Below are 57,481 nucleotides of genomic sequence, written 5' to 3'. Positions count from 1 at the left end.
GAACAGCAGACCAACCCCGCCCGCGGCGGCGTGCAGGACCACGGTGTCGCCAGGTGAGAGCTGATGGATGCGGCGCAGCAGATAGGCGGTCGTCAATCCGCGCATGGTCGACGCTGCGGCCGACTCAAACCCCACCGCGGGGTCCAAGGCGATCAGATGCGACGCCGCCATGACACGTTCGGTGCTGTAGGCGCCTAGTGGGCTGCCGGTATAGGTGACCCGGTCGCCGACGCTGAAGCCCGGCACATCGGGGCCTACGGCTTCGATCACACCAGCCGCCTCGACACCGATGCCCGACGGCAGCGGCGCCGGGTACATACCGGTGCGGAAGTAGATGTCAGCGAAGTTCAGGCCAACCGCATGGTGCCGAATCCGGACCTCGCCGGGACCGGGCTCTCCGACGCGTAGCTCTTCCCAACGCAGAACTTCTGGTCCACCAGTTTCACTGAATCGCACTGCGTTGGCCATCAGCCCAACGTACCTGCCAGCGCCGTGGTCCTGGCCGACCCGATCGTGGACGCCGAAACCGCAGCGAAGCCGCCGCGCGGCGATAAACTCGGGGAGTCCATCGGAGAGCAAGCTCAGCAAGGAGCACCAGTCCATGGCCATCGAAGCCGAATCATCAACGCAAACGCCGTTTGAACACGATGTCCTCGCGGTGCAGCAGTATTTCGACAGCTCCCGCTTCACCGGCATCACCCGCCTCTACACCGCTCGCCAGGTGGTAGAGCAGCGCGGCACCATCACCACCGACTACCCAGTCGCCCGCGAAGCTGCCGCCGCGTTCTATCCACGCCTGCGCGAACTGTTCAGTCAGAAGAAATCCATCACCACCTTCGGTCCCTACTCACCGGGGCAGGCCGTGGTGATGAAACGGATGGGCATCGAGGGCATCTACCTCGGTGGTTGGGCCACCTCGGCCAAAGGATCCATCAGCGAGGACCCCGGTCCCGATCTGGCCAGTTATCCGCTGAGCCAAGTACCCGACGAGGCCGCGGGCCTGGTGCGTGCCCTGCTGACCGCGGACCGTAACCAGCAGTACCTGCGGCTGCAGATGACCCCCGAACAACGTGCCGCGGTCGCCCCGTTCGACTACCGGCCGTTCATCATCGCCGACGCCGACACCGGCCACGGCGGAGATCCCCACGTACGCAACCTGATTCGTCGTTTTGTCGAGGCCGGTGTCGCCGGATACCACATCGAGGATCAGCGCCCCGGCACCAAGAAGTGTGGCCACCAGGGCGGCAAGGTGCTGGTGCCCTCTGACGAACAACTCAAGCGGCTCAACACCGCACGGTTCCAGCTGGACATCATGGGGGTGCCTGGCATCATCGTGGCCCGCACCGACGCCGAGGCGGCCAATCTGATCGACAGCCGCGCCGACGAGCGCGATCAACCGTTCCTGCTGGGCGCCACCAATCTGAAGATCCCGTCGTACAAGTCGTGCTTCCTAGCCATGATGCGGCGCTTCAACAACAAGGGCGTCACCGATCTGCGAGGCCACCTGCTCTACGCGCTACCCGAGGGCGAGTACGCCACCGCAGACGCCTGGCTGGACAGCCACGGCATCGTCGGCCTGATCGACGATGCGGCCGCCGCCTGGCAGCAGGATCCGAGCCAGTCGGTTGACTCGCTGTTCGACAAGGTGGAGTCGAAGTTCGTTGAAGCGTGGCAAGCGGATTCCGGGCTGAACACCTATGGCGAGGCCGTCGCCGAAGTGCTCCAGTTCCGGGCCAAAGAGGGCGAGGCCGCTGCCATGACGCCGGCTGAATGGCGCACGTTCGCCGCCAGTGCGTCACTGTACGCCGCACAGGCAAAAGCCCGCGATCTGGGTGTCGATGTAGCGTGGGACTGCGAGCTTGCCAAGACTCCTGAGGGCTACTACCAGGTGCGCGGCGGCATCCCCTATGCGATCGCCAAATCCCTTGCCGCCGCACCGTTTGCGGACCTGTTGTGGATGGAGACCAAGACCGCGGATCTGGCCGACGCCAAGCAGTTCGCCGACGCCATCCATGCTGTGCACCCGGAGCAGATGCTGGCCTACAACCTGTCGCCGTCATTCAACTGGGACACCACCGGGATGACCGACGACGAAATGCGAGCGTTCCCAGCAGAACTCGGCAAGATGGGGTTCGTCTTCAACTTCATCACCTACGGCGGGCACCAGGTGGACGGGGTCGCCTGCGAGGAGTTCGCAACATCACTACAGCAGGAAGGGATGTTGGCGCTGGCCCGGCTGCAACGCAAGATGCGGCTGGTCGAATCCCCTTACCGCACACCGCAAACGCTGGTCGGCGGGCCGCGCAGCGATGCTGCGCTGGCGGCCTCCTCGGGCCGGACCGCCACCACCAAGGCGATGGGCGCCGGCTCCACGCAGCACCAGCACCTTGTGCAGACCGAGGTGCCCAAGAAGCTGCTCGAAGAGTGGCTGGCCATGTGGGGCGATTACAACCAGATCGGCGAGAAGCTGCACGTGCAGCTGAGACCACGCCGTGCCGGGTCTGACGTACTGGACCTGGGTATCTACGGCGACGGTACAGAGCCGCTGGCGAACGTCGTCGTCGACCCCATCAAGGACCGGCACGGCCGCAACATTCTGACGGTGCGCGACCAGAACACCTTTGCAGAGAAGCTGCGTAAGAAACGCCTGATGGACCTGATCCACGTCTGGCTGATCCACCGGTTCAAGCCGGAGATCGTCTACTACGTGACGCCGACCGAGGACAACATCTATCAGACCGAGAAGATGAAGGCGCACGGCATTTTCAGCGATGTGTACCAGGAGGTCGGTGAGATCATCGTCGCCGATGTCAACCAGCCGCGTATCGACGAGTTGCTTGCCGAAGACCGAAAGGCGTTGTCGCGCTTGATCCGTAAGGAGGACTAGTCCTTCGGCAGGCCGGGCCGCTCAACCACGCCGAGCCGCTTCGATAAGAGCGGTCAATTCGGCGGTGGAACACCACCCCGGCTCGGCCTGCTTTCGGACTGCACGCCGACCGAGCGCGGCAAGAACCGAATTGACCGGTGCCGCCAAGCCGCAGCGGTGAGCTATCCGCACGATCTCACCGTTGAGGTAGTCGGTCTCCGCGTCTCCGGTCTGACGGCGCAGCGACTGCCACGTCGAGTTGGTGGCGCCGGCTGCCAACCCGGGAACCTCGCGTGGATGCGGCCCATCTGCCCGCGCGGCGTCCGATACCTCAAACGGAACCGCATCAATTCCCGCATACCGCAACACTTCTTGACCTTCGTAGCGAGCCGCCGCCCCGACCGATGCACCGGCACGATCGTCGCCGAGCAGAGCGCCAACCACGTTGCCCAGGTTGGTCAACAATTTGTTGTACTTCCACGGCGCCACGTCATTCGGCAGGGCGACCCGGATACCGGCATCAGTCCAACTGCGGGCGATCTGGCTGAGCAGAACGGCGTCGTCGGGCGTGCCAATGGTCGACGGCCAGCGCGCCATATGGAACTGCCCCACCAGCGGCCACGACCGGATGATCACCTCTCCTGGTTCCAGGTGCACTGCCGGCAGCCACACGCACACCCCGTACACCCGACGGAAGTAACGCAGCGCCAGCTCCTCTGCGGTCACCCCGTTCAAGGCTGTCAACACCGGCAAAGTCTCTGCCGCCGTTGATGTTCCGCCTGATGCGCGAGTGACGGGCCGGTCCACCCAATCGCGCAGCGCAGCATCGAGTTGTTGAGTCTTGGTGGCAAATACCAAGACGTCCTGGTCGGTCAGCGTCACCTCGTCCGGCGTGAAGACCGCCTGCACCGGCACCTGGAAGACGCCATCCGGGGTACGGATGGTCAGCCCCTGCCGCATCAAGACCTCACCGTGCAGTCCCCGCGCCACCAGAACCACCGGCACGCCCGCCTGGGCCAGCACCCCGCCGATGGTGCCACCGATCGCCCCGGCACCGACCACCACATAACGACGCACCGTCAACTGCTTTTCACCGGCGAGGGCGCCGAATTCGACTCAGCGGCACCGAAAATGGCGACCGCGACGGCGCCCACCACCGCGGCGGTGAAGGCGAGTACCACGAGCCAACCATATCCGGGTTTTGCCGAATCACCCAGCAGCACAACGCCGACAACGCCGGGCACCACCGTTTCCCCGACCACCAGTGCTGCAGCGACGCCGTTGACCGAACCGACCTGCAGCGCCACGGTGAACAGATAGAAGCCACCACCACCGGCCACACCGATGGCCCACAGCGCCGGGTCTGCCAGCAGTACCGGCGGGTTCAGCGGATCCAGACCATGCACGACCCGCACCGCCACCGCCATCGCCCCGTACAACACGCCGGCGAAGAGTCCAGCAACAACCGCGGCTCGACGGCCGAGTGACCGCGCCAATGCGACGCCGACGACCAGGACGACCGTTGACACCAACAACACGCCCCAGTGGATGCGCATGTGTCGTTCGGGCGTGCCGAGGTGACCGGCGGTGAATCCCAGGACGCACAGCGCCGCCAGGACAGTACAGATCGCCACCCAGTCCCGAGTCCGCAGCCGCATGCCCAGTACCACCGTGCTGAGTACCGCAGTCACCACAAGGTTTGCACTCATGATGGTCTGGGACAGGAACAGTGGTATCAGCCGCGCCGACACCAGGCTTCCAACGAAGCCCAGGCCGTCCAGCGCCATTCCAGCAACGAATGTCGGTGCGAGCATGGCAGTAATGGTCGACCGCAGGGTCGGCCCACCTTCAGCGGTGACGACCGTTCCGCGATTGGCGGCTGACGCCGATCGCCGGGCGCCGTAGGACTGCAGGACCGATGCGGTGCCATAGCTGAAACAGGCGACCAGTGCTGCGACGATGCCGATCAACACTGCGGAGCCTCATAGTTGCCAGGTCCGGACCAAAGGTATTGCGACATCGCCCAATTGTAGGGAAGCCTGCTATCCGCGGAGCCTGACCACCAGTCCGCTCATGCTCAGCCGATCGCAGACCCGGTCGATGTCTTGTTCGGAGGGCAGTCGTCCGGTCACCGCGCTGATCGCGATACCGATCTCCGAGGCCCCGACCAGCTGACGCTGCTGCCGCTGGAATCCACCAACGATCGTGTCGATATCGTCGTCGCAAAGTCGGCGCGGCACCAAACCCAGCAGCGGGATGTAACCGGTGGTCGGGGCTCCGCTCGCGTAACCGGCGCGTACGAACTCGATGAAGCTCGTGATCCGCAAAGCCATCACCTCACAACACTCATGGAAACCACACGGTGGTGGTCCCTGCTGAGATGGAATGTATCGCCACCCAAACCCGCCGTCATCAGGCCGCGTGCAAGTCCTGACGCAACATTTACGCCGCCGAAATCGGGCACACGACAAAGCAATCGGGCCCGCACGGACGTGGCCACAGACCCGGGGCCGTGCGGTGACCCGTGTCGGCGTCGCAAGAATCAGCCGACAGTCGGTATCAGGGCGATCACCTCAGTACCATGGTGCTCAACTGTCACAGGAGCATGGGGGCGGGAGATGCGCGGCAGATGGCGTCCTTTGACGGCATTGGCCGCCGTCGTCGCATTGTGTACCCCCGGTGCCGTGCACGCCGCGCCGGCACCGGCCTCCAAGGACTTCTCGCACCCGGCGATAGTCATCCTGGGTTACGGTCTGCAGCCCAACGGAATGATGCGCCCCATCTTGCGGCGGCGGGTGCTGACGGGACTGGCAGTAGCGCAGATGTTCCCGCAGGCACCGGTCATCGTGACCGGTGGCAACCCGCAGGGTGGCCGTACTGAGGCCGATGCAATGCGAACCATGTTGGTTGTCCTCGGCTAGCCGGCCGACCGCATCATCACAGAACCCCGTGCCGATAGCACGGTGCAGAACGCGCAGTTCTCGGTGCCGCTGGCCAAGCAGGCCGGCGCCTCGGGCATCATCCTGGTCACGTCGTCGACCCACCAGGACCGCGCTGACGGGGATTTCGTCGACGCGGGTGCCAATCTCCTGGCGACGGTGAGCTACCCGGACGGCAACCCGTTCCTGGATATCAACCAGTTCGCGCGGGATGCCATGAGCCCGTTTGTGACCGTGAGCTGATCAGCTGGCCTCGGCCGCCGGCCGAGGCCCGGGCAACCGCAGCAGCAACCGCGCGCCGCCCAACGGACTCTGCTCCAAAGATGCTGTGCCACCATGTAATTCAGCCTGCTGTGCGACCAAGGCCAGCCCCAGCCCGGATCCCGAGTGAGATGCGGTCGAGCCGCGGGAAAACCGCTCGAACACAACGTCGCGTTCATGTTCGGGTACGCCCGAACCGTTGTCGTCGATTGCGATCTGGACGCCATCGTGCGAACTGACCGCCGACAGCTGAACCCGGGTCGCTCCCCCGTGCTTGACGGCATTGGCGATGGCGTTGTCGACCACCAGCCGCAACCCGACAGGCAATCCCAGCATCAGCACCGTGGCCGACGGCACCAATGAGACATTCAGATCCGGATACACGCGGATGGCATCGTGGGCGGCGCGATCCAACAGTTCGGTGATGTCCACCGGAACCAGGTCGTCGGCCGTGGTGAGCTCCCCCTGCGCCAACCGCTCCAGGGCAGCCAGGGTCGCCTCGATCCGAGTCTGGGTACGCATGACGTCGCTTATCACTTCTTTGCGCTGATCGGCGCCGAGGTCAAGGGTCGAGAGCACTTCCAGGTTGGTGCGCATCGCAGTCAATGGAGTACGCAATTCGTGCGAGGCCACCGAGGCGAAATCGCGGGCCGACTCCAATGCTGCCTTGGTGCGCTTCTGCTCCTCGCCGATGCGGGCCAGCATGCCCTCGACGGCCTCGGCGATCTCGACCGCCTCCCACACCCCGCGCACCTTGACCTCTTCAGGGTTGGACTGGGCGTTGATCTGGCGGGCCTGCTGAGCCAGCAGCCGGAACGGATTGATCATGATCAGCCACATGATGCCGCCGACCAGAAATGTCCCCAGGATGACGCCGCCGCAGATCACCAGAATGCGAGTGTGCAGCGCATTGATCTGATTCTTCGCCTCAGACAACGGTGCACCCAGCGCGATGGACGCGGCGCCGGTACTGACGGTGCGAACCCGGTACTCCACACCGTTGATGGTCGTGGTGGTGTAGCCGTTCTCGAACTGCGGCAAGACGATGTCCGAAGGCACCGACACCGTCGCATCGCCGATGCGCACCGTCCGCACCAGGCTCCCTTCGGGCGTCGGCGTGCCGGTGGAATTCTGCCGCGCGTAATTCAGCAGCGTGTTCACATCACGCAGACTGCTCAGCGAGTCCAGCCGACGATCCAACTGGCTGTACTGGTCATTTGTGACACCGATCCACACCCAGGTGCCGATGACAAGGACGACAGCCACCACCGACAACGCGGCGACGATGACGATGGTTCGCAACGAGAGAACCGGCCGGGAGCGCAACACCTAGCCATCATGCCCGATCAGATACCACAAACGGGGCACGTGCCCACGCACGCGCCCCGTCTGATCAAAAGCGAGTTGTCGTCTCGACTACTTGGCTGCCGCCAGGGCTGTGTCTTACTGCGCTGCTTCCAGCGCGGCGTCGTAATTGGGCTCCTGACCGATCTCGGGAACCAGCTCGGTGTAGACGACGTTGCCGTCGGCACCGATCACCACGACGCCGCGGGCCAGTAGGCCGGCCATCGGACCGTCGGCCAGCGCAATGCCGTAGTCCTCACCGAAGCTGTCACGGAACGACGAGGCGGTGGTGACGTTCTCGATGCCCTCGGAACCACAGAACCGCTTCTGTGCGAACGGCAGGTCGTTGGACACGCACAGGACCGCGGCACCCGAAGCGGCGGCACGCTCGTTGAAGGTCCGCACGCTGACGGCGCACACCGGGGTGTCGACCGACGGAAAAATGTTGAGCACCACGGCTTTACCGCTGAACTGATCGTTGGTCACCGGCCCCAGGTCGGTGCCGACCAGGCTGAACGCCGGAGCCGGAGAGCCAACCGCGGGCAGATCGCCGACGGTGTTGATGGGGTTACCACGCAGTGTTATCTGAGCCATGTTCGACAGTGTGTCAAGACGGCGCCGACACCGTACAGGTGGGTCATGATTCACCGCTCAGCGGTGGTGTCTGCATTCGCTGCTCAGCGTCGCTTGTCGCGCACCTTGTAGGTGGACGGCCAAGACTGCCGGGTGTCGTCGCCGACCAGTGGAGTGCCCTTGCCGCCGATCCGGACGTTGTAGGCCTCCTTGCCAGGACCGACCTCACGATTGGCGTGTTCCTGGGCCAGATAGATCAGCTGGTCGATCTCGGCTTCGGCGAACGCGACGAATGTGGTCTTGCGCGCGACGTCGTCAATTCCGACCGTCATCCGGTCCGGCAGCACCTTGGACACCAACGCCGCCATCGCCAGCAGCACGGTTGGCACCACCCAGTAGCAGATGTAGGACAGCGGCGACTTCGCGTCGAACAGGGTGCTGTCGGGGTCGATGACCGACGGGATGGCCGCCGACACCGTCATCGCAGCAAGTGCTCCCACCCAGATCCAGGACAGCAGCCCCACGATCCGGCCGAACAGTTCGGTTTTGACGACATCGGCGGGCAGGCCGGCGGCGACGTACGGGCGCACGAACGGCTGTCCGATCAGCACGCTGACCAGCGCCGTCGCAAGTAACCCACCGTCGGTAAGCGGCAACAGCCACCGCTGCACGACATCAGGATCGATCGCGAAAGTCAGCACTGCCACCACGAAGAATGTTGCGACCGCGCCAATTTCAATGACTTCGGTCGACTCAGCCTTGGACCCCGGCGCTGCCCGTCCCAGAGCGAAAGCCGCGAGCGCCACGACCAGCCCCACGACGGCCGAGACGCTGCACGGAACATTGCCGACCAGCATCCAGTAGACGATCCACGGAACGAAACCGATGAGCATTCCCACGAGCGAACAGTCTAATTTACGATTCAGGCGTGTTTCGTAACGGTCAGCATTACGAAACACGCCCAAATCGCACGGGTCCCCGCCGGCGGGTTACTGCCAGTCGATGATGCGGCTCAAGTAGGGGTCCATGCCGCTGGTCCGCACCGGGGACACCGTGACCGACGGCTCGGTGCCCTCGATCATCTGCCCGTTGCCCACGAACAGCGCCACACTCTGCGAGCCTGCCGGGCCATAGAAGATCAGATCGCCCGGAAGCGCTTGCGCCGCAGTCACCTTACGACCGACCTTGTACTGCTCACCCGACGAACGCGGCAGCTTGATGCCGACGCCGGCGAAGGCGTACTGGACCAGACCGGAGGCGTCGAAGCCGGGAGTCGTCGGAGCCGGCGCCGGCAACGCTGCCGGCGCCGGGGTCGGGGCGAACAGTCCGGCCAGCCCAGGGATGATGTTCGGAGCCTGAGGAGCAGCGGCCTGGGGCGCCGCCATCGACTGCAGGCCCGCCTGCGGGACGGCCGCCGGGGTGACGTTGGCCGGAGGCAGGCTCGGACCGTTGGCGGTGCCGCCGCCGTAGACGAACGGCACGCCGCGCTGGGAAAGCGCGCGCTGGATCACGAAGTCGATGGCCTGCCGGTGCGTACCGCCGGTCCAGGTGTTGGCGTCTGCCGCCGCAATGCCCGGCATCGTCAAACTAGGTGCCACCAGCAAGCCCACGCTCATCACCAACAGAAATATGCGTCGCATCTCGACCGCCTCTCCTCGTTCCGGCGGCGCAAAGATGTCATCGCCGGTTTCACAACCAACCAGGTGAAACATGGGTGCGGTGCTCGGACGCACGCACGTCGCGTCACATCCGGAGGGCTACGAACCCGGGGGTCCATCCATTCACATATTTCACTACAGTCACTTCTACCCCAATCGGCGCCGCTATCCCACACCACGGCGGGTCCACGCGAGATTATTGTCGAAAATGTGATCGAATGGTTATCGGCTGCAATCGATTTCGGGTTTTCGTCACACTGGCCAGCCCCTGCCGAGCGCAAACGCTACCGGCTGCGCACAGTGCCGCGCATCAAGAAAAGCATCGATAACCGAACTACGCTTGCTCCATGGCATCGGTCTTGACGGTGAATCTGGCGCACCCGCGGCCGAATCCCGACAAAGTGCATCTGATCACCGGTATCGACAAGCAACCGACGGCCGACGCTATTGCGGTGCGCGCCCCCGGCCCCATGCACACCGGACTCGGCAGCGGTCTGGTCGGCGACACCATCGGAGACCATCAAGTGCACGGCGGCGATGACCAGGCGGTGTACGCGTACGCCCGGGAAGACCTCGACGAGTGGCAAATTCACCTCGATCGGGCCCTGACCAACGGCTCGTTCGGCGAGAACATCACCACCACCGGCCTTGAGGTGACCAACGCCCTGATCGGCGAGCGCTGGCAGATCGGCGACGGCGGGCCATTGCTGGAGGTCTCCGAGCCACGGATCCCCTGCCGGACCTTCGCCGCCTGGCTTGAGATCGGCGGGTGGGTCAAGACTTTCACCGCGAGGGCAGTGCCGGGGGCCTACCTTCGGGTGATCGCGCCCGGCGTGCTGCGCGCCGGTGCCAGCATCACCGTGGTCGAACGCCCGGAGCACGATGTCACCGTCGCCCGGGTGTTTCGCGCGCTCACCCTCGAACCGGACTTGCTGCCGAGTCTGCTTGCGGCCGAATCGTTGTCGGACAAGATCAAGGAGCGCGTCGAGCGCAGGACCGGCTGAGGTTCGCGGCGCCGGCGTGGCTTACGACGTCGATGGCAGCTCCGCTCAATCCCTTAGGATCGCAGCGGCGGCCAGACCGGCGACGACCTCCAGGACCAGAATCGTGCCCGCGACGGCTTTCCAGCCTGCCGCGTCCAACGCGATCCCACCAAACCAGCCGATGACACTGGAGCCGGCGTAGTACGCCAAGTTGTACAGCGACGAGGCCTGCGCCTTGCCCACCAAGGCCACCTGACCGATCCACCCTGAGGCAATGGCATGGGCACCGAAGAACCCGGCCGTCGCCACCAGCAGCCCGACGAGCACCACAACCACGTTGTAGCTCAAGGTAATTGCCACTCCGATGACCATCACCGCAATCGAACCCAACAGCACCGGGCGACGCCCGTACTGGCTGGCCGCGGCCCCGGCCCGCGCCGAGGCCCAGGTGCCGGCCAGGTACGCCACGAACACCAAGCTGACGACCGCCTGCGACAGATTGAATGGCGCCGCGCTCAACCGGAAACCCAGGAAGTTGTACATCGCCACGAAGCCGCCCATGAGTAGGAACCCCTGCAGATACAGCGCCAGTTGCCGGCCGGAGCGTAGGTTCGCCAGCAGCCGCTGCACAAGCGACCCTTCGTCGCCGCCACGCGCCGGCACAAATCCACGCGGCACCGGTGCCAACCTCACGAAGCCGACAGCCGCTGCGCTGCAAAGCAATCCGACGCTGAACATGCCCCACCGCCAGCCGAGCACCTCCCCTACCGGCGCCGATACCAACCGCCCGGCCAACCCGCCGATGGTGGTGCCCGCAACGTAGGTACCAGCGGCCCGCGCCGCATGTCCGGATTCGATTTCCTCGGTCAGATACGCCACGGCGATAGCCGGCACCCCACCCAGTGCCAATCCCTCGACAAACCGCCCACCCAGCAATAGCTGAAACGTCGGGACAAATGGCACCAGCAGACCCAAAACCGTTGCCACGCCGACTGATATCGACATCGCACGCACCCGCCCGATGTGGTCGGCCAGCGCCGACCACCCGATGACACCGATCGCCAACCCGATGGTCGACGCCGACACCATCAGAGCCGACGCGGCAGCGCCCGTGTGCAAGCTGCGCGCGATCAACGGCAGTACCGCCTGCGGCGAGTACAGCTGCGCAAAGGTCGCCACCCCAGCGCAGAACAGCGCAGCGAGCAGCGACCGGTACTCTGACGAGCCACGTTGACGGCCCGTCCACAGATGGGCTTCAGTTCGAGCGTGGACAGTCACCCACGAAACGTTAGAAACCATCGATGCAATGTGTCCAATACATGAAATTCGGCTGATTCATGCATATAGGGCATGAATCAGCCTCGCTCGGCCTATTCGGCCGTCACGAACTGTGCGAACCGCTCTGCGGCCGGGACCAGCGCACGGCCGTCGACCCAGGCCATCCCGACCTCGCGCTTGACCTTGGAGTTGGCCAACGGAAGGTAACGCATCGAAGGGTCGCCGCGACCAGGCCGCGGCAGCGGCATCACCGCCACCCCGAATCCGGCCGCGACCAGCCCCTCCATCGCTGGAATCTCCATGGCTTCGAACGCGATCTCGGGTGCGATACCGCTTTCCGCCCAGACCTGGTCGGTCAACTGACGCAGGCCGAAATCCGGCAACAGGGTGATAAACGGCTCGTCGGCGGCCTCATTCAGCCGGACTCGCGCGCGCTCGGCCAGCCGGTGTTCGGCCGGAACCGCCAGGCACAGTCGCTCGACATAGAGCACCCGCCACGAACAGGGAATCCGCGTCGGGCGTGGTGAGGTGATCGCCAGGTCCGCCTGCCCGGAGTACAACCGCTCGGCGATGTCGTGCGCGGCGCCCTGAAACAGCTCGAACCGCACGGCCGGGGCATCAGAGCGGAACCGCCGCAACGCATCCGGCACGAACCAATTGGCCATCGAGTGCAGGAATGCCAACCGCACCAATCCGCGGTCCGGGTCCAGCAGGGCGTCGATCCGGCTCTGTGCGACATCGAACTCGGCCATCGCCCGTCGGGCATGCTCCAACAGCACCTGGCCGCAGGCGTTCAGCCGCAGCCGGCGCCCGACGCGATCGAAAAGTGTTGTGCCGACGTGCTTTTCCAGCCGCAACAGAGCCCGCGACAGGGTCGGCTGGGTGATGCCCAATTCAGCGGCCGCCTCGGTGACGTGCTCGGTTTCGGCCAGCACAACGAACCATTGCAGTTCGTCCAGATGCACCAAAGCACAGTACCCCGTGAGCCGAATGGCTCACGGGGTACTGAGTCGGGTTTAACTAGACGTCGAACCGGTCGTTGTCCATCACCTTGACCCACGCCGCGACGAAGTCCTTGACGAACTTCTCCTTGGCGTCGTCCTCGGCGTACACCTCAGCCAGCGCCCGCAGCTGCGAGTTCGACCCGAACAGCAGGTCGACGCGGCTGGCGGTCCACTTCTGCGCACCACTGGCACGATCGGTGCCGACGTAGGTGCCGTCATCGGCCGACGACGGTGCCCACTTGGTGCCCATGTCGGTGAGGTTGACGAAGAAGTCGTTGGTCAGCTGACCCTTCTTGTCCGTCAGAACCCCGAGGTCCGAGCCGCCGTGGTTGGCGCCGATCACGCGCAGACCACCGATCAGCACCGCCAGCTCCGGAGCCGACAGGCCCAGCAAGTTGGCCCGGTCGATCAGCCGGTACTCGGACGGCAGGGTGTCACCCTTGCCGACGAAGTTGCGGAAACCGTCGCCCTTGGGTTCCAGGTACGCGAACGACTCGACGTCGGTCTGGTCCTGGGTGGCGTCGCCACGACCCGAGGTGAACGGCACGGTGACGTCGAAGCCGGCGGCCTTGGCCGCCTTCTCGACACCGACCACGCCGCCGAGGACGACCAGGTCGGCGAACGACACACCGGTGTTGGACGCAGCTTGGATCTCCTCGAGCTTGCGGATCACCTGGGCCAGCTCGTCGGTCTCGTTGACCTCCCAGCCCAGCTGCGGCTGCAGCCGGATCCGGCCGCCGTTGGCGCCGCCGCGCATATCGCTCGAGCGGTACGAGGCCGCCGCCTTCCACGCGGTGTCGACCAGCTGCTGAACGGTCAGACCCGACCCGGCGATGGCCGCCTTGAGGGTAGCGACGTCTGCATCGCTCAGCGTCTTACCGGCCGGAACGACGTCCTGCCACAGCCAGGTCTGCTTGGGCACCAGCGGGCCGAGGTAACGCACCACCGGACCCATATCGCGGTGCAGCAGCTTGAACCAGGCCTTGGCGTACTCCTCGGCCAGCTCTTCGGGGTGATCCAGCCAGCGGCGGGTGATCTCGCCGTAGATCGGGTCGAACCGCATGGACAGGTCGGTGGTCAGCATCGACGGATGGGTCTTGCCGGTGCCCTGTGCCATCGGCACCGAGTTGGCCCAGCCGCCGTCCTTGGGCTTCCACTGGTTGGCGCCCGCGGGGCTCTTGGTCAGCTCCCACTCGTTGCCGTAGAGGATCTCCAGGAACGAGTTGTCCCACTTGGTGGGCGTGTGGGTCCAGGTCACCTCGATGCCGCTGCTGACGGTCTCATTGCCGAGGCCGGGATTGGCCCAGCCCAGACCCATCTGCTCGAGCGGCCCGGCCTCGGGCTCCGGCCCGTTCTCGATGTCGGTGGCGCCGTGGGTCTTGCCGAAGGTGTGGCCACCGACGATCAGTGCGGCCGTCTCGACGTCGTTCATCGCCATCCGGCCGAAGGTCTCGCGGATATCGATGGCAGCTGCCAGATAATCCGGGTTGCCCTCGGGGCCCTCGGGATTGACGTAGATCAGACCCATGTGGCTGGCGGCCAGCGGGTTCTCCAGCTTGGTCCGGTCAGTGCCCGAGCCGGCGTACCGGTCCTGCGAGCCCAGCCACTCGTGCTCGGCGCCCCAGTAGATGTCCTCCTCGGGCTCCCAGAAGTCCGGGCGACCGAAGGCGAAGCCGGCGGTCGCGAAGCCCATGTGCTCCATGGCCCGGTTGCCGGCGTAGACGATCAGGTCGGACCACGAGATCTTCTTGCCGTACTTCTTCTTCAGCGGCCACAGCAGGCGGCGGGCCTTGTCCAGGCTGACGTTGTCGGGCCAGCTGTTCAGTGGGGCGAAGCGCTGCATACCGCGCCCGCCGCCACCGCGGCCGTCCTCGACCCGGTAGGTGCCGGCGGCGTGCCACGACATCCGGATGAACAGCGGACCGTAGTGACCGAAGTCCGCCGGCCACCAGTCCTGCGAGTCGGTCAGCAGGGCATCGAAATCGCGTTCGAAGGCCTCGAAGTCGAGGGTCTTGACGGCCTCGCGGTAGTCGTAGCCCTCGTCCGTCGGGTCGATGGCGGGGGGATTCTTCTGAAGGATCTTCAGGTTGACCGCGTTGGGCCACCAGTCACGGTTGCTACCGCCCTCGACGGGCGGCTTGATCACACCGGCTACTGGGCAACCGCCGGTGTTGGTTTCCTCAGGCACTGCATTTCCTTCCGGGAGTGGTGAATTGGGCTGTGATCACGGATGTGATCCCTACGTTTTCGAAGTTGTTGCAGCCACGCAGTCGGGGCACAAACCCCAGTAGATGACTTCGGCCTCGTCGAGCACGAAACCGTCAAGAGCACCGTTGGTGTCTGCCGGGGTCAGGCACGGGGCCTCGCCCACCGCGCAGTCGATATCGGCGATGACCCCGCACGATCGGCACACCACATGGTGATGGTTGTCGCCGACCCGGGACTCGTATCTGGCGACCGAGCCGGAAGGCTGGATCCGCCGCACCAGACCCGCGGTAGTGAGCGCGGCAAGCACGTCGTAGACAGCCTGTCTGGAGACATCGGGCAGAACGCCGCGCACCGCGTCGAAGATGGTCTCGGTGTCAGCATGCGGATGCCCGCAAACCACCTCCAGCACCGCCAGGCGGGGGCGTGTCACACGAAGATCTGCGGTCCGCAGCTGCTCCGTGTAGTCCAATGTCACGTCTTCACTTCTACGCGCTTTTTTGGAATCAGTCAAGAGTTGGCATGGCGGTGTGTTGGCGAACAATCTTCGAACCACGACACCCCGCCAGTCCGCGGAATATCAGCCGAGCGCAGCCAAAGAAGTTGCAGCACAGTAAATTTCGATTACCTTACGAAAGTCAGGTCGGAGGTCCTGCGACACGCCATCGGCCCGCACCGGCCGGGTGCTCGCCCACCACCGCACGCACTGAACCGCCGGTACCGAGTTTGTCGCAGACGGCCATGGCCACCAAATGCGATTGTTAGTCTGCTCCTTATGCATCGGTGCAGTTCACGCCGTCGGGTTCACCGATTGCCGGGCCCGGGGCACCGTCGGGGGGCGTGGTGAGCAAAAGCAGACAGGACCACTATTACTGGCTGACTGCCGAATTGGCCGCGCGCGGACTGCAGGCCCGGGTCTCCCGGGTCATCGCCTTCCTCAATCTGGGTATGGGTTTCGTCCCGGCACTACTCATCGCCAGCCCCATGGGGCCGCATGGTGTCGTTCCCGAAACTCTGGCCGCCGGCATCGCGTTGTTCTGCGTGATTTCCGCCGCGATCTGGCTGCGGCCCCACGCCTGGCCGTCGCGGCGCGTATCGGCGGTCTCCGTCATCCTCGGCGGAGTCTGGACCAGCGTCGCGTGCTTGATCATGTCCAATCCGCTGCTCGGCCTGCTGACCGCGACCACCTATATTTTCGGCAGTACCTACATCGCCTTTCTGCACCAGCCCAGGACGCTGGCAGTGCTGTGGACCATGGCCTCGGCCACCATGCTCTGGACGGCAGTCAGGCTCGGTACCCACGACCCGATGCTGGCCGTATGCGCCACGCTGGTGATCGGGCTGCTCAACGTCTTCGTGTATTTCACCTGCCGGGTGGCCATCCGACTCAACTCCAACGACATCCAGCACGGTGAGATCGAACCGCTGACCGGACTGCTGAACACCGCCGGCCTCTACGCCCGTGCAGCCAACCTCTTGGCTGCCCGCAACCGTCAGGACGACCGGCACCTGGTGCTCGCCATGGTCAGCATCGACAGTCTGCCGGTCCTGATATCGGTTTCCGGCGTCCGCCGGGCGAATCAGGCCCGGATCGACGTCAGCAAGGCACTGCGGGAAACGGTGCGCCGCAATGCGATTGCCGCGCATATCACCGACAGCGAATTCATCATCGCAGATACCTTCACCACGCCGGATGCCTCACCGTTGATCGATCGGGTGCAGGGCGCAATGAAATCCACGCCGTCACGGGTAACCGCAAGTATCGGCGTGGTGTCTACGCCGCTGGCGCCACTGACCGCCCACCCGCCGCAGGTCGTCATCGACGCGTTGCTGGCGGCAGCCGCGCGGGCGATGGAACGGGCCCGCGAGGCCGGTGGCAATGACGTCCGCTACGACATCCGCAACGAACTTCGCGTCGAGGATTAGCCCGCGCAGCACTACCCCCGGCACACTGATGCCATGACTGCCACGGTGGTGGGCCCGACGCTGGCCGCCGTGCTGCTGGCGATGACCGTTGCGGCGGCGCTGTGCTACTGGCTGGCAGGTCTGGGGCGCATCACGGTGATCCCGGCCGCCGCGGCACGGGCGGTCGTGCAACTGGCCGCGGTGTCCACCGTGCTGGCCGCCGCAATGACCCACCTCTGGTCATCCATCGTGGTACTGCTCGTCATGTTCGTCGTCGCCACCTTCACCGCCGCGCGCCGTACCCAAGCCGGTCGCAGCGCAGCCTGGATGGCACTGCCGCTGGCCGTCGGACTGCTGGCGGTGATACCGGCCCTGCTGCTGACCGGACTGATTCCGGCAACCGGCGTCGCGCTGGTGCCGATTGTCGGAATTGTGCTGGGCGGCACCATGACTGCCTCCGCGGTTGCTGCCAAACGCGGCCTCGATGCACTGCACCGGCGGGTCGGCGAGGTCGAAGCCGCTCTGAGCCTGGGACTGAGCGAACGCGAGTCGCGATTCGAGGTGGTATCCGGCGAACTCGCTGACGCGCTGCTGCCCGCTATCGACCAGACCCGCACGGTAGGCCTGGTGACCCTGCCCGGCGCGTTTGTCGGCGTATTGCTGAGCACCGGGTCGGCGACCCAGGCCGGAGCAGTTCAGGTATTGGTGCTGATCGCCCTACTGCTGTCGCAATCGTGCGCAGTGGCCGTGGTCGGCGAATTGGTCGCTCGCGGATGGGTTTTCCGGCCGGCGCGCTGACTCAGGTCCAGCCCGGCAGCGCGGCCCTGATCAACGGAGTGATCAGACCTGCGAGATAGACGTGACCGGCGTCAGTTGGATGCACGCCATCGGAGGCGATCAGATCCGGACGGTCCATGAACCAACGCTGGGCTATCGGGTCGACGAATTGCGCACCCGCCAATCCGGCCTGGAAGTTCAGCGCGTCACGGATCTGCAGAACGGGCTGCGGGACGTCGGGCGTAGGCCACGGCGGACCGATCACCAGCAGTCGGGCGGCCGGAGCAACCTGCCGCGCCTGCGCGAAGGCGTCGTGGGCCAGGCTGGACACCGCCAACGGGTCCACGCTTTCATCGTTGCGGGAACCGAAGAACACCACCAGCACGTCATCGGGCCGCACAGCAAGGCCGGTCAGGTCTGCGAACACACTGCCGTGGTCACCGCGCACGCCGTATCCGGCTCGTCCTTCAGCGGCGACGTCGGCGGCCACCTCGACGCCCTGGACGGCCAACTGCCGCCAGGCCTGTGCCGGCCATCCGCGCGGGCCCTGACCGCCGAGATCCGTTCCGTTCGTATACGAATCACTGATCACTGCGATGCGATCAGGCGGCGCGCCACGACTCACGTTGTTGTACGACCGTGCCGGAGTCGGCGCGATAGACGTCGCCGCGACGGTCAACCCAACCAACAGCAGCAATACCGCAACCAGCGTGCCCAGACGACGCACTAATCCCCCAGCCATGTGCTCAACATTGACGTGTTCCGGTTAGCCGGCCCGCGACGAACGCGCGTTGGAATCGTGATCGGAATCGTGGATAGCCTGAAGCTTCCGTTGTCCCGCATCACTTTTCGCATCACCGGCAGCGGACCCGACCATGCGCCGCATCCAGTGCCGGGCCGGCTCTTCAACATAGTGGAACAACACCACCGAGCCTGCAAAGGCACCCGCCAACAGCCCCAGCACGATGAACTTGGTGTGCCAGCTCGGCTCCATGTCGATGCGGTACTGGGCGGCGGCCCAATTCCAGCCTTGGTGAACCAACTCGTGCACCATGTACAAGCTGAACGAAACCTTGCCGCCGTAGACCATGGCGCGGGTCGACAACACTGCCGGCAAGCTGCCGGTGCCGACCGCCAGCGCCACCACCAGTGGCAGGAAGAACACGTCGACCAAGCCGAAATCGTCGCGGATCGACGAGATGGGGTGTGCGTCGAACCAGTACAGCAGGCCGACGATGACCGCGACGATGACAAGCGACAGGTAACCGGCGACCTTCTGGCCGCGGTCACTCAACTCCAGTTTGCGTACCGCCGCACACGCCAGTGCGCCTGCGGTGAACTGCATGACGATGCGCGGGAGCCAACTCCACGGCGTGTAGAACGCGCCAGTGGCGGCCAAGAACAGCAGCGGCGGCAGCGTCGCCGTGAATGCCAACCACAGCAGGGTGCGCGCCCGACTGACCCGGGCGACCTGGAACAGCACCAGCACCAGGGCCCCAAACAGCAGGTACGCCAACCACTCTGCGCTGATCGACCAAGCCGGACCGTCCCAACTGGTGTCGTCGAAGAACGGTACGACCCACAGCTGGACCAGGAAGACCTGCCGCAGGTAGTTGGGCCCGGTGAGGTTGGCCGCCTCCGGCGAGGGGAAATTGCCGACGTTGAGGGTGAAGATGACCCACACGGCCGCCAGATGCATCGTCACCAGGTACACGGGCCACACCCGGGCCAGCCGCAGCCACAGGAAGTGCAGCGTCTCACGCAAGGACCAGGCCGGCCCCAAGCGATCCAGGTAGTTCCAGGTCAGCACGAAACCGCTGAGGATGAAGAACAGGTCGACGCCCTGGGCGCCGCAATCGAGGATCGGCGCGAGCGCCTCGCTGAGCGGCGGTGACGCCTGATGCAACAGCGGACGGAAGTGAAACAGGACGACCCAGAGAGCGGCCACGATGCGCAGCCCGGACAGAGCCCTGATCTCACCGCTGCGCACGACACCCATTTCGGGTCAGAGCCTAACAGCGGAGAGCGTCGACCGACCGCAGCGCCGAGCCCCGCGAGCCTGTGGATCAACGGTGCGCGACACACCCGATCGCGGGGGGCCGTAGGACATTTTTTTCGCTTTCCAAACATCGACTTCCTACCTGCGCGGAAGCACATAAAACCTGGAATCAGCCGGGACTCAGAGCAGAAACTGCTGGAATATCCGGCCCCGCGAGGGCATTCTGTAGACATGCTAATCAGGCGGAATTTCATGACATCGGCGGTAGCCGCGGTAGCCGCCACAGCAGCGATTGTCGCGGCCCCGGCGGCGGCGGTTGCACTCACCTCGGTCGGCGCCCCAGACCAGGTGACCTTGGCTGATACCCCAACGGGCTCCGGCGGACCGGACGGTTCGGGCGGCGGCGGTGGCTGCGGCGGCGGCGGAAACTGGCAGGGCTGCGGCGGCTGGAACCCCGCGACCGGTGGCTTCGGCCACGGCTGCCTCAACGGCATCTGCGGTGGCTGGGATGGTAGCCGCGGCTGGGGCGGGTAGCTAGTAGCTACTCCCGGCTGAGGTGGTCGTCGTCGGCGAACACTAGGGAGCCGCTGTCGAGCATCACGGCCCAGCGTCGCGCTGCATCGGCAATGTGGTTGTGGCCAACTTCGACCGGGTAGCCGGCGTGGTCTCCGTAGTCCTCGACAATGACGCCATGCGCATCGTCTGAATCCTCGCGATTGACCCGAACGCGCATCTGAATGGCAAATGTATCGGTGTTACTCATGTCCACCCCTGCATTCCACGGTTTTGTTGACCTCGGTTTGCGACCTCGGATCGGCTGAGCTCAGCCACCGATGCCAGTAGTTCTCGAACTCTAGGTCACCGTGCGGACTGCGGCAAAGCCATCGACCGCGAGTCACCGAGAACTTTGTGACCAACACCGGCGTTGGCCTGCGAGGTTGGTCCGATACGGTCATCGCCGTGATCGTGCTGCTTCCCCCGTCGGAGACCAAACGCCCAGGTGGCGACGGACCGCAACTGCGCCTGGATGAATTGGGCTCACCGGACCTCACACCGCTGCGTACGACGTTGCTCAGCGAACTGGTCGCCTTGGCCGCCGATCCCGAGGCGAGCCGAAAGGCGCTCGGGATATCTCCAGCGCAAGACGCCGAAATCAGACGCAACGCCGAATTGCTGACCGCCCCAACGCTGTCGGCCATCGACCGGTACACCGGCGTGCTCTACGACGCGCTGGACATCGGATCGTTGAGTGCTGCTGCGGCCGCGCGCGCTCGAAGTCGCCTTGCGGTGGGCTCAGCGCTCTTCGGCCTGCTGCGCGCCGACGACCGCATCCCTGCCTATCGCCTGTCGGCTACCTCGAAGCTCCCTGCGGGTGGAACCCTGGCGAGCCGGTGGCGGCCGAAATTGGAACCGCTGCTGGCTCAGATCGCCGCCGACGAACTGATCGTCGACCTGCGCTCCGGTTCCTATGCCGCACTCGGACGGGTACCCGGCGCAGTCACCGTCGACGTCTATACCGAGCATCCGGACGGTCGGCGCACCGTGGTCAGCCATTTCAACAAGGCGCATAAGGGCCGACTGGCCCGTGCCCTGGCCGGCAGCCGCGCTGAGCCGAATGATGCCGCCGCGGTGGCGACCGTTGCCCGCAGGACAGGGATGCGGGTGGAGCGCAACGACCTTGAGCTGACAGTGCTCATCGCCGCGTGAGGTGCCTGGAGCAGCTGGGTTCCACTTCCGGACCGCGGTCTGAGATACTGCTCTGCGAGGGGAGTATTCCTTAGCCGTGGTGTCGTCATCACGTTGCGCATTGACGCGTAACCGGTGCCACGGGTCGCACACTGCGGCGGTAGAGACCTCGGTCGTTTTTTGACGCCCGGAGGCTCTTGTATGAATGTGTCCCAGCTGGAATGGATCATCACCGTCGGCGTGACGGTGGCGGTGCTCGTTTTCGACGTGGTGATTATCGGCCGTAGGCCGCATGAACCGACAACGCGCGAAACCGCCGCCTTTCTCGCGCTCTACATCGCTCTTGCCGTGGCTTTCGGCATTTGGGTGTGGAACTTCCACGGCGACGAATTCGGGGTCCAGTTCTTCGCCGGCTGGCTCACCGAGTACAGCCTGTCGATCGACAACCTGTTCATCTTTCTGATCATCATGGGCAGCTTCAAGGTGCCGAAGATCTACCAGCAGCAGGCGCTGCTGGTAGGCATCATCTTGGCGCTGATCTTCCGCGGCGTCTTCATTGCTCTTGGCGCCGTTGCCATTTCGCAATTCTCCTGGATTTTCTACATCTTCGGCCTGTTCCTCATCTACACCTCGGTCAAGCTGGCACGCAACACCGACCACGACGATGATGCCGAGAACAGGGTCGTGCGGTTCGCCCGCAAGCACCTCAAGACCACCGACGAGTGGAACGGCGTGCGACTGTCCGTCATCGTCAACGGCAAGCGACTCATGACGCCGATGGCTCTGGTGATCGTCGCGCTGGGCACCACCGACCTGCTGTTCGCCCTGGATTCGATCCCGGCCATTTACGGCCTGACCCAGGAGCCGTACCTGGTGTTCACCGCCAACGTGTTCGCGCTGATGGGCCTGCGCCAGCTGTATTTCCTGCTCGGCGACATGCTCAAACGGCTGGTTTATCTGTCCCAGGGACTGGCGTTCATCCTGTTCTTCATCGGCGTGAAGCTGACGCTGCACGCCCTGCACGAGAGCCCCCTGCCATTCCTGGGCGTCGATCACCACTTCCCGATACCGCAGATTCCGACCCTGGCGTCCCTGGCTGTCATCGTCGTCACGCTGGTGGTGACAACAGTGGCCAGCCTGTACAAGACCCGGGTGGTCGACCAACGCGAGTCAACCGGTCCCAGCAGGTAGCGGTGGTGATCTTGGCATAACTTGCGTGCAACAATTTGTCCATGGTTATGCCCATCGATCGCCCCAAGTTGGAAGGCAATGTCGCCGTTGGCGAAGGCCGGCAGATCGGGTTCGCCGAATTCGGCGACCCACAGGGTCGGGCAGTGTTCTGGCTGCACGGAACGCCGGGCGCACGCCGGCAGATCCCGACCGAGGCGCGTTCGTTCGCGGCGCGCAAGAACATCCGACTGATCGGTGTCGACCGGCCGGGTATCGGCTCGTCGACGCCGTACCAGTACCAGAACGTGCTCGGCTTCGCCGACGATCTGCGCACCATTGCCGACACCCTCGGCATTGACCAGTTCGCGGTGGTCGGCCTGTCCGGCGGCGGCCCCTACACCTTGGCCGCCGCGGCGGCCATGCCCGATCGGGTAGTGATGATCGCGGTGCTCGGCGGCGTCGCTCCGCTCATCGGTGAGGACGGGATCAGCAGCAACCTGATGGAGCTGGCGAAGTTCGTCCGGCCCATCCTCGAGGTCGCTGACACGCCGGTGCGCTGGGTGGCCAGCTCGCTGATCAAGCTGATCAGGCCGTTCGGCTCCCCCGCGCTGGAGATATACGCCCGCATCTCACCGGAAGGCGACCGCAGGCTGCTGGGGCGTCCCGAGTTCAAGGCCATGTTCCTGGACGACCTGTTCAATGGCAGCCGTAAACAACTGGCCGCGCCGTTCGCCGACATCGTGGTGTTCGCCCAGGACTGGGGTTTCCGGTTGGCGGACGTCAAGGTCCCGGTGCGCTGGTGGCACGGCGACGCCGACCACATCGTGCCGTATGCCCACGGTGAGCACGCGGTGGCACGGTTGGCCGACGCCGAGCTGTACACCCTGCCTGGCGAGAGCCATCTGGCCGGACTGGGCGTGGCCGAGGACATTCTGACCAAGGTGCTCGAGGTCTGGGACGCCAGGGAGATCAGCCCCTAGGGCCGATGTCAGCTCTGCGCGCCGAGCACCCGGCGCAGCATGTGCATGGCCACCGTGGTCGAGCGTTCCCGAATGTCGGACCGGTTGCCGGGCAGCATCAGCGTCCGGGTGTGCATCTGACCATCCGCCAGCCGGATGCTGAAACATACTGTGCCGACTGGCTTTTCGGCGCTGCCGCCACCGGGTCCGGCGATGCCGGTGATGGCGACGGCGGTGTCGGCGCCGAAGCGCTGCAGCGCGCCGGCGGCCATCGCCTCGGCCACCGGTTCGGACACCGCCCCGTGCGTGGCGATCAACGCCGGATCAACACCCAGCAGTTCTGCCTTGGCCTCGTTCGAATACGACACCACCCCGCCGGCCAGATAGGCTGACGACCCCGGCCGATCAGCCAACCGACCGGCCAACAGGCCCGCCGTGCACGACTCCGCGGTGGCGATAGTTCGGCCTGAAAGTAGTTGTGCCACTTGGTCATCGACCAGTGAGCCGTCCTCGGAGAAGACGTCCTCCCGGTGGCGTTCCTTGAGCAGCGCCACCAACTGCCGGTAAGCGTCCTGCGCCTCCGGTTCATACCGGGTGACGACCTCCAGTTCGCCGCGCCGTAGGCAGGTGGTGATTTCCAATTGGTCGAAGCCCGCCACCTCGGTCTCGGCGTGCCGGAGCGTCTCGGCCAGAGCTGACTCGGGTAGCCCGAACATGCGGATGGTCTGCTGGCGATAGACGGTGCGCCCTGCGATCGCCTTCTTGACGGCCTCGGTGGCGATAGCCCGCGTCCACATCGGCTGAAGTTCACGAGGCGGCCCTGGTAGCACCATCACGGTGGGTGCGCCCTGGGCTCGAGTGACCACAACCCCGGGCGCGGTGCCGACCGGCTCGAGTATCTCGGCCCCGAGCGGCACCAGCGCCTGCTTGCGATTGGCGGCGCGGATGGCCTCGAAATCAGCGTCGGGATACCGACCCATGAAACCGCGCAGGATATCGGCGATCCGCCGCTCGAGCGCCTCGTCGAGCACCAGCTCACGACCGCAGAACTCGGTCACCACAGCGACGGTCAGGTCGTCAGCGGTCGGTCCCAGACCGCCGCTGGTGATGATCAGGTCGACGCCTTGGTCGGCCAGAAAATTCAGCTGCGCCGCAATGTCCTCGGGGCGGTCGCCACATATGGTGATGTGCGCCAACTCGATGCCCAGCTCGAGCAGTCGGTCGGCCAGCCAGGGGCCGTTGAGGTCCTGCACCCGTCCGGTCAGGACCTCGGTTCCGGTCACCACGATGCCTGCGCGCACACCCATACCCGAGACATTACGACGGCCGACGTCTGCACCGTCGACGCCGTCGGTAATGTCGCAGCGATGACCGCCCCGCAGTCACTACGTGAGTTGTTCGATCAGCTCGAACTCCATGAGGTTCCGTCCGAGGACGGCACGCTGGTGATGGCGATGCCGGTGACCGAACGAGTCACCAACACTGCCGGCGGACTGCAGGGCGGGCTGATCGCGACCATGGCGGACGTGACTGCCGGGCAGTTGGTTGCGCGGGAGTCGCCCTTCGGGATGGCGGTGGCGACCACGGACCTGTTCATCCGTTACCTGCGGCCGATCAAGATCGGCCCGGCCCGTGCAGTGGCCCGCATTCTCAAGGTGGGTAGACGGTCGGTGGTCACCCAGGTCGATATCTACCGCGGCAACGACGACGAGCTATGCGCCACCGCGACGGTGAACTTCGCAGCGGTGGCACCGGACTGAGCCGTAGCTCAGCTGGCCAGCCAGGCCCGCACAGTGTCCAGCTCGCGGCTGTAGGACTCCAGGATGTCATCCTGGAAGCGTGAACCGCCGTTGATCTGATCATCACCGCGCCAGATGACCCGCACCCGTGAAGCCCCACGCAGGAAAACGTCAACCCGCTCGTCCTGATGGCGCTGCCAACCGCCCTCAGCGGTGTAGGCGGCCAGCCGGGACCGTTCGGTGTCACTCATCGGATACTCCTTCGTGTTCTCTGACCATCATCGCGCACCGGGCTCTGTCCCCCTGCCGCCGGGCGCGACATCGGCGACCTTTGCGTTCGCGGCGTCCACGGGCGTACCCACCGACGCGGGGCCGGCCGGATGCGCCGGCCCTACCGGCACCGTCACCGGTGCGGTGTTGTAGCCACCGACACGTACCCAGCCCGCGGTGACCCCGGGCGTGGGCACGACCGCTTTCACGTGCACCGTCTCGCCGGGATACACGGTGACGTAGTTGTCGCTGTACTGGATCGGCAGGATCTCGTCGGCATCGGGATCGGGCACCAGTTCTGCCCGCTCGAAGAACGCCACCTGCCTCGTCGGATTGCTCAGCGCGATGTCCACGACGTTCTGCCGGTCTGAGTCGACCGATCCCGTGGCGGTGACTTCAAGCGTTGCTTTTGGCATCGAGTTCAGTGCGGTCATGTCCGCCCAGCTGCTCTGGTGCAGTTCGAACGCAACGTCGGCCTTCGGGTCGCCGACATCGTCGTTCTGTTGCGACTGCCAGTAGTTGTTATCGGCCAGCACGGCACCCGAAGAGTCGAGCAGCTCGCAGCGCACGAAGAACACCCGCGAATCGGGCGCTTCGCGGGGCAGCGTCAGCGCGACGGTCGCGGTGCCGGGGTCTGCATTGAACGCCTCGCTGGTGCGGTCGTCACGCACCTTGCCGGTCAGGTCGTAGATGCGGGTGCGGGCCCGCGCCCCGGTGAGCTTGTTCGGACTCTGGTTGGTGATGGTGATGTTGGCGGTGCCGTGGTCACCGGTGGCATAGGAGTCGAACGTCACCGACAGCGGCTGCAAACCCTTCTTGGCGCCGTAGTACGCCCCACCGGGCCGCAGGTAGTAATCGAAAATGTTGCCGAAGAACGACGGCCAGTGGCTGTTGAGCATCCAGTAGATGGTCATGCGGCGGTCGCTCTGGTCCAGCGCGGCGAACGACTCGAACTGCGCCCGCGTCGACTCGTAGTGCGCCAGCTGGGCCTTGCGCGCGAATTCCTCTGCACCCGTGGATGATCCGTACCGCTGCACGATGGCGTTCCGGGTGCTGGCCAGCGCCGCGTTGCCCGGATTGGACCCGGCGTGGAAATACCAGGCATCGTCGATGGGCCACAACTTGTCCGGCGGGATGAACTTGCGCAGGGTGGCGAAAGGCGGGATGTGTTCGTTGTCGCCCTGCTCGGCGGATGCGCCGCGAGCGGCCGCGTATCTGCCGCTGAACCAGTACGTCGGCGGCCGCCAGGTGTACGGGCCGGCCATCTGGATGCCGTCCCAGATCCGATCCCCCGCACCGTCGGTGGCGTACGACGAGACGGTGTCGACGATCGCGTTGGGCCAGTGCAGGTCTTTCAAGATGCGGTGGTACTCAGCCAGGATGTCCGCCGGCGGGTGCCCGTCACTGGCGTTGGCCCAGATGAACGCTGACGCGTGCGAGCGAAGCATCAGGATCTGCGACCGCAGACTCTCCTGTGCGATCCGCTGATCCTCGTCGCTCCACTGGGGCCATTTCTCCCACTGGTTACAGCACATCCACCCGACCATCAGCGGGATGCCCAGCTCGTCGGCGCGCGCGGCGAAACGCTCGCCGGGAATCTTCGATTCCATCCGGATCATGTTCAATCCGAGGTCTTTGACGTAGTGCAGGATCGCGTTCTCACGATCCGGGTCATCGCGGTACAGCAGATCCGGTGTGTAGGTAGCACCGCGGATCAGCATGTCGCGGCCGTTGACCTTCAGGTAGAAATTGCCGCCGGTGCCCAGTTGCGGGAATTGATCGTTACCGTCCCGACCCTGCTCGATGCTGCGGATGCCGAATTTCTGGTGGAGCTGGTCGGTGGCCTGACCGAGCTGGCGGAACTCGATGGTGAGGTCGTACAGCTCCGGCTTGCCCATGTTGTACGGCCACCACAGGTCCGGGTGGTTGACCCTCAGCTCCTCAAAATCTTTGGGGCTGAACGTGATATCGCGATTCTCCCCGCTCTTGAGGGTGACCGGTCGCTCGACTTCGACGGTCTGCTTCCCCGACCGGGTGATCGAGGCGTGCACGACGCCGGCCACCGGTTTGCCGGAATGGTTGCTCACCCCGGTCCGGATGGTCAGCCGGGCGCTGTCGGTCCGCGGCAGCGGCAGTTCGGAGTCCACCGCGGCGCCGGTGATCGCGACGTCTCCGGACATCTTCAAGACGACCGGTTTGAGGATGCCGGCGTTGCGGTCCGGCACGAACGAATTGCCGTTGGCCGGGTTCTTACCGGGCCCCTGGTAGCCCAGGTAGTTCCAGTTGATCCAGTCGAACCAGCTGTCCGCGAGTTCGACGCCGTCGATGTCCTGCAGCGCCCGCTCCGGGGTGATCTTCACCGCGAGGGTGTTGGCGTGGCCCCGGTCGACCCACCGCGACACGTCCAGGTCGTGGTCGACGTACATGCCTGCGACCTGCTCGTTGCCCGCGACCTGGTGACCGTTGAGCCAGATTTCGGCCCGATAGTTGATGCCCGGGAAATCCAGCCGATACGTGGAATGCCCCGCCGGCGCAACGAAACTCGTCCGGTACCACCAGTCCTGCTTGTACAGATCCGGCGGCACCTTGGTCACCAGGTTGTCACCGAAATACAGGTCCGGGTAGGTGCCGTCGTCCTGCAGGGCCTGCAGAACCGTGGCCGGCATGTGCCGCACGGTGTGCCAGCCCGCACCGGCGAACCCACCTCGGCTGATCTGCGATCCGGTGGCTGCGATGTCCTCCGCCGACGCCAGCTGCCAGCCGTCGGAAAGCGAAACCTGCGCAGCTTCGCTCTGCGGCGCAAGCAACCGGGGCAGGTCACCGATGCACGCGAACAACAGCACTAGGGCAATAACGGTGCCCAGCACCAACCCGCGTCGTTTCTCGGTTGAGATAGCCCTGCTCCCTCCGGATCTGGCGGCGCTTCAACTCGAGAAAGCGCGGTATGGGGGCATCTCATTGTGCCCGACCAAACCCGGAGGGACAGAACCGTAGAGCTCAGAACTTGTGTGGCACGTCGGTCACCAGACCGCCGTCCACGACGAATTCACTGCCGGTAGCAAACGACGATTCGTCACTGGCCAGGAAGACCACAAATGTCGCAACTTCATCGGATTGACCGGGGCGGCCGAGCGGCGCGGTGACCATGTCGTCGGGAAAATGTTTGGTCATTGGCGTGCGGATGAACCCGGGGTGAAGAGAGTTGACCCGGATGTTTTCCTTGCCGAGCTCGATGGCCGCCGATTTGGCCAGCCCACGCACCGCCCACTTGGAGGCGACGTACGGGTGCACCAGCGGCGCGCCGCGCAGACCCTCGATGGACGAAACGTTGATGATCGAGCCACCGCCGGCGGCCTTCATCGACTCCACTACGGCCTGCATACCCAGGAAGGTTCCTGTGAGGTTGACGTCAATAACCTTCTGCCACTTGGCCATATCGAATTGGCCGATCTTGCCCAGCGCCACGATGCCGGCGTTGTTGACCAGGACATTGAGCAGACCGAACTGCTCGGTTGCGGTGCTGACCGCGGCCGTCCACTGGTCGGCATCGGTGACATCGAGGTGCACATAGCGTGCCGCATCACCGAGTTCGGCGGCCAATGCCGAGCCTTCGTCATCGAGGATGTCGCCGATTACAACTTTGGCGCCCTCAGCGACCAACATCCGAGCATGCGCCGCACCCATACCCCGTGCGCCGCCGCTGATCAGTGCAACTTTTCCGTCCACGCGTCCCATGTTCGGAGAGGCTACCGCACCCCAATATCGAATTAGAACCTGTTTCAATTTTGACTTCGAAGGTTCATACTCGGCGGGTCGGTAACACCGTTTCCCAACGTTTCTCAAGGAGACCCATGGCCATCCGCGTCGCACTGATCGGTACCGGTAACTGCGGCGCGCTGGCGCTGCGCCAGCTGATCGAGGACGACCGCTTCGACTTGACCGGCGTGTGGGTGTCTACCGAGGCCAAGGTCGGCAAGGACGCCGGCGAGTTGGCCGGGCTGCCTGTGCAGACCGGCATCACGGCTATCTCGGACCTGGATCTGTTGCTGGCGGCCCGACCTGACTGCGTGGTCTACTGCGCCATGGGCGACACCCGGCTGCCCGAGGCCATGGCCGACATGCGCCGCATCCTGTCGGCCGGGATCAACGTTGTTGGCTCGGCGCCGGGAGTTCTGCAATACCCCTGGCAGGTGGTGCCCGATAAGTACATCGCGCGCGTGGAAGATGCTGCTACCGAAGGTAATTCGTCAATCTTCATCACCGGCGTCGACCCCGGTTTTGCCACCGACCTGCTGCCGATGGCTCTGGCCGGCACCTGCCAGAGCATCCAGCAGGTGCGGATGATGGAGATCGCCGACTACGCCACCTATGACGGCGCGACGGTGATGTTCGACGTGATGGGCTTCGGCAACCAGCTCGGCGACTTTCCCATCTTGTTCCAGCCCGGCATCCTGAGCATCGCGTGGGGCACCGCCATCCGACAGATGGCGGCCGCGCTCGGTGTCGAGGTAGACCAGATCCGTGACTCGGTCGAACAGGAACCGGCGCCGGAGGACTTCGACATCGCGGCCGGGCACATCGCCAAGGGCACGGTGGCAGCGCTGCGGTTCCAGATCGAAGGGCTGGTCGGCGGGGAGCCGGTCATCGTCGTCGAGCACATCACCCGGCTGCGCGGCGATCTGCGTCCCGACTGGGCACAGCCGGCCCAAGACGGCGGTTCCTACCGGGTGGAGATCACCGGCGAGCCGTCCTACACCGTCGACATCTGCCCGACCAGCCGCAACGGCGACCACAACTATGCAGCGATCCTGGCCGCCGCCGGCCGGATCGTCAACGCGATTCCCGCCGTCATCGATGCGCCCGCCGGCATTCGCACCACGCTCGATCTGCCCCTGGTCACCGGCAAAGGCGTAGTCCGGCCGGCATAGTCCGGATGCCGGGCCTGAGCGGTCCCGGCATACTGGTCACCATGTCTGCGCCGGATACCGAATCGGTCGGGGGGACCGGCACCCGCGACGACGATGTACAGGCTCAGCCGATCGGGGCGTTTTTCGACGTCGACGGCACTTTGGTGTCCGGCTTCATCGCTACTGCGCACGCCGGCCATCGGTTCCGCAGCCGCCAGGCCGCGTTCGGTGAACTGACCGGCATCCTGGAAGCCACCGTGCGATACCGGTTGGGGCGCATGGAATTCGAACGACTGCTGATCCGCGCGGCGGGTTATATGCGCGGGGAAATTCTGGATGAGCAAGAGGCGCTCGGCGAGCAGCTGTTCACCAGCCACATCGAGGCCCGGATATTCCCGGCCATGCGTGAGGTGGTTCGATCGCACCAGCGTTCTGGCCACACGGTGGTACTCAGCTCGTCGGCTTTGACCATGCATGTCATGCCGCTCGCCCGGGCCTTGGACATCGAACACGTCATCTGCAACCACTTCGCCGTCGATTCCGACGGCGTGCTAACCGGCGACATCATCCGGCCGATCGTCTGGGGTACCCGCAAGGCTGTCGCGGTGCAGGAATTCAGCACCGCCAATGGCATTGACCTACACCAGAGCTACTTCTACGCCGACGGCGACGAGGACCTGCCGCTGATGCGAGCGGTAGGACACCCGATTCCCGTGAACCCGCGCCCGGCACTGGCCGCAGAGGCAGACCGCCGGGGCTGGCCGATCATGCGCGCCGAGACCGGCCCACCGGGGCCGGTTACGTCGTTGAGGCGCTTTGTGTCTGGGCGGAGATGATCGCACGCACCGTGCGCCGGCAGCGCGCGCAATCGGAGCCGGCGCCGCACGCCTTCGCCACGTCACGCGTGGTCGTGGCTCCGGCCGCCACTGCTTCAGCGACTTCCTTGTTGGTCACGCCGCAACACAGGCAGACGAACATCAGGGCGTAGCTTTCCCGTCGCCCTCACTGACGTCTCCGGCAACGCGCATCAGATGCCGGTATCTTCCGACGAACAGTGGCGGGTAGGCACCGATGCCGGCCTCGTCCAACCAGGCCGCGGTCGCGTCCGAGTGGGCCAGCCAGGTAGCGGCGCCGTTCTCATCACGCAGCCCGAACAGCAGCATGACCTCATTCGGATTGTCGAACGCACTGAAGATCAACATCCTGCGGATGCCGGCGGCTCGGAAATCGGAACTGTTGATGTGGCTCACCAGCGTCGCGACATCATCGACCGGGGTGATCACCACAGCCACCGCCTGCGGCGCCTCCGATACGACGTCGGGTTCGAAGGTCAGTCGCTCTACGAGTTCGCCGGCGAAAACCGCCGGAATGTCCTCGATGCCCACCGCGTCGAACCAGTCGAAGAAGACCCGCGACCGCATGACCTCCAGCACCGGTTCGCGGGCATTCATGGCCATGATCACCAGCACGCGCTCAGGGTCAGTGGTGGAGGTGTAGACCACGACGTGGTGTGCGCCCAGATCGGCCAGGGCGCCTTCACTGCGCTCCAACACCGGCGCGACGTTGGCGGGGTTGGGCACCCGATAGTCGGCAGCCAGCACGAGCGAGTGGTCAAGCCATTGAGTCACGATTCGCCCTTCGCCGGAACAAACGGTGGTGCTAAGGCTATTCACAAAAACGGTAATGGCATTCTCGCTGAATGTCATTAACCGATGCCGTGTCCCATTGCGTGACAGTCCGCCACGCGGTAGAAAACTAGAACACGTTTCAGTTCAATCTTCGTCACGTAGCAGACTCAAGGAGCTTCGCATGCGCACCGCACTTTGCGACCAACTGGGGATCGAATATCCGATCTTCGCCTTCACCCACTGCCGCGACGTGGTGGTCGCGGTCAGCAAGGCCGGCGGGTTCGGCGTGCTGGGCGCGGTCGGATTCAGCCCGGAACAACTCGAGATCGAATTGAATTGGATCGACGAGCACATCGGCGATCACCCGTACGGCGTCGACATCGTCATCCCGAACAAGTACGAGGGCATGGACCAGGTTGACCTCGATCCTGAGGTACTCAAGAAGCAGCTCAACGCGCTGGTGCCGGAGGAGCACCTGGCGTTCGCCAAGAAGATCCTCGCCGACCACGGCGTTCCGGTCGACCACAGTGACGACGACGCGCTGCAGCTGTTGGGCTGGACCGAGGCGACCGCCACCCCACAGGTCGAGATTGCGCTGAAGCACCCCAAGATGACCCTGATCGCCAACGCGCTGGGCACTCCCCCGGCCGACATGATCAAGCACATCCACGAAGAGGGCCGCAAGGTGGCGGCGCTGTGCGGCTCGCCCTCACAGGCCCGCAAGCACGCCGACGCCGGTGTCGACATCATCATCGCCCAGGGCGGCGAGGCCGGCGGGCACAGCGGCGAGATCGGTTCAATTGTGCTGTGGCCGCAGGTCGTCAAGGAGGTTGCGCCCATTCCGGTGCTGGCCGCCGGCGGTATCGGCAGCGGCCAGCAGATCGCCGCGGCGCTGGCGCTCGGCGCGCAGGGCGCCTGGACCGGTTCGCAGTGGGTGATGGTCGAGGAGAGCGAGCACACCGAGCAGCAGCACGCGGCCTACGCGAAGGCCACCAGCAAGGACACCGTGCGCAGCCGCTCGTTCACCGGCAAGCCGGCCCGCATGCTGCGCAACGATTGGACCGAGGCCTGGGAGAAGCCGGAGAACCCGAAGCCGCTGGGAATGCCGTTGCAGTACATGGTGTCCGGCATGGCCGTCGCCGCGACGCACAAGTACCCCAACGAGAGCGTCGACGTGGCGTTCAACCCGGTCGGCCAGGTCGTCGGGCAGTTCACCAAGGTCGAGAAGACCTCAGCCGTAATCGAGCGCTGGGTGCAGGAGTACCTCGAGGCCAGTGGAAGGCTGAACGAACTCAATGAGGCCGCCGCCGAATAGTCTCGTGGCGCCGTCCAGATCGACGAAATGGCGCTAGCCGCGAGGGTTCTCGCCGCCATTTCGTCGACCTCGGTACCGCCTATCGACGCGGCGTCCAGCTAGCCGACGGGCGGGGCGGAGACCGGTGGCGGTGCCTGCGGACCGGCTGGTAGTCCTGGCGGCGGTGCGGCGCCGGGATCCATCGGCCGCTGAGCCAGTAGCACCAATGCCTGGCTCGGACTGACTTCGTGGCTCTGGATCGCGTGCCATACGTCACGCAGATACGACAGCCGGTCCTGATCTTGAGAGCCGTCCGAACTGGTCGTCGTGTATGGCGGCAGGTTGTCGGGGCTGAGCAGGTGTGGCACCCCGACCGGGGTCGAGGCATTGGCCCTTGCGTCGGTCGCCGAGGGCAGAGTTGCTTGCGGTGCCCGACCGGCCGCTGCCGCCGGTAGAGCGGGATTAGCCGCCGCTGCCGGCGGGGCCGGATCGCCGGCCGGCCCAGGTGCCACCGGAGGGTCAGCCCAGGCGGGCATCGCGGGGCCGATGAGCACGAGGCAGGTCGCCGCCGCCGACACGACGGCAGCTGTCGTTCGCTTTGCACTGTCGAGGATCCGCATCTGAACCCCTTCCCCACAAACGTCCGTAACCAATGGTGCTCCCGGTACCGCCGTTGATGGTGGGGTTTTTGAATAAGTTTTCCGGCCTTTGATCGCCTGTTCGTCCCATTGCCATATGTATGCTGCTATACATAATTGTCCCGACGAAGGGAACTCCCGGCATGGCCAGCCCCCGTGACCGCATGGTCGCCTCCGCAGCGTTGCTCATCCGGGAACGCGGCGCGCACTCGACCGCGATCTCGGATGTGCTGGCACACAGCGGGGCACCGCGCGGCTCGGCATACCACTACTTCCCCGGTGGACGCACCCAACTCCTTTGCGAAGCAATCGATTTCGCAAGTGAGCTCATCGCGCGGCGGCTATCGTCAGCGTCAACCGCCCTGCAGTCGCTCGACGCGGTCATGGACGGATTTCGCTCCCAGTTGAGCGATACCGGGTTCCGGGCCGGCTGCCCTGTCGCCGCTGTCGCCGTCGAAGCCGACAACCAGCCGGTGCTCGAGCGTGCCGGAGCAGCATTCACCCGGTGGATCGACCTCGTCGAGACGCAATTGCGGGCCGACGGCGTCGAGGCAGATCGGGCCGCGGAGCTCGCCATGCTCGTCACCACTTCCATCGAAGGTGCCGTGCTGGTGGCCCGCGCCACCGAGTCGACCGCTCCCCTCGATCTCGTCCACCGGCAGTTGCGCGCCCTCGTGACTGCCGCGACTGAAGACAATCAGACCGCATAACGGAAGGCGTCGTCATGACCGGAACCCAGCCCGCCTGGCAGTCCACCGCGTGCATTCTGTGCGAGTGCAACTGCGGCATCGTCGTGCAGTTGGAGGGACGCACGCTGGCCAAGATCCGCGGCGACAAGGAGCATCCGGCATCGCAGGGCTACACCTGCAACAAGGCGCTGCGGCTCGACCATTACCAGAACAATCAGGCCCGCATCACCTCTCCGATGCGTCGGCGGCCTGACGGCTCCTACGAGGAGATCGACTGGGACATAGCCATCGAAGAAATTGCCGCAGGTTTCGCCCGGATCCGTGACACCTACGGCGGCGATAAGATCTTCTACTACGGCGGTGGCGGTCAGGGTAATCATCTCGGTGGTGCATACAGTGGGGCGTTCCTCAAGGCACTCGGCGCGCGGTATCGATCAAATGCGTTGGCGCAGGAGAAGACCGGCGAGTACTGGGTCGATGCCCAGCTCTACGGCGGGCACACCCGCGGCGAGTTCGAGCATGCCGAGGTGTCGGTGTTCGTCGGCAAGAACCCGTGGATGTCGCAGAGCTTCCCGCGAGCCCGCACCGTGCTGCAGGACATCGCCAAAGACCCACAGCGGTCCATGATCGTGATCGACCCGGTAATCACCGACACCGCCAAACTGGCCGACTTCCACCTGCGGGTCCGCCCCGGCACCGACGCGTGGTGCCTGAGTGCGCTGGCCGCCGTGCTGGTGCAGGAAAACCTTTGCAATGAAGCATTTCTCGCCGAGCATGTCACCGGCGTGGAGGCGGTTCGCGACGCCCTGCGCGCTGTCGACGTCGACGACTTCGCCGATCGCTGCGGCGTCGACGCCACGCTGTTGCGCGCCGCGGCGCGCCGGATCGCCAGCGCGACAAGCGTTTCGGTGTTCGAAGATCTGGGAATCCAGCAGGCGCCCAACAGCACCCTGTGCTCGTATCTGAACAAGATGCTGTGGATCCTGACCGGAAACTTCGCCAAACGTGGTGGGCAACATCTGCATTCGTCGTTCGCCCCGTTGTTTGCTGCTGGTGGTGTGGGTCGCTCGCCAGTCACCGGGGCGCCCATCATCGCGGGGCTGGTGCCATCCAATGTGGTGCCGCAGGAGATCCTCACCGACCATCCGGACCGCTTCCGCGCAATGATCGTGGAGAGCAGCAACCCCGCACATTCGATCGCAGACTCGGCCGCGGTGCGCGAATCCCTCAGTGCGTTGGAACTTTTGGTGGTGGTCGATGTGGCGATGACCGAGACCGCCCGACTGGCAACCTACGTGTTGCCTGCGGCCAGCCAGTTCGAGAAACCCGAGGCGACGTTCTTCAACCTCGAGTTCCCGCACAACACCTTCCATTTGCGGCACCCGTTGATGTCGCCGTTGCCGGGGACGTTGCCGGAGCCCGAGATCTGGGCCCGGCTGGTCCGCGCACTCGGGGTGGTCGATGACGCCGAACTCGACCCACTGCGCCGGGCTGCCCGTGATGGGCTCGACGCATACGCAGCGGCGTTCCTGACCGCCGTCGGCGCCAACCCAGGGCTGGGTCGAGTGTTGCCGTATGTCCTGTACGAGACGCTCGGCCCGACACTCCCGGACGGACTGGCGGGGGCTGCCGCGCTGTGGGGCCTGGCACAGAAGGCCGCCATGACCTACCCCGAAGCAGTCCGCCGCGCCGGCCACGCCGACGGCAACGCGCTGTTCACGGCCATTCTCGAAGGCCGGTCGGGAGTCACGTTCACGGTGCACGAATACGCCGACGACTGGAACCTGATCAGCCACGAAGATCACCGGATTGCCTTCGAGATTCCCGAAATGCTCGTCGAACTCGCTGCGCTGAGCACCGATCGGCCACCGTTGACCACCCCCGAGTATCCGATCGTGCTGTCGGCCGGCGAACGCCGCGCCTTCACCGCCAACGACATCTTCCGCGATCCCGGATGGCGCAAGCGTGACGCCGACGGTGCACTGCGAGTCAGCGCACAGGACGCGGCGGCCCTGCGGCTGGTCGACGGCGGCCGGGCCCGAATCACCACCGCAGCCGGCAGCGCAGAAGCCACGGTGGAGATCACCGACACGATGCTGCCCGGACACGCGGCGCTGCCCAACGGATTCGGGCTCGACTTCACCGACGCGGAGGGCAACGACCGGATACCCGGCGTGGCCCCGAACAGCCTGACATCGGCGAACTGGCGTGATGAATTCGCCGGTACGCCGTGGCACAAGCACGTGCCTGCCCGTATCGAAGCGCTGGTCGGTTCGAGCGCCGTCACCAGCTAACCGCCCGACCCCGCGGTCTGCTTCAGGCGGTTTATCACTGCCGCCGTGGGAGTTTTCCGAACCCGCAGCGATGAGCACCATCAGTGGTGTAGCAATGCTGGTATGCGCGGGAGGCCGCGTCATCGCCAGATCACACTGCTGTGAGGAGCGCATCCAGCATGCCGGTACCCAACCTTCCGCCCGGATTCGACTTCACCGACCCGGACATCTACGCCCAACGACTGCCGGTCGCAGAGCTGGCAGAAATGCGCCGGGTCGCCCCGATCTGGTGGAACGAACAGCCAACCGGCATAGGCGGATTCGATGACGGCGGCTACTGGGTGGTGACCCGGCACAAGGACGTCAAAGAGGTATCCAGGCGCAGCGACGTGTTCTCCAGCCAGGAAAAGACAGCCCTACCTCGTTACAAGGAAGGCGCCGTCGGCGAGCAGATCGACCGCGGCAAGTTCGTGCTGCTGAACATGGATGCCCCGCACCACACGCACTTGCGCAAGATCATCTCGCGGGCTTTCACGCCGCGCGCCGTCGAGTTGCTCCGCGACGAGCTCAACACCAGGGCTCAACAGATCGTCAGTGAAGCCGCCGCGTGCGGCTCAGGCGATTTCGTCGAGCAAGTGTCCTGTGAGCTGCCGCTGCAGGCCATCGCCGGGTTGATGGGGGTGCCGCAGGAAGACCGCAAGAAGCTGTTCGACTGGTCCAATCAGATGGTCGGCGACATGGACCCGGAGTTCGCCGACAACGACGGCATCACCGCGTCGGTCGAACTGATCATGTACGGAATGGCCATGGCCGCCGAGCGCGGCGCCAATCCCGGCGACGACTTGGTGACCAAGCTGGTCCAAGCCGATGTGGAGGGCCACAAACTGTCCGACGACGAGTTCGGCTTCTTCGTCATCCTGCTGGCAGTGGCGGGCAACGAGACGACCCGCAACTCGATCACCCAGGGCATGATGGCCTTCACCGAATTCCCGGACCAATGGGAGCTGTTCAAGAAGGAACGTCCCGCGACTGCCGCCGACGAGATCGTCCGGTGGGCCACGCCGGTCACCTCATTCCAACGCACCGCACTTGAGGACACCGAGCTGGCCGGCGTCCAGATAAAGAAGGGTCAGCGGGTGGTAATGTTCTACCGCTCGGCCAACTTCGACGAAGAGGTCTTCGACGACCCGTACACCTTCAATATCCTGCGCGACCCGAACCCGCACGTGGGCTTCGGCGGAACCGGCGCCCACTACTGCATCGGAGCCAACCTGGCCCGCATGACCATCGATCTGATCTTCAACGCCATCGCTGATCAGATGCCGAACATCCGCTCGTTGGCAGCACCGGAGCGGTTGCGCTCAGGCTGGCTCAATGGCATCAAGCACTGGCAGGTCGACTACACCGGTAAGTCTGCGTAACCGGTTACCGCGCAGCGATTTTGGATTGGTCTGGGTAATCCAGCAACGATCGCCAGAAGTCGTCGGGCACCTGTTGTCCGGAGCGCAGCACCATCGCCAGACCGGTAGCCATGGCAACGCCGAGCAGCCCGAGCCACAGCCCGGCAAGTGCGATGAGGACCCACAGCGCGGTGGTCAGGGCCGACCACGGCGAGACGAACACCAGGGCCGGCGCGAAAAAGAAACCGGTACCGATGTACCAGGATGAACCGGTGCGGTCGGCTGCCATCACCATTCGCAGCCAGCGCGGGATCGGCGACGCGGCCGGGCGCGGTTCACTCGGGCTCGGTGGGATGACTGGGCACACCTTGCGCATGTCGTCTCGCCTCCTGTGATGTTCTCGGATTGCCCGAGTTCCGTGGATGGTTCGAGCTTTCCCCGAGCTGGTATTCGAGACAATTACCTCTGAGGTAGTCGCCATCAGGCCCCGCCGCGGCGACACTGGACGGTGTGACCGCCTCCACCAACTGCCCGGCACTACCCCACCGCACGCCGCCATTCGGTTCGCTGATGAGGCAGTGGCGTCAACGCCGCCGGATCAGCCAGCTCGACTTGGCAATTGAGGCCGAGGTGTCGGCGCGCCATCTGAGCTTCATCGAAACCGGGCGTTCGGCACCGAGCCGCACTATGGTGCTCAAACTCGCCGATGCGTTGAATATCCCTGCGCGGGAACAGAATCGGATGCTGCTCGCCGCCGGTCATGCCCCGGTGTACGCCGAGCGGCCACTCGATGATCCGGAGATGTCAGCCGTTCGCACCGGGATCGAACGCGTGCTGGCCGCCTATGCGCCATTCCCCTGCCTGGCGGTTGACCACGGCTGGAACATCGTCTCCACGAATGCCGGCGTTGCGGTGTTGTTGCAGGGGGTCGCACCCGAATTGCTGGAATCGCCCAACGCCCTGCGCATTTCGTTGCATCCGAGCGGTTTGGCGCCACGGATACGAAATCTCGCGCAGTGGCGGCACCATGTGATCAGCCGACTGCAGCGCGAGGTCACGACCAGTGCTTCGGCCGAACTTCAGGATCTGCTCGACGAGATCGAGGCCTACCCCGGAGGGAACTCCGGGACAGCTGACCTGGGTGGGGTCGCTGTGCCATTGCAGATCGACGGACCCGACGGGCAGATACTCACCTTCCTCAGTACCGTCACCACGTTCGGCACAGCTCTGGATCTGACGGCCGCCGAATTGAGCATCGAAGCGTTTCTGCCCGCCGACGAGTCGACGGCACAGGCGTTACGCGGAATTACCGGCTGAGTCCAGCGACCTCGTGGGCTGGGACCCCCAGCCCACGAGAAAGGTCAGGCGTTGACGACGATCGGGTCGCCGACAGTCACCTGGTTGTAGTACCAGGACGCGTTGTCCGGGCTGAGGTTGATGCAGCCGTGGCTGACGTTCGAATTACCTTGCTGCGAAACCGACCACGGGGCCGAGTGCACGTAGACGCCGCCCCAGGTAACTCGCACCGCGTAGTAGACCGTCAGTTTGTAGCCCTCCGGGTCGTTCAGCGGAATGCCGATGGTGCGCGAGTCCATGACGACCGGGTTCTGCTTCTCCAGCGCAGCGAAGGAACCAACCGGCGTCGGATGCTTGGGCTTACCCATCGATGCCGGCATGGTCTTGACCACCTGGCCGTCGATACTCACCGTGAAGGTGTGGCCGCTGATGCTGGCTACGCCCATCGTCGATGCGCCAGTGTCGAATGATTGCTTGGCCCCACCGACCGACATCATGATGGTCGAGTGAGCCGGCCAGTAGGTGCTCGGCGTGAATTGCATGGTGCGCTCGTCCAGCCAGGTGAACTTGCCCTGCGGAGCACTCGACATCTTCGGCGACGAGAAAGCGATGGCGTGCTCGGCCGCGTCACGGTCGTCCACCGGAGCGGTGAAAGTCACCTTCACCGGCATGGCTACACCGACCATCTGACCGTTGCTCGGCGCCATCTTGGCTACCTTCAGTGGCGTGGGCAGCGCGGCCGTGGCGGCACCTGTCTGACCGGTCAGCATAAGCGCCGAAATTCCGACAACCACCAGCGCATATCGCACAGCTTTAAGCAACGCGTCCATCCTCGGGTCCGAGAGTCCTTGAATACATGGTAGTTCGGCGTCCGACCGATTCTTGTTAGCCAGGAGTTAGAAACGTCACCCTATGGGTCCGATCCTGCCAATCAGCTGGCGCCTCACAGGTCCTCGGTCAGGGGACCAGCTGGCCCATTCCCCGCAGTCGATCCATGATCCGCGACCTCAGCGTGCGGTGGTCCGACACGTCCGCCGGTGCACTGTTGACGACGGGTGGCGCCGCCTGGATGGTTTGCACCACCGTCGGCGTGTCGTTGGCAGGAGCCGGTGCCACCACCGTTGCAATCTGGTCCGGTACGGCCGCGGGAGCAGGTTCGGATACCGCATCGGGTGCCTGTGTGACATCGGGAGCCGATTCGATTGAGTCGTGAGCCTGCGCAGGTGCTTCTGTGGGCGGTACGGCTCGCACCGCACTGGGTTCAGCCGCGGGGGTCACCGGCGCCGGCGCAGCGGACGGCGCGACCACCGATGCCGCGGCAGGCGGGTGCGACGGCGGTGCCGTGCTCACCGGTCCACCGTGGTCGCCGGGCAGGAACTGCAGGGTGATGGCGATGGACGCCGACGCTACGAACGTCACCGAACCCAACGCCAACATGGTGAGCGGCAGCGCGGGTGTCCATTGCCGACGCCGGACCTCGTCGGGTCGGTGCGTACCGGTCACCACGGGCTGCTGCGGGTCCCCCAGTTCTCCCGCGATGTCGTCCCAGTCGTCGAGCCGGGGCACGTCGCCGAAGATGTACGATCGGGGCTGCTCGCGACTGGCTGCTGAGACCAGGGCCGCTCCGCGGGCCAGGGCCAGCTCGGCTTCCGCGGGTGAGAACACAGGTACCGACAACGCGTCCTGCAGGTCCGGCAGTATGTCGTCGAAATCGCCCGCCGAGCCGACCACGATCAAGGCGTCGGGCTGCCGGGCAGCGCGGGCGAACATGGTGCTCAACCAGCTGATCAGGCCCTCGTTGGACTCGATCGCGTGGTTGTATGCCGTCTGCATCGAGCCGCTGTCGGGGTGCACGATCAGTGCAATCACCACATCGGCTTCGATTGCGCACACCGCGGTGGTCTCGTATCCGGTTACCTCGGCGATGCCACGGGCCAGCGCCTCGGTTGCCTCGGGCGTGCGCACCGGGACCACGTTGTCGAAGCCTGATTCCGACAGGGACCGCATGAGTATGGACGCCTCGGCATCGGCGTCCATACTCCAGGTCAGACCGATCGCCTTGAGCCGTAGACCTCGTTCGGCCGCGAGCGCCTCGCTGCGCAATACTGCCGCGGCGGCCTCGTCGGACGTGCGGATCTCGTACGCACCGCGCTCCATGGTCGGGCCGTCGGCGTCACAGCCCTCTACCAGCACCAAGCCAATGGACGACGGAGTCATCGACAAGCCGAGCACCGCGTCCACGTAAGCAACCTTTCACAACCGCACGGCGACGCGCCATGACATGCCTGTGCCCGCACCCCCATGCGAAGACGGCCCTGACCCACGGCAATAGCAGCCACCCTTTGAGCCAGGAGAATACCTGTGAAGCGGGCTGCATCACAGCATCGACAGCCCCTCCGACCAGCGGATATTTGCCATACAGCGGCATCTCCGAGATCAAACCGTTATCAATATTTGCCATCACGAACCACACCCCGGCGTGGCAAGGTGGGCCGATGAGCCGGACCATATTCGGACACCCGATGGCTCTTGCGAACCTCTTCGGTGTCGAATTGTGGGAGCGGTTGTCGTTCTACGGAATGCTCACCATCCTTGGCTATTACCTCTATTACTCAGCCACCGACGGCGGCCTTGGACTGCCTCAACACACTGCGACCGGACTCGTCGGCGCGTATGGCGGACTGGTGTACCTGTCCACAGTTTTGGGCGGTTGGGTCGCTGACCGACTGCTCGGCATGGAGCGGACGGTGTTCTACGGCGGCGTCGTGGTCATGCTCGGGCACATTGCGTTGGCATTGCTGCCGGGGCTCACCGGGGTGGGCGCCGGACTGGTCCTGGTGGCCGTCGGATCAGGCGCGCTCAAGGCAAACGCATCGTCGTTGCTGGGCACGTTGTACGAGCCCGGGGACGCCCGTGCCGACGGCGGATTCACGCTGTTTTATCTGGGAGTCAACCTCGGTGCGTTCATCGGCCCGCTCGCCACCGGCGTGCTGCAAACGCGCGCGGGGTTCCACTATGGATTCGGGGCCGCCGCCGTGGGAATGGCCCTGGGGTTGATCCAATATGTAGTGTTCCAGCACAATCTGGGCGATCACGGTCGATACGCACCAAATCCATTGCCAGGAAACAAGGCAGCCACCCATCTGGCAGTTGCCGCGGCCGGTGTGGCGGCGGTCGCGGGAGCCATTGTCACCGGGCTGTTGACTCTGCGCAACCTGCCTCAGTACACCACCGCGGCAATCGTCCTGGCGGCTGGCGGGTACTTTGCGATGCTGTTGACCAGCCCGAAAGTCATTGCGGCAGAACGATCCAAGGTGTACGCGTTCCTGCCGCTCTTCATCGCCAGCGCGGTGTTCTTCTCGCTGTTCCAGCAGATTTTCACGGTTCTGGCGGTCTACTCGGATCAGCGGGTGGACTGGCGCATCCTGGGCTGGTCGGCGCCGGCCAACTGGATCGGTTCGATGGAGCCGGTGTGGGTGATCGTGCTGTCACCGCTGTTCGCGCTCGCCTGGACTAGGCTGGGAGATCGGGCACCCACCACGCCTCGCAAGTTCGCCTGCGGCGTGGTCGGCATGGGCGCTGCCTTCCTGTTGTTCCTTCCCATGGCCGCATCGCCCGGCAGGACCGTGCCGGTGCTCATGGTGGCGCTGATCCTGGGCGTATTCGCGGTGTCTGAGCTGTTGATCTCGCCGATCGGCCTGGCAGTGACGACTCAGCTTGCGCCGCAAGCATTTCGCTCGCAGATGATGGCGCTGTTCTTCCTGTCTGCAGCACTGGGCACGGCACTGTCCGGTGTCCTGGCCAAGTACTACGCACCGGACCATGAGGTCGCCTATTTCGGCGCGCTGGGCGTCGTCGCGGTCACGGTGGGCGCTGCGGTGTTCGCCATCGCCGGCCGAATCAGTCGTCTGATGCCCGGTGTTCACTGACCGTGTTGCGCACCTTGTTCTTTCGCACCAACACCAGGACTGCCGCCACGACGGTGATGGCGGCCAGCAGCAATGCCACCGTCCCGATGTACCCCGGCCACCGATAGACCCAACCCGCCAGCGCGCCCTGAATCCGGCCGGCCACCGCAATGACCGGATCCGGTCCGATCATGCCCCGCATGCGTAATTCGTAGCCACCGTAATAGGCGACATACAGCCCCGTCAGCACCAGCAGCACGCCCGCTGCGCGCTGCACCTGCCGGGCGTGGCGGTGCAGGCCACGCGCGGCCACGGCACCGGTCACCGCGGCGATCACCGCCAGCACACCAACCAACGCGGTAAAGCCCGCCACATACGCCACGAACGGGCCCAGCCAGTTGCGGCCGGCCACCCCGATACCGGTGACCGCCAAGAACGGCGCGACAGTGCACGACAACGACACCAGCGCATACACGACCCCATAGCCGAACATCGAGCCCAGCCGGGCACTCGGCCTCCCCCGCCCCGGCAACCGGGTCCGGACCGACAGCGACCGGCCCAGCAGCTGGCGCACGCCGAGCACCACCAGGGCCACACCGATCAGCAGGGTTGCCACCGGAAGTGCCTGTTGCACCAGGTCGGCGACGGTGATGGCCAACAACCCGAACCCCCCGAACACCACAGCAAAGCCGATCGCCATAACCACGGATGCGGCCACTGCACGTAGGACCGACGCCGTAGGGCCGACCCCGCGTCCACGCGCAACCAGGGCCAGATAGCCGGGCAGCATCGCAAAACCGCAGGGATTGAGCGCAGCGATCATTCCGGCGGCGAAGGCCACCGCCAGCATGCTGGTGTTCACCGGGTTAGCGCGTCAGCGCCGCCACACGGTCGGCCAGCTCCGAGGCCGGCATGGCCGCGGTCGGGTTGTTCACGAATGTCGAGGACCCGTCGGCCCGGTAGAACACGTAGGCCGGCTGCCAGGGGACGTTGTAGCGGGCCCAGATCGACCCGTCGGCTTCGTTCACCACCGGGAAGTTCAGGTTGTATTTCGCCACGAAGCCACTCATGGCGCCGGGATCAGCGTGTGCCGCGATCCCGACGAATGCGACGTTCGGGTTGGCTGACGAAACCTGTTGTACGCCAGGGGCTTCGGCGTTGCAGAACGGACACCAGGGGGTCCAGAACCACAGCACGGCCGGTTTGCCCACCAGGCTGGCCCCGTTGAACGTGCCGCCGCCAAGGGTGGTTCCGGTGAACTGCAGGCGGTCGTCAGCAGATGCGCGCGGCGGGCTGGCGATGGTCAGCATCAGGGTTACCACAATGGTGACCACAAACGCCGCGCAACACCTCTGCACGACGTTGATTGTTCGCAGCATCCGGGACAAATCAGCGGATTCTATGGTGTACCTCCGGTAGGTCTGCGGGCAGAGTTTGCCAGTACTTGTAATACGAGGTCGGCTGATACCAGGTTCACCCATCACGGCAACGGATCGCGGGTGATCGGCAACTATTTTCAGTGGCGAACTACCCTTGTGCCGGCCCGCACAGAGTTTCACAGTGAAGATATGACTGAGCAGTGGATTCAAGGTTGCAAGGTCCAGCGGATCGCGTTTCACGACGGACTGGTTCTAGACATGGACGACTACAACGAAGTGGTGATCACAACCCCGTTGCGGCTGACTCTGCCCGCAACCCCGACCGACGGTCAGGAAGTGGTGACGATCAACCCGGCCCAGATGAGGCCGCAGGAAAGGCCGTTGTTCGACTTCGCCGGACAGCAGTGCACCCACGCCGACTGGGATGACACCGGTTGCCTGCACTTGGCGTTCGCCGATGGTCACCGGATCGACGTACCCAGCAGTGACTCCCGCACCTCATGGGAGCTGTACGGCAAGTACCACGGCTACGCCGCGTGCCTGTCGCATGGCCGCGTGCGGGTGGTCCGTCACGACATGCCCGATGACGACGCGGAGGCGGCCGAGGTCGTCAACGGTTGATCGGCCGACTTGATCGACCTCCCGGCTGCCACCACCGCTCAGCCGAAGGTGAAGTCCTCCGGGTCTACGGTCCTGGTCCAGGTCCAGTAATCGACCAACCGCCAGGGGCTCAGGGTGTAGATGTCGCCGTCGGCGTTCTTGTAAAACGAATGTTTGATCGACGGCTGCGACCACACCATGGTGCGCATCTCGGCCTGAGTGCGCGCCACCCAGTCGTCCAGCCGCTCTCCCTTGGGCTCCATCGCGGTCCGCTGCCCGGCGACCAACATGTCCAAACACTGTGAGATGTAACGCATCTGGCATTCGGAGTGGAAGATCAGGCTGCCTCCGCTGGCCAGGTTGGTGCCCGGGCCGTACATGCAGAAGAAGTTCGGGAAGCCCGGCACGGTGATGCCCAGATAAGCCGTCGGCCGCTCCCCCCATTGCTCCGCCAGCACCAGACCGTCGCGTCCGGTGATGGTCATGGGCCAGAGCACCTTGCCGGCATGAAAACCGGTGGCGTAGACGATCACGTCGGCCGGATACCGGGTGCCATCGGTGGTCACCACCGCGTCGGGCTCGATGTGGTCAATCGACGTGCGGATCAGGTCGACGTTGTCGCGGGTCAGGGTCTGCAGCCAGCTGCCGTTGTCCTGCAGGGTGCGTTTCCCGGTCGCCGGGTAGTCGGGAATCACCTTGGCCCGCAGTTCCGGATCATCACCAATCTGGCTGGTGATCCATTCGGTGAACATGATGCGGGTGATGTCGTTGATCTCGCTGACCGCACGCTGCTGGTCGGGGAAATCGGGGTCGACCTTGGCGGCAGCCAGGCCTTTGTCGCAGCCCGGCCAGAACAGCAGGAACCGATACCAGCGACCGTAGAACGGCAGGTGCCGCAGCGCCCACTGCACGCCGGCGCCGACCTTCTCGTGGTAGTTGGGGTTGGGGAACATCCACTGTGCGGTGCGCTGAAAGACGTTGAGCGAGGCGACCTTTCCTGCGATCGCCGGGGCGATCTGGAAGCCGCTGGCGCCGGCACCGATCAGTGCCACCCGCTTGCCGGTCAGGTCAACGTTGTGGTCCCATTCGGCAGAGTGGAACGCTGGGCCGGCGAAGTCCCGCTGACCCGGGATGTCAGGGGTATGGGGACGATTCAGCTGACCGACGGCGCTGATCACCGCGCGGGCGGACAGCACCTCCGGCGCCCCGTCCGGGTTGCGGACGGTGACCTGCCAGGTCGCGGTGTCCTCGTCCCAGACCGCGCCGGTGACCTCGGTCTGGAATCGCACGTGCCTGCCGATCCCGTGCTTGTCCATCACATGCTGGAAGTAGGCCTGTAGTTCTGGTTGCTCGGCAAAGAATTGCGTCCAGTGATCGCTGGGCTCAAAGCTGTAGCAGTAGAAGTGATTTCCGACGTCGACCCGAGCCCCCGGATAGCTGTTGTGCCACCAGGTACCGCCGACGCCGGCGCCGCGCTCGATGATGGTGAACGGGATGCCGGCTTCTTTCAGTCGGATTCCGGCGAGCAGTCCTGATTCGCCGCAGCCGATCACCACCACGGGGAATTCGGCGGCGGCGTGCTCGGGAGCGCTGACCGCGCGCACATCGCGACCGTCAAGCTCCATCTCCTCGAGCACCATGGGCACGTATTCGTCGGGCACCGGCTCGCAGACCAGCCACTCCATCATCTCTTTGAGCAGCTCAGGGCCCACCGGCTGGGGTTCGGGGCAACCACGGTCGCGGTAGTCGGCGATCACCTCGACGGCCAGCTTGCGCACCGCGGCCTTGTCGTCCTCGGACATGTAGCCCTGCACCTCGTTGAGGAACAGTCCAGCCGGGCGCAGCGCACCGCGAATCAACTCGGGGTCGCCGGACATGTGCACCAGCGAAAGCATCAGTGTCGGGATGCTGACATCCTGCAAAGCGCTGGCGATCTCTTCGTCTGACGCCGTAAACGGTTGCCCTGCATGTGGGTTACGCACCCTATGGTGCTACCACGTCGCGCCGATTCCGCCTCGGGCGGGTCCGGCGAGTTCTAGGCTGACGAAGATGACCCTCGCGTTATCGGCCAACGGCACACCTCCTCCGGACATTGCGCTGTCGGACATCGACCTGAGTTCGGTCCGATTCTGGGGTCGCAACGACGCGTTCCGGGACGGCGCTTTCACCACGCTGCGCCGGGAGGCGCCCATCGCATTCCACAACGAGTTGACCCAAGAAGGTGTGACCAGCGGGCCCGGGCACTGGGCGCTGACCCGGTACGACGACGTGTTCTTCGCCAGCCGACATCCGGACATCTTCAGCTCGGCCCAGGGCATGACGATGGGCGATCAGACTCCGGAACTGGCCGAGTACTTCGGGTCCATGATCGTGATGGACGACCCCCGGCATACCCGGCTGCGGAACATCGTGCGCAGCGCGTTCACTCCGAAGGTGGTGTCGCGCACCGAAGAGTCGGTGCGGACCCGGGCCCGGCACCTGGTGCAGTCGATGATCGAACGCAACACTGACGGTCAGGGCGAGATCGTGGCCGACCTGGCGGGCCCGCTGCCGTTGCAGATCATCTGCGACATGATGGGTATCCCCGACGAGGACCATCAGCGCATCTTCCATTGGACCAACATCATTCTCGGGTTCGGCGACCCGGACCTGACCGCCGATTACGAAGAGTTCTTTCGCTGCGCCATGGGGATCGGAGCCTACGCCACTGCCCTGGCCGACGACCGGCGCATACATCCCCGCGAGGACCTGACGACCAACCTGGTGCAGGCCGAGGTCGACGGCGAGCGACTGACCTCAGCGGAGGTCGCGTCGTTCTTCATCCTGCTGGTGGTGGCCGGCAACGAGACCACCCGCAATGCGATCAGCCATGGCGTACTGGCGCTCAGCCGATTCCCAGAGCAACGTGACCGGTGGTGGGCTGACTACGACGCAGTGGCGCCGACGGCCGTCGAAGAGGTCATCCGCTGGGCGTCGCCGGTGGTCTACATGCGCCGCACCCTGACCCAGGACTTCGAGCTGAGCGGAGTGAAAATGCAAGCCGGGCAAAAGGTTACGATGTGGTACGGCTCGGCGAACCGGGATGAGGACAAGTTCGAGCAGCCGTGGCTATTCGATGTGCTGCGCAACCCCAATCCCCATCTGGGCTTCGGCGGCGGCGGCGCGCACTTCTGCCTGGGCGCCAACCTGGCCCGCCGGGAGATCGCCGTGGCGTTCGAGGAACTCCATCGCCGGGTGCCGGATCTGACGGCGACCGCCGAGCCGGACCGGTTGTGGTCCCCGTTCATTCACGGCATCAAGCGACTCCCGGTCAGCTGGACGCCCTGACGATCAACGCGCCGACCATGCCCGGGTGGTACACGCAGTAGTACGGGTACTCGCCCGCAGTGGTCGGTGCGGTGAATGTCGCCCTCGAGTTGGCTTCTACGCGAACATCGAACTGCCCCTTGACCTTCGAGGTCACCGTGTGTGCCACATCGTCGTTGTTCAGCACCGTGACGGTAACGCCGGGCCTGACTTTGATCGGGTCACCGAAGTTCAACGCGGTGATGGTGATCGCCGGGCCCTGCACCGGCCCGCTGACCGGTGCGGGGCTGCTGGACATCGAGTCGTGGGTCGGCGAAGGCGCCGAGCAGCCGGCGAGCAGCGCCGCCGTCAGCCCCAGCGCCGCCGCAGTGATCCGCACAGCGTTCATGCCAGGTGCGTGTTCAGCCAGGCCTGTAGCTGTTTCCAGGCGTCGGCGGCAGCGCTGCCGTTGTAGCGCTGCCCGGTGTCGTTGAAGAACGCGTGGTCGGCCTCGGGTTCGACGACGATCTGGCTAACCATTCCGGCCTGGCTCAGGGCCGCGGCAGCGGCATCCTTGGTGCTGGTCACACGCTCATCCTTGGCTCCGTAAAAGGCAAGCACCGCCGCCTGTTTCGAGCCGGAGAAGTCGTGATTGTCCGGCAGCGGACCGTAGAACGGCACGGCGGCCGCGAGCCGGGGTTCGCCGGCGGCGAGCAGCTGCCAGGTCAGCCCGCCGCCGAAGCAGAAGCCGACCACCGCCACCTTGGCGCCCGGCGTGCGGCGCTGCAGTTCATCGATGCCCGAGCGCAGGTCGGCAACGAACTGATCGGGGGTGATCTTGCCCAGTTCGGCGGTGGCCTGAGCCGGATCCTTGAACGCCGCGGTTCCGCCCTGCCCGGACAACAGGTCGATACCCAGCGCCGAATATCCGGTGCCGCCCAGGCGCCCGACGACTGATCGCACCCAGTCGGTCAGGCCTTTGTTCTCGTGGATCACCAGCACTGCTCCGCGGGGTTGCACGGCAGCGGCCCAGGCGCCCTGTAGCTGGCCGCCGAGGCCGTCCCAAGTGATGGGCGTGGTCTCGATGGCGTTCTCCATGCCCGGTGGCGGCCCAGGTGCGATGGAGGCGTGCGACGGCGACGCGGGGGTCTTGTTCTCATCGTTGCCACAAGCGGCGATCAGGGCGCTCGCGGCGGCAGTTCCGAGGCCGAGCAACGCCAGTCGGCGCATTGCCTCCCGGCGGGACAACAGGCCGTCAGCGTGGTCGGTGGCGATTTCCTCGGCGATGTAGCGCTGTAGGGGGGTCACGTCGAGTCAGTATCCGCCCCCACGCTGGGTGTTAGGTGGATATCTACCCAGACTCACCCGTGTCGAGTAGACATTTTCATAAAAGTGTTCACTTTTTCGTTGACACCGGCGCAACCGGGCTGTTCTATGGCTAGGTGACTTCTGCCGCACGCTTCGACACGATCATCCAAAACGGCCGTTGGTTCGACGGGACCGGCGCCGCATCCGCTGTGCGGGACATCGGCATTCGGGACGGCCACGTTGTGTCGATCGGCACGGACCTCGAGACCGCCGGTTGCCCGCAGGTCATTGACGCCACCGGCAAGTGGGTGCTTCCCGGCTTGATCGACATCCATACCCACTACGACGTCGAAGTGCTGGTCGGTCCGGAACTGGCCGAGTCGTTGCGGCACGGCGTCACCACGGTGATGCTCGGTTCCTGCTCGCTGTCAACCGTGCACGTCGACGGCGAAAATGCCGGTGACCTGTTCGGCCGGGTCGAGGCCATCCCCCGCGACCATGTGATCGCCGCGGTCGATGACAACAAGATTTGGAGCACGGCAGCCGAATATGCGGCCGCATTGGAAGCCCGGCCGCTCGGACCCAACGTGTGCGCCTTCATCGGCCACTCGGACATGCGCACCGCAGTCATGGGCCTGGATCGAGCCACCCGCAAAGACGTCAGCCCCACCCGTGGCGAGCAGGCCGAGATGGAGCAGATGCTGATCTCGGCGCTGCAGGCCGGGTTTGTCGGAATGTCTTCGCAGCAGCTGCTTTTCGACAAGATCGATGGCGACACCTGCCGGTCCCGCACGTTGCCGTCCACCTACGCCAAACCGCGTGAGCTGCGCCGGCTCAAGTCGCTGTTGCGCCGCTCTGGCCGGGTGCTGCAGTCGGGTCCCGACATCGCCAATCCGCTGAATCTGGTGTCACAGCTGGCCCAGTCGCTCGGGCTGTTCCGAAGCAACCTCAAGACCAGCCTGCTGTCGGCGGCTGACATCAAGGCCAACCCGTACTCGATCTTCATCATGGGCCCGCTGGCCCGGCTGGTGAACAAACTGGGCGGCAACTTCCGCTGGCAGCACCTTCCCGTCCCGTTCCAGGTGTACGCCGACGGTATCGACCTTGTGGTGTTCGAGGAATTCGGTTCGGGCGCAGCAGCTTTGCATCTGCGCGACGAAATCGAGCGCAACGATCTGATGCGCGACGAGCAGTACCGGCGCTGGTTCCGCAAGGACTACGAGCACAAGCTCGGCATCCGGGTCTGGCAGCGCGACTTCTTCGACGCCGAGATCGTGGGCTGCCCGGACGAGTCGTTGGTCGGCAAGACCTTCGGTCAGGTCGGCGTGGAGCGCGGACTGCATCCGGTGGACGCCTTCCTGGACCTGGTTCTCGAATATGGCCGCGACGTCCGTTGGCGGACAACCATTTCCAACCACCGCCCCGATGTGCTCAAGAAGCTGGCCCAGGACCCAGGTATTCAGATGGGCTTCTCGGACGCCGGCGCGCACCTGCGCAACATGGCGTTCTACAACATGGGACTGCGACTGCTGCGGCACGTCCGCGACGCCGAACGAGCCGGCACCCCGTTCCTGAGCATCGAGCAGGCCGTGCACCGGCTGACCGGTGAGCTGGCCGACTGGTACCGGCTGGACGCCGGCCACCTGCGGGTCGGCGACCGCGCCGACCTCGTGGTGATCGACCCCGAGCGACTCGACGAGTCACTGGAGGCCTATGCCGAGGAGCCCGTGTCCCAGTACGGCGGGCTGTCGCGCATGGTCAACCGCAACAACGACACCGTCACCGCCGTATTCGTCGGCGGAGAGACCGTGGTGCTCAACGGTGAGCCGACCAACCTGGTGGGCTCCACCCGTACCGGCCAGTTCCTGCGATTCGGCCAGCAGGCTCCCGCGTTGCAAGCTCAGAAAGGTGAATTCGCCAGTGTCCGTTGAGGAAATGTCCGCCGAATCAGTGTCGGCCGCAGAGGTAACCGTCGAGGAAACAGTCCGTGCAATGTGGCAAGCACTGTCGAACCGGGACTGGGAGCTACTGAAGACGTACCTGTCCGACGACTGCATCTACCTGGACATGCCGGTGGGGCCGGCAGCGGCAGCCCGCGGGCCAGAGGACATCGTCAAGCGCCTGAAGATCGGTCTGGAACCGCTGACGTCCTACGAGAACTTCGACGGCCTGCTGCTGAGCAACGGTGCCGATGCCACGTATGAGCACCATGAAGAATGGCATTGGGCCACAGGTGAATCGGCGGTGTTGAAGTTCGTGACGGTGCATCGCGTCGAGAACGGCAAGATCACCCTGTGGAAGGACTACTGGGACATGAGCGGCCTGGCCAACTTCGCGCCGCCCACATGGCTGGAGGATTTCGCCACCGCCGACATGTCCTGGGTGTTCGACGCGACGGGGCTGGTCTGAAGCGGTTGTCGCACGCCTATCGACGGCTCATGTGGAGTTAGCTAGCACGGGACTCCCCAGGCGGGTCGTAAGCCTTCACCCCGGCGTTACCCCGGCGAGCGCGTGGCTATCCCGGTCTTGGTACGCTCCACGCGCACTACGCCTTTGGTGCCGCCATCTGGGCCGGTGGTTAGGGTTAGGTCGCGCACCTTCAGGCCTTATACCTCGGCGCGAGGTAACCCGGCATAGCACATAAACAACACCAGCAGCCCGTAAACCGGGTGGGCGCGGGCGGCTACCGCTTCTGCCAGGGCGGCTACCTGCGGCCCGGTAAGTGGGCGGTGTTCAAAGTTGTTGGCCGGCTGGCGCTTCCGGTGGCCCTATCGATGGCTTCGGCGGGGTTCGTGGTTAAAGCGTTCGCGCGCTGCGCGTACCGGAACACCGCCGCGAACGGCCACCACACGTTCCTTACCGAGCGGCGGCTAAGGCTCGCGGCTAGGTCGGCCCGAAACTCTTCGCAATCCACCAAAGTTATTGCGCCGATCGCCTTACCGCCGAAACGCGGCAATATGTCGTGCGCCAGTATGCGCCCGTAATTATCAAGCGTCCCAATCTTTAACGTGCCCTCGGCGTACCGCGTCCGCTGCTCCACGAGCCGCACCGCCGCGTAATAGCCGAACGTCAGCGCGCCTGCCTTACGCTGGTGAGCCAAGGCGCTTACCGTGCCGGTGTGGCGCGCGGCGTTGAGCTCGTCGCGGCTCGCTTCCGCTGCCTCGCGGGTTGGGTAGCTCTCCTGCCGCGCACGTTGCTTACCCGGTATGGGCGAACCGTTGGCATCCGGGGCGGGTTCGCACCAACACACCTTCGTAGCGGCGGAGGGGCTGGCCCTTACGCTTGGCGGTCGTGTCGTAGGTGCGTATGTAGGCCATATGCTAATTCCGCTTCTAGCGGTTGTACTTTAATGCTTGTTAGCTCTTCGGCGTGGTTGCGGGCTGTGGCCTTATCGGGAAACCGAACCACGTGAATCATGTCCGAGCAATCTGCGTACGACCAATGCGCCGTGCCGGTTTCGCCGTTGTGGATGTCCCACGGGGAGTGTACCCAAACGCGCTCCCTGGGGCTGTCGCGGTCCGTGTGCGCGGTCATGCGGCTGTGCCTGTCGTGTTGGCGCGCTTAAGTATTCGCGTGACCGTGGCGCTAGTCCAGCGCCCGCCGCGCTTTGTCGGGTGGCCCTCGGCGGCGAGCACGTGGTCAATCTCCCGCGTCGAAACGCCCTGTGCCGCCAGCGTTTCCATCTTCGCCAGGGCGCGCTGCTCGGCTGGGACGGGTACGAGCGCGCGATTCGGGTTCGCCACTCGCAGAACCATCAAGTTAAAAAACAATATCTACCGATCATGTGACCACCGACATCGCCGCCTTCCAGTTTTGAGACCGCCACCGCTGAAACGGGTTAGGCCGAACGGCAGCCAGCGAACCCGTTGTGGCGGCATGTATCGCAAGCAGGCTGAAGACAAGAACGGCCCAGAACGAACAAGTGCGACGGCTAGTGAGGCCAGGCGATCGCAGCCTCAATTGACGAAAAATGCGCATCCGTTTTGTCGCCGCTGATAATTTGCACGAATGTCGGCATTGACGTTGGCGCCCGCGAGAACGTTCGGACACGCGAGGAGATGGTGTTCGACGACAACGTGGGGCTCTGCTCGTTGGCAATCGGGCCTCGCAGCGGCTATCGCTGCTGTCATCTTCTGGCCACAGGCGTCGGTCGACCCCGTCGTCGGGCTCGATCCCTCTTGGCAGGCTGGGCTGGCCCTAGCCCGGATGCAAAATCTGGCGTGGGGTCCCGGGCTCGTATTCGCGTACGGACCCCTTGGGTTCCTGCAGACCACCGCCTATTACTCGTTCGGTCAGTCGCTACTAGCCACGATCTACCAGCCCATCATCGTCGCCGCCCTGTTCCTCGGCATCGCGGCAGCGCTGCGCCAGCGCCACGCCCCGATGACATCGCTCATTGGCGCGTTCGTCACGACCGGCATCGTCGCCATCCTGCACATCGGTCATGGTTTGGGAGTTCCAGGCCTCGAGTACCCCGAGTTGGCCGTTCTCGCGGCATTTGCGTGGGGAGCCGTGCCTCTGTTGGAGGACGATCCAAAACGCTCGACGGTGTTCACCACCTGCATCGTGCTCGGCGCGGCCGCAGGGTTTCAGCTTCTGGTGAAGTTCAACATCGGTCCCACCATCGTGACCATAGCGCTGGCCGTGTCAGTGCTGCTCGACTGGAGAGCCGTCGGGCGCCATTGCGCAACGGTGAGCGCGTTCGCGGCGTCCACCTGTATCTGGTGGGTGCTCGCCGGCCAACGGCCCGTGGACCTGCCCGCCTGGCTCAAGTCCAGCGCCGCCGTGACATCAGGCTACAGCGAGGGGATGGCTATGCCCCTCTCCCCCGTTGTCGTGTTGATCCTCGCCGGGATGGGGGCACTTTGCGTGATGTTCGTCCGTGGCCGCCGGGAGATCCCCCGCCGCTACATGGTGCTGGTCGGCCTCGTGACCGCGATCACCGCCAAGACCGCGTTCGCACGACTTGACCTATGGCATATCTATCCTCTGCTTGCCGTCATCGTCGTTACGGTGGCCATCACCCCATTCTCCGGAATCCCTAAAATCTCTCGCCGTGCCTTTGTAGTGGTTGTGGCAGCCATCGTCCTTGTCGGACTTGGCATTGGTACCGCCGGAACGCTCGCATTCGGATATCCCGACCGCACCGTGGCGGCAGTGCAGGCGCCCGTGCAAGCGGTCGACCGCCTGGTCACGCTCGCCCTGCCAGGCCACGTCGACCAACGCGTCGAACAGGCCAAGGCGCGCCAGCGTGCGCTCTACGCCATCCCAGACCGCTTCATCAAAACCGTCGGCTCGGGAACGGTCCACATTGACCCCGACGAGACCTCGGCCATATGGGCCTACGACTTTGCGTGGCGCCCGGCACCCGGCTTCCAGACTTATCAGGCCTACACGCCCGCCCTCGATGACCTGAACAGCGAATCACTGGTTACGGGGCCCCAATTCGTCCTGTCCCGGCTATCGCCGACCTCGCCCGCCACTAGCATCGTCGACGGCCGGCTTGGCGTGCAAGAATCGCCTCGGTATTCGCGTGCGCTGCTATGCAACTACACCGTGAAAGGCGTCGAGAACCGCTGGGCGCTCTTCACCCACAGCGGCCCCCACTGCGGGCCGCTCACTGAGCTGTCACAGGTCCCCGTCCGAGGGAACGACGTGGTCACCGTCCCCGCTCCCAGCCGACCGGACACGGCGGTACTGGTAGGGATCGACCTGCAGCCTACCGTGGTCGACCGGCTCTTCCGGGGAACCGTGGCTCCGCTGACCATCCCGACGGTCGTGCTCGACGCGGGCACCTACCGCCTCATCGCCGCCAACGCCGCCGAGCCATTTCTCGTCAATACCCCTGCGTCGGTGGCTGGCACGAACCTGCAGATCCACGCCCACACCATCAGTGTTGGCCGTGCCCCATCGATGGGTCAGAGCGACGTCGCTGCGCGACTGCGTTTCTACGAGATGAGCGTCGAACCATAACCGGCGGCTGCGCTCCAGCCGTTCCTGCGGCTCAGGCGCTGCCGGCAGCGTGAATGCGTCCCGGACGCCGAGGACCGCGCGGGACTCAGTGGCTAGAAGAAGGCACCGCCCTCACGTCGATCGTGTGGCTACCCGCCGATCTTGTGGCACCGGCACCATCCACTCCGTTGCTGCACCAACCACTGCTCGTTTTGCGCGTCGACGGGCCTTCGTCTTACAGCAACAAGCTGCCAGTACCTACCTGGCCTGACCTACAATCCACACGCATGAAGCGCCTCGCACTGACCGCCTCCGCGCTACTGCTCGCAGCGTGCGGAAACGCCACGCACACCACAGCCTCGACCATGACGGTCACGCAAACTGGCCCCGCGCAGCCCACCGTCACTCAAACGGTGGGTCACACACCGCCGCCACCAGCGGACCCCAAGACCCCCGTCAACGCTCATGGCATGTACCTTCCGATCATCGAAAATGACGGCACGTATCTTGTCGGCGTCGACATGCCGGCGGCCATGTATCGCAGTCCTGGTGGGACGATGTGTCATTGGGCTCGGCTGCGTAGCCTTGATACAAACGACATAATCGATAGCAAGACGACCGGTGATCCGCAGGTAATCACGATTCGGGCGAGTGACACCGCTTTCTTGACGCAAAACTGTGGGACCTGGCAGATGATTCCCCCCTCCTGAAGGCGTTCTAACCTTCTCAGCCCCACATCTTTGGGTTGGATTTCACCTGTTCGCGCCTATCGCGGCGACGAATCGCCCATCAAAACCAGGGTCGTGGCGGCCCGCCGATCGATGGCGAACGCGACCCGGTCGTCCAACACGCGGGCGGGCCGTCGACAGCGACGACACCGCCGGGCGGCGCCCCGTAGGTTGATCCCTACGCCGCAACGCTTTCGCCTCAGCAACCGGACGACAGAAAGTCCGCGCCAACCTTTCATAGCCAACGTCCCGCGCGGTCGGCTGACGCCAAATGAGTTCCCACCCCACCCACACCTAGAGGTGCGCTATGGAATCAAGCCCCTGTGGTAGCCATCGGCGATATTGCCGAGTGATGCTGCAATTCATTGCAAATTCATTGCAATTCGGTTTTCCGCGAAACGCGAGCGTCGTACGCTGTCGAGCCGATATCACTGTGGTTAGCCAGTGTCAGCGCCGCCACAAGATAACCGCTGCGAGCCCAGATGGGGTCTGCTGCACGAATAGGTGACACCTGATCTGCCTAGTTTTCAGAGCTGGGCTGAAAGGATGTCATCGTGTCCAAGCCGTATCCCAAGGAGTT

General features: G+C 64.8%; 55 protein-coding genes and 1 pseudogene (1 of these 56 cut by a window edge). 24 read left to right on the top strand and 32 right to left on the bottom strand.

The features are described 5' to 3' along the window. Window positions 1-468: the start of a quinone oxidoreductase gene (locus M2432_RS24640; RefSeq protein WP_280829467.1), read on the bottom strand. It extends 507 nt beyond the left edge of the window; the window shows 468 of its 975 coding nt (coding positions 1-468); the start codon lies at window positions 466-468; its stop codon lies beyond the left edge, outside the window. Between the two features lie 133 nt (window positions 469-601). On the opposite strand from M2432_RS24640, the gene aceA reads away from it, so the two are divergent. Then, window positions 602-2,887 carry an isocitrate lyase ICL2 gene (aceA, locus tag M2432_RS24635; protein WP_280829466.1) on the top strand — a complete coding sequence of 762 codons (2,286 nt, stop codon included), beginning with the start codon at window positions 602-604 and terminating at the stop codon, window positions 2,885-2,887. A 21-nt stretch (window positions 2,888-2,908) separates the two neighbouring features. On the opposite strand, the gene M2432_RS24630 is transcribed toward aceA, so the two are convergent. From M2432_RS24630 to M2432_RS24620, 3 genes are all read right to left on the bottom strand, one after another. Next, the gene (locus M2432_RS24630) at window positions 2,909-3,943 is read right to left on the bottom strand and encodes a 2-dehydropantoate 2-reductase N-terminal domain-containing protein (RefSeq protein ID WP_280829465.1); all 1,035 of its coding nucleotides are present in this window, start codon (window positions 3,941-3,943) and stop codon (window positions 2,909-2,911) included. A gap of 2 nt (window positions 3,944-3,945) precedes the next feature. After that, window positions 3,946-4,839 carry a hypothetical protein gene (locus tag M2432_RS24625; protein WP_280829464.1) on the bottom strand — a complete coding sequence of 298 codons (894 nt, stop codon included), beginning with the start codon at window positions 4,837-4,839 and terminating at the stop codon, window positions 3,946-3,948. Between the two features lie 69 nt (window positions 4,840-4,908). Beyond that, on the bottom strand, window positions 4,909-5,193 hold the full coding sequence (locus tag M2432_RS24620; protein WP_280829463.1) for a DUF3349 domain-containing protein: 285 nt from the start codon (window positions 5,191-5,193) through the stop codon (window positions 4,909-4,911). A gap of 291 nt (window positions 5,194-5,484) precedes the next feature. Between M2432_RS24620 and M2432_RS24615 the strand changes: the two are divergent. Continuing rightward, a pseudogene (locus tag M2432_RS24615) lies at window positions 5,485-6,048 on the top strand (YdcF family protein). On the opposite strand, the gene M2432_RS24610 reads toward M2432_RS24615, so the two are convergent. The 4 genes from M2432_RS24610 to ripD all read right to left on the bottom strand — a co-directional run bounded on the left by M2432_RS24610 (window position 6,049) and on the right by ripD (window position 9,623). After that, window positions 6,049-7,395: a HAMP domain-containing sensor histidine kinase gene (locus M2432_RS24610; RefSeq protein ID WP_280829462.1), complete on the bottom strand. Its 1,347-nt coding sequence runs from the start codon at window positions 7,393-7,395 to the stop codon at window positions 6,049-6,051. A gap of 114 nt (window positions 7,396-7,509) precedes the next feature. Continuing rightward, window positions 7,510-8,004, bottom strand: a complete 495-nt coding sequence (tpx, locus tag M2432_RS24605) for a thiol peroxidase (protein WP_280829461.1) — start codon at window positions 8,002-8,004, stop codon at window positions 7,510-7,512. A gap of 83 nt (window positions 8,005-8,087) precedes the next feature. Next, window positions 8,088-8,882 carry a hypothetical protein gene (locus M2432_RS24600; RefSeq protein WP_280829460.1) on the bottom strand — a complete coding sequence of 265 codons (795 nt, stop codon included), beginning with the start codon at window positions 8,880-8,882 and terminating at the stop codon, window positions 8,088-8,090. Window positions 8,883-8,972: 90 nt separating this feature from the next. Then, a complete protein-coding gene (gene ripD, locus M2432_RS24595; protein WP_280829459.1) occupies window positions 8,973-9,623 on the bottom strand; it encodes an NlpC/P60 family peptidoglycan-binding protein RipD in 651 nt (216 codons plus the stop codon). A 365-nt stretch (window positions 9,624-9,988) separates the two neighbouring features. Between ripD and M2432_RS24590 the strand changes: the two genes are divergently transcribed. Continuing rightward, the gene (locus M2432_RS24590) at window positions 9,989-10,645 is read left to right on the top strand and encodes an MOSC domain-containing protein (RefSeq protein ID WP_280829458.1); all 657 of its coding nucleotides are present in this window, start codon (window positions 9,989-9,991) and stop codon (window positions 10,643-10,645) included. A 45-nt stretch (window positions 10,646-10,690) separates the two neighbouring features. Here M2432_RS24590 and M2432_RS24585 read toward each other — a convergent pair whose 3' ends face one another. The 4 genes from M2432_RS24585 to M2432_RS24570 all read right to left on the bottom strand — a co-directional run bounded on the left by M2432_RS24585 (window position 10,691) and on the right by M2432_RS24570 (window position 15,589). Next, a complete protein-coding gene (locus M2432_RS24585; RefSeq protein WP_280829457.1) occupies window positions 10,691-11,902 on the bottom strand; it encodes an MFS transporter in 1,212 nt (403 codons plus the stop codon). A gap of 92 nt (window positions 11,903-11,994) precedes the next feature. Then, on the bottom strand, window positions 11,995-12,867 hold the full coding sequence (locus M2432_RS24580) for a LysR family transcriptional regulator (RefSeq protein WP_280829456.1): 873 nt from the start codon (window positions 12,865-12,867) through the stop codon (window positions 11,995-11,997). A gap of 55 nt (window positions 12,868-12,922) precedes the next feature. After that, complete coding sequence (katG, locus tag M2432_RS24575; protein ID WP_280829455.1) at window positions 12,923-15,094, bottom strand: catalase/peroxidase HPI; 2,172 nt, start codon at window positions 15,092-15,094, stop codon at window positions 12,923-12,925. Between the two features lie 51 nt (window positions 15,095-15,145). Further along, complete coding sequence (locus M2432_RS24570) at window positions 15,146-15,589, bottom strand: Fur family transcriptional regulator (protein ID WP_280829454.1); 444 nt, start codon at window positions 15,587-15,589, stop codon at window positions 15,146-15,148. A 365-nt stretch (window positions 15,590-15,954) separates the two neighbouring features. Between M2432_RS24570 and M2432_RS24565 the strand changes: the two genes are divergently transcribed. Beyond that, complete coding sequence (locus tag M2432_RS24565; RefSeq protein ID WP_280829453.1) at window positions 15,955-17,037, top strand: GGDEF domain-containing protein; 1,083 nt, start codon at window positions 15,955-15,957, stop codon at window positions 17,035-17,037. A 33-nt stretch (window positions 17,038-17,070) separates the two neighbouring features. Then, entirely contained in the window at window positions 17,071-17,814 is a 744-nt protein-coding gene (locus M2432_RS24560; RefSeq protein WP_280829452.1) for an ABC transporter permease, read from the top strand. 1 nt (window position 17,815) lies between these two features. Here the strand turns inward: M2432_RS24560 and M2432_RS24555 are convergent, their stop codons facing one another. Both M2432_RS24555 and M2432_RS24550 read right to left on the bottom strand, forming a co-directional pair. After that, window positions 17,816-18,535, bottom strand: coding sequence for a GDSL lipase (locus M2432_RS24555; protein ID WP_280829451.1), 720 nt, complete (start codon window positions 18,533-18,535; stop codon window positions 17,816-17,818). Between the two features lie 24 nt (window positions 18,536-18,559). Beyond that, a complete protein-coding gene (locus M2432_RS24550) occupies window positions 18,560-19,792 on the bottom strand; it encodes an acyltransferase (protein WP_280829450.1) in 1,233 nt (410 codons plus the stop codon). A 252-nt stretch (window positions 19,793-20,044) separates the two neighbouring features. On the opposite strand from M2432_RS24550, the gene M2432_RS24545 reads away from it, so the two are divergent. Then, entirely contained in the window at window positions 20,045-20,326 is a 282-nt protein-coding gene (locus M2432_RS24545) for a hypothetical protein (protein WP_280829449.1), read from the top strand. A gap of 7 nt (window positions 20,327-20,333) precedes the next feature. Here the strand turns inward: M2432_RS24545 and M2432_RS24540 are convergent, their stop codons facing one another. After that, the gene (locus M2432_RS24540; protein WP_280829448.1) at window positions 20,334-20,555 is read right to left on the bottom strand and encodes a hypothetical protein; all 222 of its coding nucleotides are present in this window, start codon (window positions 20,553-20,555) and stop codon (window positions 20,334-20,336) included. 197 nt (window positions 20,556-20,752) lie between these two features. Between M2432_RS24540 and yaaA the strand changes: the two genes are divergently transcribed. From yaaA to M2432_RS24525, 3 genes are all read left to right on the top strand, one after another. Next, a complete protein-coding gene (gene yaaA / locus M2432_RS24535) occupies window positions 20,753-21,499 on the top strand; it encodes a peroxide stress protein YaaA (protein WP_280829497.1) in 747 nt (248 codons plus the stop codon). Between the two features lie 180 nt (window positions 21,500-21,679). Further along, window positions 21,680-22,669 (top strand): TerC family protein, encoded by a 990-nt coding sequence (locus M2432_RS24530; RefSeq protein ID WP_280829447.1) that lies wholly within the window; start codon window positions 21,680-21,682, stop codon window positions 22,667-22,669. Window positions 22,670-22,710: 41 nt separating this feature from the next. After that, window positions 22,711-23,628: an alpha/beta hydrolase gene (locus tag M2432_RS24525; protein WP_280829446.1), complete on the top strand. Its 918-nt coding sequence runs from the start codon at window positions 22,711-22,713 to the stop codon at window positions 23,626-23,628. A gap of 8 nt (window positions 23,629-23,636) precedes the next feature. Here the strand turns inward: M2432_RS24525 and M2432_RS24520 are convergent, their stop codons facing one another. Beyond that, complete coding sequence (locus M2432_RS24520) at window positions 23,637-24,914, bottom strand: competence/damage-inducible protein A (protein ID WP_280829445.1); 1,278 nt, start codon at window positions 24,912-24,914, stop codon at window positions 23,637-23,639. 60 nt (window positions 24,915-24,974) lie between these two features. Between M2432_RS24520 and M2432_RS24515 the strand changes: the two genes are divergently transcribed. Further along, window positions 24,975-25,367: a PaaI family thioesterase gene (locus M2432_RS24515; RefSeq protein WP_280829444.1), complete on the top strand. Its 393-nt coding sequence runs from the start codon at window positions 24,975-24,977 to the stop codon at window positions 25,365-25,367. An 8-nt stretch (window positions 25,368-25,375) separates the two neighbouring features. Here M2432_RS24515 and M2432_RS24510 read toward each other — a convergent pair whose 3' ends face one another. The 3 genes from M2432_RS24510 to M2432_RS24500 form a co-directional block, all read right to left on the bottom strand. Continuing rightward, a complete protein-coding gene (locus M2432_RS24510; protein ID WP_280829443.1) occupies window positions 25,376-25,597 on the bottom strand; it encodes a hypothetical protein in 222 nt (73 codons plus the stop codon). Between the two features lie 27 nt (window positions 25,598-25,624). After that, entirely contained in the window at window positions 25,625-28,483 is a 2,859-nt protein-coding gene (locus M2432_RS24505) for a glycoside hydrolase (RefSeq protein WP_280829442.1), read from the bottom strand. A 130-nt stretch (window positions 28,484-28,613) separates the two neighbouring features. Then, window positions 28,614-29,351 carry a glucose 1-dehydrogenase gene (locus M2432_RS24500; RefSeq protein ID WP_280829441.1) on the bottom strand — a complete coding sequence of 246 codons (738 nt, stop codon included), beginning with the start codon at window positions 29,349-29,351 and terminating at the stop codon, window positions 28,614-28,616. Window positions 29,352-29,467: 116 nt separating this feature from the next. On the opposite strand from M2432_RS24500, the gene M2432_RS24495 reads away from it, so the two are divergent. Both M2432_RS24495 and M2432_RS24490 read left to right on the top strand, forming a co-directional pair. After that, window positions 29,468-30,544: a diacylglycerol kinase gene (locus M2432_RS24495; RefSeq protein ID WP_280829440.1), complete on the top strand. Its 1,077-nt coding sequence runs from the start codon at window positions 29,468-29,470 to the stop codon at window positions 30,542-30,544. 41 nt (window positions 30,545-30,585) lie between these two features. Then, on the top strand, window positions 30,586-31,359 hold the full coding sequence (locus M2432_RS24490) for an HAD-IB family hydrolase (protein WP_280829439.1): 774 nt from the start codon (window positions 30,586-30,588) through the stop codon (window positions 31,357-31,359). Here M2432_RS24490 and M2432_RS24485 read toward each other — a convergent pair. Next, window positions 31,322-31,501 carry a (2Fe-2S)-binding protein gene (locus tag M2432_RS24485; protein WP_280829438.1) on the bottom strand — a complete coding sequence of 60 codons (180 nt, stop codon included), beginning with the start codon at window positions 31,499-31,501 and terminating at the stop codon, window positions 31,322-31,324. The genes M2432_RS24490 and M2432_RS24485 overlap by 38 nt on opposite strands. Then, a complete protein-coding gene (locus M2432_RS24480; protein WP_280829437.1) occupies window positions 31,501-32,151 on the bottom strand; it encodes a fatty-acid--CoA ligase in 651 nt (216 codons plus the stop codon). Before M2432_RS24480 ends, M2432_RS24485 begins: the two co-directional genes overlap by 1 nt. A gap of 181 nt (window positions 32,152-32,332) precedes the next feature. Here M2432_RS24480 and M2432_RS24475 point away from each other — a divergent pair, with 181 nt between their 5' ends. Then, window positions 32,333-33,466: a nitronate monooxygenase family protein gene (locus tag M2432_RS24475; protein WP_280829436.1), complete on the top strand. Its 1,134-nt coding sequence runs from the start codon at window positions 32,333-32,335 to the stop codon at window positions 33,464-33,466. A gap of 98 nt (window positions 33,467-33,564) precedes the next feature. Here M2432_RS24475 and M2432_RS24470 read toward each other — a convergent pair whose 3' ends face one another. Next, window positions 33,565-34,065 carry a hypothetical protein gene (locus M2432_RS24470; RefSeq protein ID WP_280829435.1) on the bottom strand — a complete coding sequence of 167 codons (501 nt, stop codon included), beginning with the start codon at window positions 34,063-34,065 and terminating at the stop codon, window positions 33,565-33,567. Between the two features lie 161 nt (window positions 34,066-34,226). Here M2432_RS24470 and M2432_RS24465 point away from each other — a divergent pair, with 161 nt between their 5' ends. The 3 genes from M2432_RS24465 (at window position 34,227) to M2432_RS24455 (ending at window position 38,466) form a co-directional block, all read left to right on the top strand. Beyond that, window positions 34,227-34,793, top strand: coding sequence for a TetR/AcrR family transcriptional regulator (locus M2432_RS24465; RefSeq protein WP_280829434.1), 567 nt, complete (start codon window positions 34,227-34,229; stop codon window positions 34,791-34,793). Between the two features lie 14 nt (window positions 34,794-34,807). Beyond that, window positions 34,808-37,066, top strand: a complete 2,259-nt coding sequence (locus tag M2432_RS24460) for a molybdopterin-dependent oxidoreductase (protein ID WP_280829433.1) — start codon at window positions 34,808-34,810, stop codon at window positions 37,064-37,066. Window positions 37,067-37,224: 158 nt separating this feature from the next. After that, window positions 37,225-38,466 carry a cytochrome P450 gene (locus M2432_RS24455; protein WP_280829432.1) on the top strand — a complete coding sequence of 414 codons (1,242 nt, stop codon included), beginning with the start codon at window positions 37,225-37,227 and terminating at the stop codon, window positions 38,464-38,466. 4 nt (window positions 38,467-38,470) lie between these two features. Here M2432_RS24455 and M2432_RS24450 read toward each other — a convergent pair whose 3' ends face one another. After that, a complete protein-coding gene (locus M2432_RS24450; RefSeq protein ID WP_348536336.1) occupies window positions 38,471-38,740 on the bottom strand; it encodes a hypothetical protein in 270 nt (89 codons plus the stop codon). A gap of 275 nt (window positions 38,741-39,015) precedes the next feature. On the opposite strand from M2432_RS24450, the gene M2432_RS24445 reads away from it, so the two are divergent. Next, the gene (locus M2432_RS24445) at window positions 39,016-39,762 is read left to right on the top strand and encodes a helix-turn-helix transcriptional regulator (RefSeq protein WP_280829496.1); all 747 of its coding nucleotides are present in this window, start codon (window positions 39,016-39,018) and stop codon (window positions 39,760-39,762) included. 44 nt (window positions 39,763-39,806) lie between these two features. Here the strand turns inward: M2432_RS24445 and M2432_RS24440 are convergent, their stop codons facing one another. Both M2432_RS24440 and M2432_RS24435 read right to left on the bottom strand, forming a co-directional pair. Next, window positions 39,807-40,511, bottom strand: a complete 705-nt coding sequence (locus M2432_RS24440; RefSeq protein WP_280829495.1) for a L,D-transpeptidase — start codon at window positions 40,509-40,511, stop codon at window positions 39,807-39,809. A gap of 187 nt (window positions 40,512-40,698) precedes the next feature. Then, window positions 40,699-41,982, bottom strand: coding sequence for a hypothetical protein (locus tag M2432_RS24435; RefSeq protein ID WP_280829430.1), 1,284 nt, complete (start codon window positions 41,980-41,982; stop codon window positions 40,699-40,701). A gap of 254 nt (window positions 41,983-42,236) precedes the next feature. Here M2432_RS24435 and M2432_RS24430 point away from each other — a divergent pair, with 254 nt between their 5' ends. Further along, the gene (locus tag M2432_RS24430; RefSeq protein WP_280829429.1) at window positions 42,237-43,670 is read left to right on the top strand and encodes an oligopeptide:H+ symporter; all 1,434 of its coding nucleotides are present in this window, start codon (window positions 42,237-42,239) and stop codon (window positions 43,668-43,670) included. Here the strand turns inward: M2432_RS24430 and M2432_RS24425 are convergent. Both M2432_RS24425 and M2432_RS24420 read right to left on the bottom strand, forming a co-directional pair. Continuing rightward, window positions 43,642-44,511: a cytochrome c biogenesis protein CcdA gene (locus M2432_RS24425; protein WP_280829428.1), complete on the bottom strand. Its 870-nt coding sequence runs from the start codon at window positions 44,509-44,511 to the stop codon at window positions 43,642-43,644. The genes M2432_RS24430 and M2432_RS24425 overlap by 29 nt on opposite strands. A 4-nt stretch (window positions 44,512-44,515) precedes the next feature. Beyond that, on the bottom strand, window positions 44,516-45,028 hold the full coding sequence (locus tag M2432_RS24420) for a redoxin domain-containing protein (protein WP_280829427.1): 513 nt from the start codon (window positions 45,026-45,028) through the stop codon (window positions 44,516-44,518). 189 nt (window positions 45,029-45,217) lie between these two features. On the opposite strand from M2432_RS24420, the gene M2432_RS24415 reads away from it, so the two are divergent. After that, a complete protein-coding gene (locus tag M2432_RS24415; RefSeq protein WP_280829426.1) occupies window positions 45,218-45,649 on the top strand; it encodes a DUF6188 family protein in 432 nt (143 codons plus the stop codon). 38 nt (window positions 45,650-45,687) lie between these two features. Here the strand turns inward: M2432_RS24415 and M2432_RS24410 are convergent, their stop codons facing one another. After that, entirely contained in the window at window positions 45,688-47,610 is a 1,923-nt protein-coding gene (locus M2432_RS24410) for an NAD(P)/FAD-dependent oxidoreductase (protein ID WP_280829425.1), read from the bottom strand. A 67-nt stretch (window positions 47,611-47,677) separates the two neighbouring features. Here M2432_RS24410 and M2432_RS24405 point away from each other — a divergent pair, with 67 nt between their 5' ends. Continuing rightward, on the top strand, window positions 47,678-48,955 hold the full coding sequence (locus M2432_RS24405) for a cytochrome P450 (protein WP_280829424.1): 1,278 nt from the start codon (window positions 47,678-47,680) through the stop codon (window positions 48,953-48,955). Here M2432_RS24405 and M2432_RS24400 read toward each other — a convergent pair. Beyond that, window positions 48,939-49,322, bottom strand: a complete 384-nt coding sequence (locus tag M2432_RS24400; RefSeq protein WP_280829423.1) for a cupredoxin domain-containing protein — start codon at window positions 49,320-49,322, stop codon at window positions 48,939-48,941. The two genes, M2432_RS24405 and M2432_RS24400, sit on opposite strands and share 17 nt — an antisense overlap. Further along, window positions 49,319-50,221: a dienelactone hydrolase family protein gene (locus M2432_RS24395; RefSeq protein ID WP_280829422.1), complete on the bottom strand. Its 903-nt coding sequence runs from the start codon at window positions 50,219-50,221 to the stop codon at window positions 49,319-49,321. Before M2432_RS24395 ends, M2432_RS24400 begins: the two co-directional genes overlap by 4 nt. A gap of 134 nt (window positions 50,222-50,355) precedes the next feature. On the opposite strand from M2432_RS24395, the gene M2432_RS24390 reads away from it, so the two are divergent. Both M2432_RS24390 and M2432_RS24385 read left to right on the top strand, forming a co-directional pair. Beyond that, the gene (locus tag M2432_RS24390) at window positions 50,356-52,152 is read left to right on the top strand and encodes an amidohydrolase family protein (protein WP_280829421.1); all 1,797 of its coding nucleotides are present in this window, start codon (window positions 50,356-50,358) and stop codon (window positions 52,150-52,152) included. Between the two features lie 4 nt (window positions 52,153-52,156). Then, window positions 52,157-52,630 carry a nuclear transport factor 2 family protein gene (locus M2432_RS24385; protein WP_280829494.1) on the top strand — a complete coding sequence of 158 codons (474 nt, stop codon included), beginning with the start codon at window positions 52,157-52,159 and terminating at the stop codon, window positions 52,628-52,630. 295 nt (window positions 52,631-52,925) lie between these two features. On the opposite strand, the gene M2432_RS24380 is transcribed toward M2432_RS24385, so the two are convergent. Both M2432_RS24380 and M2432_RS24375 read right to left on the bottom strand, forming a co-directional pair. Then, window positions 52,926-53,471, bottom strand: coding sequence for a hypothetical protein (locus M2432_RS24380; RefSeq protein WP_280829420.1), 546 nt, complete (start codon window positions 53,469-53,471; stop codon window positions 52,926-52,928). 280 nt (window positions 53,472-53,751) lie between these two features. Then, a complete protein-coding gene (locus M2432_RS24375; RefSeq protein ID WP_280829493.1) occupies window positions 53,752-53,976 on the bottom strand; it encodes a recombinase family protein in 225 nt (74 codons plus the stop codon). 253 nt (window positions 53,977-54,229) lie between these two features. On the opposite strand from M2432_RS24375, the gene M2432_RS24370 reads away from it, so the two are divergent. Then, window positions 54,230-56,194 (top strand): hypothetical protein, encoded by a 1,965-nt coding sequence (locus tag M2432_RS24370; RefSeq protein WP_280829419.1) that lies wholly within the window; start codon window positions 54,230-54,232, stop codon window positions 56,192-56,194. A gap of 266 nt (window positions 56,195-56,460) precedes the next feature. After that, the gene (locus M2432_RS24365) at window positions 56,461-56,883 is read left to right on the top strand and encodes a hypothetical protein (protein WP_280829418.1); all 423 of its coding nucleotides are present in this window, start codon (window positions 56,461-56,463) and stop codon (window positions 56,881-56,883) included. Window positions 56,884-57,481 lie beyond the last annotated feature (598 nt).

Source organism: Mycobacterium sp. OTB74, from assembly GCF_029892685.1.
In the GTDB taxonomy this organism is placed as follows: domain Bacteria; phylum Actinomycetota; class Actinomycetes; order Mycobacteriales; family Mycobacteriaceae; genus Mycobacterium.
This window is presented reverse-complemented; position numbering and strand designations above follow the sequence as displayed.

Excerpts from the sequence above, each read along its gene's own strand:
- M2432_RS24485 (WP_280829438.1), bottom strand. The coding sequence starts at position 31,501 with ATGTTCGTCTGCCTGTGTTGCGGCGTGACCAACAAGGAAGTCGCTGAA.
- M2432_RS24555 (WP_280829451.1), bottom strand. The coding sequence starts at position 18,535 with ATGGCTGGGGGATTAGTGCGTCGTCTGGGCACGCTGGTTGCGGTATTG.
- M2432_RS24475 (WP_280829436.1), top strand. The coding sequence starts at position 32,333 with ATGCGCACCGCACTTTGCGACCAACTGGGGATCGAATATCCGATCTTC.
- M2432_RS24490 (WP_280829439.1), top strand. The coding sequence starts at position 30,586 with ATGTCTGCGCCGGATACCGAATCGGTCGGGGGGACCGGCACCCGCGAC.
- M2432_RS24415 (WP_280829426.1), top strand. The coding sequence starts at position 45,218 with ATGACTGAGCAGTGGATTCAAGGTTGCAAGGTCCAGCGGATCGCGTTT.
- M2432_RS24455 (WP_280829432.1), top strand. The coding sequence starts at position 37,225 with ATGCCGGTACCCAACCTTCCGCCCGGATTCGACTTCACCGACCCGGAC.
- M2432_RS24400 (WP_280829423.1), bottom strand. The coding sequence starts at position 49,322 with ATGAACGCTGTGCGGATCACTGCGGCGGCGCTGGGGCTGACGGCGGCG.
- M2432_RS24525 (WP_280829446.1), top strand. The coding sequence starts at position 22,711 with ATGGTTATGCCCATCGATCGCCCCAAGTTGGAAGGCAATGTCGCCGTT.
- M2432_RS24495 (WP_280829440.1), top strand. The coding sequence starts at position 29,468 with ATGGCCATCCGCGTCGCACTGATCGGTACCGGTAACTGCGGCGCGCTG.
- M2432_RS24540 (WP_280829448.1), bottom strand. The coding sequence starts at position 20,555 with ATGAGTAACACCGATACATTTGCCATTCAGATGCGCGTTCGGGTCAAT.
- M2432_RS24560 (WP_280829452.1), top strand. The coding sequence starts at position 17,071 with ATGACTGCCACGGTGGTGGGCCCGACGCTGGCCGCCGTGCTGCTGGCG.
- M2432_RS24465 (WP_280829434.1), top strand. The coding sequence starts at position 34,227 with ATGGCCAGCCCCCGTGACCGCATGGTCGCCTCCGCAGCGTTGCTCATC.
- M2432_RS24365 (WP_280829418.1), top strand. The coding sequence starts at position 56,461 with ATGAAGCGCCTCGCACTGACCGCCTCCGCGCTACTGCTCGCAGCGTGC.
- tpx (WP_280829461.1), bottom strand. The coding sequence starts at position 8,004 with ATGGCTCAGATAACACTGCGTGGTAACCCCATCAACACCGTCGGCGAT.
- M2432_RS24385 (WP_280829494.1), top strand. The coding sequence starts at position 52,157 with ATGTCCGCCGAATCAGTGTCGGCCGCAGAGGTAACCGTCGAGGAAACA.
- M2432_RS24430 (WP_280829429.1), top strand. The coding sequence starts at position 42,237 with ATGAGCCGGACCATATTCGGACACCCGATGGCTCTTGCGAACCTCTTC.
- M2432_RS24370 (WP_280829419.1), top strand. The coding sequence starts at position 54,230 with ATGTCGGCATTGACGTTGGCGCCCGCGAGAACGTTCGGACACGCGAGG.
- M2432_RS24375 (WP_280829493.1), bottom strand. The coding sequence starts at position 53,976 with ATGGTTCTGCGAGTGGCGAACCCGAATCGCGCGCTCGTACCCGTCCCA.
- M2432_RS24530 (WP_280829447.1), top strand. The coding sequence starts at position 21,680 with ATGAATGTGTCCCAGCTGGAATGGATCATCACCGTCGGCGTGACGGTG.
- M2432_RS24440 (WP_280829495.1), bottom strand. The coding sequence starts at position 40,511 with ATGCTGACCGGTCAGACAGGTGCCGCCACGGCCGCGCTGCCCACGCCA.
- M2432_RS24500 (WP_280829441.1), bottom strand. The coding sequence starts at position 29,351 with ATGGGACGCGTGGACGGAAAAGTTGCACTGATCAGCGGCGGCGCACGG.
- M2432_RS24590 (WP_280829458.1), top strand. The coding sequence starts at position 9,989 with ATGGCATCGGTCTTGACGGTGAATCTGGCGCACCCGCGGCCGAATCCC.
- M2432_RS24450 (WP_348536336.1), bottom strand. The coding sequence starts at position 38,740 with ATGGTGATGGCAGCCGACCGCACCGGTTCATCCTGGTACATCGGTACC.
- M2432_RS24470 (WP_280829435.1), bottom strand. The coding sequence starts at position 34,065 with ATGCGGATCCTCGACAGTGCAAAGCGAACGACAGCTGCCGTCGTGTCG.
- M2432_RS24545 (WP_280829449.1), top strand. The coding sequence starts at position 20,045 with ATGACATCGGCGGTAGCCGCGGTAGCCGCCACAGCAGCGATTGTCGCG.
- M2432_RS24510 (WP_280829443.1), bottom strand. The coding sequence starts at position 25,597 with ATGAGTGACACCGAACGGTCCCGGCTGGCCGCCTACACCGCTGAGGGC.
- M2432_RS24520 (WP_280829445.1), bottom strand. The coding sequence starts at position 24,914 with ATGGGTGTGCGCGCAGGCATCGTGGTGACCGGAACCGAGGTCCTGACC.
- M2432_RS24550 (WP_280829450.1), bottom strand. The coding sequence starts at position 19,792 with ATGGGTGTCGTGCGCAGCGGTGAGATCAGGGCTCTGTCCGGGCTGCGC.
- ripD (WP_280829459.1), bottom strand. The coding sequence starts at position 9,623 with ATGCGACGCATATTTCTGTTGGTGATGAGCGTGGGCTTGCTGGTGGCA.
- M2432_RS24405 (WP_280829424.1), top strand. The coding sequence starts at position 47,678 with ATGACCCTCGCGTTATCGGCCAACGGCACACCTCCTCCGGACATTGCG.
- M2432_RS24420 (WP_280829427.1), bottom strand. The coding sequence starts at position 45,028 with ATGCTGCGAACAATCAACGTCGTGCAGAGGTGTTGCGCGGCGTTTGTG.
- M2432_RS24515 (WP_280829444.1), top strand. The coding sequence starts at position 24,975 with ATGACCGCCCCGCAGTCACTACGTGAGTTGTTCGATCAGCTCGAACTC.
- M2432_RS24445 (WP_280829496.1), top strand. The coding sequence starts at position 39,016 with ATGAGGCAGTGGCGTCAACGCCGCCGGATCAGCCAGCTCGACTTGGCA.
- M2432_RS24460 (WP_280829433.1), top strand. The coding sequence starts at position 34,808 with ATGACCGGAACCCAGCCCGCCTGGCAGTCCACCGCGTGCATTCTGTGC.
- aceA (WP_280829466.1), top strand. The coding sequence starts at position 602 with ATGGCCATCGAAGCCGAATCATCAACGCAAACGCCGTTTGAACACGAT.